Origin of the sequence: Halomonas elongata, from assembly GCF_029081005.1 — a bacterium.
GTDB classification, from domain to species: domain Bacteria; phylum Pseudomonadota; class Gammaproteobacteria; order Pseudomonadales; family Halomonadaceae; genus Halomonas; species Halomonas elongata_B.
The window spans coordinates 57,207-112,465 of record NZ_JAJQTQ010000014.1 but is presented as its reverse complement, the minus strand read 5'-3'; the positions used below and the strand labels follow the sequence as shown (position 1 = coordinate 112,465).

Sequence of the window (55,259 nt, the reverse complement as noted above, 5' to 3'; positions counted from 1 at the left end):
AGGATGCTCTCTCCGTCGTTGTTGCCGATTCTCGTGGTGTCTCGGTCGGCAAGATGACCGACCTGCGCAAGCAGGCTCGCGAGAATGGCGTGCAGATCCGTGTTGTGCGCAACACCCTGGCACGCCGCGCCCTGGAGGGCACTCAGTGGGAGTGCCTGAATGAAAGCTTCGTGGGTCCGACCCTGCTGGCCTTCTCCACCGATCATCCGGGCGCCGCCGCTCGTTTGTTCAAGGAGTTCGGCAAGGCAGAGAAGAACTTCGAAGTCAAGGCGCTGGCCTACGAAGGCGAGTTCATCCCGGCAAGCGACCTCGATCGCCTGGCAACCCTGCCGACCCATGACGAGGCCATCGCCAAGCTGATGTCCGTCATGAAGGAAGCGTCCGCCGGCAAGCTGGTTCGTACCCTTGCCGCGCTGCGTGACCAGAAGCAGGAAGAGGCCGCCTGAGCCAGGAGCTCGGGCGCGTCATGCGAATCGAACATTGAATCACCGAGTCGTCGAACCATCGAGACTCCCGCAAAGTTAGGAACGTGAAAATGGCACTGACCCAAGAAGACATCATCAACGCCGTCGCCGACATGTCCGTGATGGAAGTCGCCGAGCTGATCGAAGCGATGGAAGAGAAGTTCGGCGTGTCCGCCGCAGCCGCTGTCGTGGCCGGCCCGGGTGGTGGCGAAGCCGCCGCCGAGGAAGAGCAGACCGAGTTCGACCTGGTGCTGACTGGCGCCGGCGAGAAGAAGGTCAACGTCATCAAGGCCGTCCGCGAGATCACCGGCCTTGGCCTGAAGGAAGCCAAGGGCGCCGTCGACGGCGTGCCGGCGACCCTGAAGGAAGGCATGTCCAAGGAAGATGCCGAAGAAGCCAAGACCAAGCTGGAAGAAGCCGGCGCTTCCGTGGAGCTCAAGTAACCCTTGGGCCTACGGCTTCACGCGCGGCGTAAGCTTGTACGGCTGGTGGCGGTACACCCGCTGCCGGCCTTTTTCTGTTGTCGCTAGCCGGTGCTCCTTAGGAGTGCCGGTTGGCCGAATTCCGATGGCGAGCCTCTTCCGGGGGCTCGCCGTCAGCGCCTGACGGAGCCGACCCCGTCGGGTGGCGCCGACACGCATCGGTCACCCATGGTGAACAAGCTGGGGAATACAGATGGCTTACTCATACACTGAGAAAAAACGCATCCGCAAGGATTTCGGCAAACTGCCCCAAGTGATGGATGTGCCTTACCTGCTGGCCATCCAGCTTGATTCCTATTACGACTTTCTCCAGCAGGATCGCTCACCCGAAGAACGTCTTGACGTCGGCCTGCATGCCGCCTTTCGCTCGGTGTTCCCGATCGAGAGCTTTTCCGGCAACGCCGCCCTGGAATACGTCAGCTACCGTTTCGGCACGCCGGCGTTCGACGTCAAGGAATGTCAACTGCGTGGCGTCACCTATTCGGCTCCCTTGCGCGTCAAGGTTCGCCTGATCATCTACGACAAGGATTCGTCGAACAAGGCGATCAAGGACATCAAGGAGCAGGAAGTCTACATGGGGGAAATCCCCCTGATGACCGAGAACGGTACCTTCGTCGTCAATGGTACCGAGCGCGTCATCGTCTCGCAGCTGCACCGCAGCCCGGGCGTGTTCTTCGACCATGACAAGGGCAAGAGCCACTCGTCCGGCAAGCTGCTGTACTCCGCCAGGGTCATTCCCTATCGTGGCTCCTGGTTGGACTTCGAGTTCGATCCCAAGGACAACGTCTTCGTACGCATCGACCGTCGCCGCAAGCTGCCGGCCACTGTACTGATGCGCGCCCTGGGCATGAGCGCCGAGGAGATCCTCGACGAGTTCTTCGAGACCAGCACTTTCCACATCGAGAAATCCGGCTTCTCCGTGGATCTGGTGCCGTCGCGCCTGCGCGGCGAGACCGCGACCTTCGATATCAAGGATGGTGACGGCAATGTCATCGTCGAGGAAGGGCGTCGTGTTACCCAGAAGCATATTCGTCAGCTCGAGAAGACCGGCCTCGAGCGTCTCGAAGTGCCGATGGATTATCTGTTCGGCAAGACACTGGCGAAGGATCAGATCAATCCGAATACCGGCGAGTTGATCTGCCCGTGCAACACCGCGATCACTCCCGAGCTGCTGGAAAGCATGGGCCAGGCCGGCATCACCACGATCGAGACGCTCTACACCAACGATCTCGATTGCGGTCCCTTCATCTCCGATACGCTCAGGCTGGATACCACGGGCTCACAGCTCGAGGCATTGGTCGAGATCTATCGCATGATGCGCCCTGGCGAGCCGCCCACCAAGGAAGCCGCCGAGACGCTGTTCAACAACCTGTTCTTCACTGAAGACCGCTATGACCTGTCCGGTGTCGGTCGCATGAAGTTCAATCGCCGCCTGCGTCGTGATGCCGACACGGGATCCGGGGTGCTCGATCAGCGCGACATCCTCGATGTGCTGGGTGAGTTGATCAACATCCGTAACGGTTTCGGTGACGTTGATGACATCGACCACCTGGGCAACCGCCGCATCCGCTGTGTCGGCGAAATGGCCGAGAACCAGTTCCGCGTCGGCCTGGTGCGCGTCGAGCGTGCGGTCAAGGAACGCCTCTCCATGGCCGAGAGCGAAGGCCTGATGCCGCAGGATCTGATCAATGCCAAGCCGGTGGCGGCAGCGGTCAAGGAGTTCTTCGGTTCCAGCCAGCTCTCGCAGTTCATGGACCAGAACAATCCGTTGTCCGAGGTGACGCACAAGCGCCGCGTCTCCGCGCTTGGCCCGGGCGGCCTGACCCGCGAACGGGCCGGCTTCGAGGTGCGCGACGTGCACGCCACCCACTATGGTCGCCTATGCCCGATCGAGACGCCGGAAGGTCCGAACATCGGCCTGATCAACTCGCTGGCCACCTATAGTCACACCAACAGCTACGGCTTCCTCGAGACGCCGTACCGCAAGGTGACGGACAGCCAGGTGACCGACGATGTGGTGCATCTCTCCGCGATCGAGGAGGGCGACTTCGTCATCGCCCAGGCCTCTGCCACCGTGGACGAGAGCGGCCGCCTGGTCGACGACCTGGTGCAGGTTCGCCATCGTGGTGAGACCACCTTCATGCGTCCCGAGCAGGTCACCCTGATGGACGTCTCGCCGCGCCAGGTAGTCTCCGTGGCGGCGGCGCTGATTCCCTTCCTCGAGCATGACGATGCCAACCGCGCCTTGATGGGGGCGAACATGCAGCGTCAGGCCGTGCCGACCCTGCGTGCCGAGAAGCCGCTGGTGGGGACCGGCATGGAGCGCTTCGTTGCCCGTGACTCCGGCGTCTGTGCCGTGGCAGGTCGTGGCGGGGTGATCGACTCGGTCGATGCCAAGCGTATCGTGGTGCGGGTCAATGAAGACGAAATCATCGGCGGTGAGGCCGGTGTCGATATCTACAACCTGACCAAGTACCTGCGCTCCAACCAGAACACCTGCCAGAACCAGCGCCCGATCGTGCGTACAGGGGATGCGGTGGCGCGCGGCGATATCCTGGCCGACGGTCCGTCCGTCGACATGGGGGATCTTGCGCTTGGCCAGAACATGCGCATCGCCTTCATGCCGTGGAACGGCTACAACTTCGAGGACTCCATCCTGCTCTCCGAGCGGGCCGTCCAGGAGGACCGTTTCACGTCCATCCACATCCAGGAACTGACCTGCGTTTCCCGCGACACCAAGCTGGGTGCCGAAGAGATTTCCTCGGATATCCCCAACGTCGGTGAGTCGGCGCTGTCCAAGCTGGATGAGGCAGGCGTGGTCTACATTGGTGCCGAGGTCGGCGCAGGCGACATCCTGGTCGGCAAGGTCACGCCCAAGGGCGAGACACAGCTGACGCCGGAAGAGAAGCTGCTGCGCGCGATCTTCGGCGAGAAGGCGTCCGATGTGAAGGACACCTCGTTGCGCGCGCCGACCGGCATGAAGGGTACGGTCATCGACGTTCAGGTGTTCACCCGCGATGGCGTGGAGAAGGATTCTCGCGCGCTGTCCATCGAGCAGATGCAGCTCGATGAGGTGCGCAAGGACCTCCAGGAAACCTATCGCATCGCCGAGGATGCCACCTTCGAACGCCTCAAGCGGACCCTGTCCGGCCAGGCCGTCAACGGTGGGCCCAAGCTCAAGAAAGGCGACGTGCTCTCCGACGAGTACCTCGAGGAGCTCCCGCGTCAGCAGTGGTTCAAGCTGCGCATGCAGGATGAATCACTCAACGAACTGCTGGCCCAGGCCGACGAGCAGCTCGAGAATCGTCGCAAGGAAATGGACGAGCGCTTCGAGGACAAGAAGCGCAAGCTCACCCAGGGCGACGATCTGGCTCCCGGCGTGTTGAAGATCGTCAAGGTCTACCTGGCCGTGAAGCGTCGCATGCAGCCAGGCGACAAGATGGCCGGCCGTCACGGCAACAAGGGTGTCATCTCGGCGATCATGCCGATCGAGGACATGCCCTTCGACGACAATGGCGAGTCCATTGACCTGATCCTCAACCCGCTGGGCGTACCGTCGCGGATGAACGTCGGTCAGATCCTCGAGACGCACCTGGGCATGGCCGCCAGGGGGCTCGGCGTCAGGATCGAGGAAATGTTGCGCGAGGCTCGGGAACAGCAGGTCGGCGAGATCCGCGAGTTCCTGGGACAGGTCTACAATACGGCCAGCAGCACCCGGGTCGAGGAGCTGGATTCGCTGTCCGATGACGAAGTCATCGCCCTGGCGAAGAACCTCAAGGCGGGCGTGCCGATGGCCACGCCGGTCTTCGATGGCGCTCGCGAGCATGAGATCAAGCATCTGCTGGACCTGGGCGGTCTGCCGGAGTCCGGCCAGATGACGCTCTACGATGGCCGGACCGGCGAAGCCTTCGATCGTCCGGTGACCGTGGGCTACATGTACATGCTCAAGCTCAACCACCTGGTGGATGACAAGATGCATGCGCGTTCCACCGGTTCCTACTCGCTGGTCACCCAGCAGCCGCTGGGCGGCAAGGCGCAGTTCGGTGGTCAGCGTTTCGGGGAGATGGAGGTCTGGGCCCTGGAGGCCTACGGCGCTGCCTACACGCTCCAGGAGATGCTCACCGTCAAGTCCGACGACGTGGAAGGACGCACCAAGATGTACAAGAGCATCGTGGATGGCGACCATGCCATGCAGGCGGGCATGCCGGAATCCTTCAACGTGCTGGTGAAGGAGATCCGCTCGCTGGGTATCGACATCGAACTGGAGAGCTGAGGCTGCCGTAACGGCGCTTCGCAGTATGACGGTCCGCGGGGGCGTGCGCGCCCCCGCCCATGACAACTCCGCAACGGAGCCGACCCATGAAAGATTTGGTGAAAGTCCTCAAATCGCAGTCTCAGTCCGACGAGTTCGACGCGATCAAGATTACCCTGGCGTCGCCGGACATGATTCGCAGCTGGTCCTTCGGCGAGGTCAAGAAACCCGAGACCATCAATTACCGTACCTTCAAGCCGGAACGCGACGGCCTGTTCTGTGCCAAGATCTTCGGTCCGGTGAAGGATTACGAATGCCTGTGCGGCAAGTACAAGCGCATGAAGCACCGTGGCATCATCTGCGAGAAGTGCGGCGTCGAGGTCACCAAGGCCGCCGTGCGTCGCGAACGGATGGGCCATATCGAGCTGGCCAGCCCGGTTGCTCACATCTGGTTCCTGAAATCGCTGCCGTCCCGCATCGGCATGTTCCTGGACATGACCCTGCGCGATATCGAGCGTGTGCTCTATTTCGAGAGCTTCATGGTCGTCGATCCGGGCATGACCACTCTCGAGCGCGGCCAGTTGCTCAATGACGAGCAGTATTTCGAAGCGCTCGAAGAGTTCGGCGACGACTTCGACGCGCGCATGGGCGCCGAGGCGGTGCAGGCCATGCTCAAGGATATCGATCTCGACGAGGAGATCGAGCGTCTGCGCGAGGAGATTCCGCAGACCAACTCCGAAACCAAGATCAAGAAGCTTTCCAAGCGCCTCAAGCTGCTGGAGGCCTTCCAGGGCTCCGGCAACGATCCGGCCTGGATGATCATGGAAGTGCTGCCGGTGCTGCCGCCGGACCTGCGTCCGCTGGTGCCGCTGGACGGCGGTCGTTTCGCGACCTCCGACCTCAACGACCTGTATCGCCGCGTGATCAACCGCAACAACCGCCTCAAGCGGCTGCTCGATCTCAACGCGCCGGATATCATCGTGCGCAACGAGAAGCGCATGCTGCAGGAGGCGGTCGACGCCCTGCTCGACAACGGTCGTCGCGGTCGAGCCATCACCGGCTCCAACAAGCGTCCGCTGAAGTCGCTGGCCGACATGATCAAGGGCAAGCAGGGGCGCTTCCGTCAGAATCTGCTCGGCAAGCGTGTCGACTACTCCGGCCGCTCGGTCATCACCGTCGGCCCGACCCTGCGCCTGCATCAGTGCGGTCTGCCCAAGAAGATGGCGCTCGAGCTGTTCAAGCCGTTCATCTACTCCAAGCTGCAGGCCAGTGGCCAGGCGTCCACCATCAAGGCCGCCAAGAAGATGGTCGAGCGCGAGCTGCCTGAAGTCTGGGACATCCTCGCCGACGTCATTCGTGAGCATCCTGTACTGCTCAACCGTGCGCCGACCCTGCACCGTCTCGGTATCCAGGCCTTCGAGCCGCTGCTCATCGAGGGCAAGGCCATCCAGTTGCACCCGCTGGTCTGCGCCGCCTACAACGCCGACTTCGATGGTGACCAGATGGCGGTTCACGTACCGCTGACCCTGGAAGCCCAGCTCGAATCGCGCGCCCTGATGATGGCCACCAACAACGTGCTGTCACCGGCCAACGGCGAACCGATCATCGTGCCGTCCCAGGACGTGGTGCTCGGGCTCTACTACATGACCCGCGAGCGCATCAACGACAAGGGCGAGGGGATGGTGTTCTCCGGCCTGGATGAGGTCGAGCGCGCCTTCGGGACCCAGAGCGTTTCCCTGCACGCCCGTGTCAAGGTACGCCTCGACGAGATCATCATCGAGGAAGAGGGCGCCGAGAAGACCTACAGTCGCAAGATCTACGACACCACCGTGGGTCGCGCACTGCTGTACCGGATCCTGCCCGAGGGCGCTCCCTTCTCGCTGGTCGACCAGCCGATGAAGAAGAAGGCGATCTCCAGGCTGATCAACGAGGTCTATCGTCGCGCCGGCCTCAAGCCCGCGGTGATCTTCGCCGACCAGTTGATGTATACCGGCTTCCGCATGGCCACCTGGTCCGGTGCTTCCATCGGTGTCAATGACTTCGTCATCCCGGATGCGAAGGCAGAAATCGTCGAAGGTGCCGAGGAAGAGGTCAAGGAAATCGAGGATCAGTTCTCCTCCGGTCTCGTGACCGCGGGCGAGAAGTACAACAAGGTCATCGATATCTGGGCGCGGGCCAATGACCAGGTCGCCAAGGCGATGATGACCGGCATCTCGAAGGAAAGCGTGATCGACCGTGAGGGCAATGAGGTTGAGCAGGACTCCTTCAACAGCGTCTTCATCATGGCCGACTCCGGTGCCCGGGGCAGCGCGGCCCAGATCCGTCAGCTGGCCGGCATGCGTGGCCTGATGGCCAAGCCGGATGGCTCGATCATCGAGACGCCGATCGTCGCCAACTTCCGTGAAGGCCTGAACGTCCTGCAGTACTTCATCTCGACCCACGGGGCGCGGAAGGGCCTGGCGGATACGGCACTGAAGACCGCCAACTCCGGTTACCTGACCCGTCGCCTGGTCGATGTGGCTCAGGACATGGTCATCACCGAGACCGACTGTGACACCGAGAACGGCCTGACCCTGCACCCGGTCATCGAGGGTGGCGACATCATCGTCTCCCTGGCACAGCGCGTGCTGGGTCGCGTGGTCGCCCAGGATGTCGTCGATCCGAATACCGAAGAGGTATTGATTCCGCGCGGCACCCTGCTCGACGAGAAGTGGTGTGCCGAGCTCGACACCATGGGGGTCGACGAGATCGTGGTGCGCTCGACGATTACCTGTGGCACCAGCCACGGTGTCTGCTCGTCCTGCTATGGTCGTGACCTGGCACGGGGCCATCAGGTCAACGTCGGTGAGTCGGTCGGCGTCATCGCCGCCCAGTCCATCGGTGAGCCCGGCACACAGTTGACCATGCGGACCTTCCACATCGGGGGGGCGGCCTCTCGTGCTTCCGCCGTGGATAGTGTTCAGGTCAAGCACGGCGGCAAGGTGCGGCTGCACAACATCAAGCACGTCGAGCGCGCCGATGGCAAGCTGGTGGTGGTATCCCGTTCCAGCGCCCTGGCCGTCGCCGACGGGCACGGCCGCGAGCGTGAGTACTACAAGCTGCCCTATGGCGCCGAGCTGTCGGTCAAGGATGGTGACGAGGTCGAGGCTGGCCAGGCCGTGGCCAAGTGGGATCCGCACACCCATCCGATCGTCGCCGAAGCCGAGGGTCAGGTGCAGTACGCCGATATGGACGAAGGCGTCACCATCCACCGCAGCGTGGACGAGATGACCGGCCTGTCTTCCATCGAGGTGATCGAGTCGGCGGCACGTCCGATGGCCGGCCGCGACAAGCGCCCGATGATCCTGCTCGCCGACGAAACCGGCAAGCCGGTGACGGTGACCGGCTCCGATACCCCGGTGCAGTACCTGCTGCCCGGCAAGGCAGTGGTGACCGTCGACAACGGCTCGCGCATCGGTGTCGGTGAGGTCGTCGCGCGTATCCCGGTCGAAGCCACCGGCAACAAGGACATCACGGGTGGTCTGCCGCGTGTTGCCGACCTGTTCGAAGCGCGCAAGCCCAAGGAGCCGGCGATCCTCGCCGAGATCAGCGGTGCCATCAGCTTCGGCAAGGAAACCAAGGGCAAGCGTCGCTTGACGATCACGCCCGAGGACGGCGAGCCGTTCGAGATGCTTATCCCGAAATGGCGTCAGATCGCGGTCTTCGAAGGCGAAACCGTCGAGAAGGGCGAGGTGATCTCGGACGGCCCGAGCAACCCGCACGATATCCTGCGACTGCTGGGTATCGCCGAGCTGGCCAAGTACATCGTCGCCGAGGTGCAGGACGTCTATCGTCTGCAGGGCGTGGGCATCAACGACAAGCACATCGAAGTCATCGTGCGTCAGATGCTGCGCAAGGTGGAAGTCACCGACGCCGGCGATTCCGACTTCATCCCGGGTGACCAGGTCGAACTGGTGCGCGTGCTCGAAGAGAACGCCCGCCTGGCGAACGAGGACAAGTTCCCGGCCAAGTACCAGCGTCTGCTGCTGGGTATCACCAAGGCCAGCCTGGCGACCGAGTCGTTCATCTCCGCGGCTTCCTTCCAGGAGACCACGCGAGTGTTGACCGAAGCGGCGGTTACCGGCAAGCGCGACTACCTGCGAGGCTTGAAAGAGAACGTGGTGGTGGGACGTCTGATTCCGGCCGGTACCGGCTTGACGCACCACGCGGAGCGCCGCCGCAAGCGGGAAGATGCCGAGCGGCTGCTCCATCCGTCCGCCCAGGACGTCGAGCAGGAACTGGGCGCCCAGCTCACCGCGCTGGACTCGGACGACGACGACATCTGATGCGGCCACCGGCGTGGCGCCCGTGTGACGGGCGCCACGCTTGACGGGTGGCCGTTTCAGCCATTAGAATGCGCAGCCTTTAACAGTGGGGCGGGTGCGCTCGCACCATTGGTAAAGTGCGCAAGACAGGAAGCGAACGGCTACTCGCTTCCGCCAAGGCAACCCATTTGGAGCAATAAATGGCAACGATCAATCAGCTCGTGCGCAAGCCGCGCAAGCGCCAGGCCGCCAAGAGCGACGTGCCGGCGCTGCAGGCTTGCCCGCAGAAGCGCGGCGTCTGCACCCGCGTCTATACCACGACACCGAAGAAGCCGAACTCGGCCCTGCGTAAGGTCTGCCGTGTGCGCCTGACCAACGGCTATGAAGTGGCTTCCTACATCGGTGGTGAAGGCCACAACCTCCAGGAGCACTCCGTGGTCCTGATTCGTGGCGGCCGGGTCAAGGACCTTCCGGGTGTCCGTTACCACACGGTACGCGGTGCTCTGGATACCTCCGGCGTTCAGAATCGTAAGCAGGGCCGTTCCAAGTACGGCACCAAGCGTCCGAAGGCCTGATCGAGGCGTTCGACGCAGCGGCTACGGCCACCGAGAGTTTCATAGTCACGGTCTGATAAGAGTAAGGTCGAGCGCCATCGAGCTGTCTCGGGTTTACCTGAAGGACCCTTCAATGAGGGCTTATCATGCCTAGAAGAAGAGTTGCGGCCAAGCGCGAGATCCTGCCGGATCCGAAGTTCGGAAGCGAGCGCCTGGCGAAGTTCATGAACCACCTGATGATCAGCGGCAAGAAGTCCGTAGCTGAGCGTATCGTCTATGGTGCGCTGGACAGGGTTGCCGAGCGTAGCAAGGAAGAGCCGCTGGAGATCTTCGACAAGGCGCTGGAAACCATCCAGCCCATGGTCGAGGTCAAGTCTCGCCGTGTCGGTGGGGCGACCTATCAGGTGCCGGTCGAAGTGCGCCCGTCCCGCCGTCAGGCGCTGGCCATGCGCTGGATGGTGGATGCCGCTCGCCGTCGTGGCGAGAAGACCATGGTGCAGCGTCTGGCTGGCGAGATGCTGGATGCCGCCGAAGGCAAGGGTTCGGCCGTCAAGAAGCGTGAAGACGTGCATCGCATGGCGGAGGCCAACAAGGCCTTCTCTCACTACCGCTTCTAAACCGCATCGCCAACCAACGGGAGTTACATCGTGGCTCGCAAGACTCCGCTCAAGCGTTACCGCAATATCGGTATCGTAGCCCACGTCGACGCCGGTAAGACGACTACTACCGAGCGTATCCTGTTCTATACCGGCCTTTCTCACAAGGTCGGCGAGGTCCATGACGGCGCCGCCACCATGGACTGGATGCAGCAGGAGCAGGAGCGTGGTATCACCATCACCTCCGCGGCGACGACCTGCTTCTGGCAGGGCATGGACAAGCAGTTCGATGAGCACCGCGTCAATATCATCGATACCCCGGGACACGTCGATTTCACCATCGAGGTGGAGCGTTCCCTGCGCGTGCTCGACGGCGCGGTCGTGGTGTTGTGCGGCAGCTCCGGCGTGCAGCCTCAGACCGAGACCGTCTGGCGCCAGGCCAACAAGTACGAAGTGCCGCGCATGGTGTTCGTCAACAAGATGGACCGTGCCGGTGCCGATTACTTCATGGTGCTCGATCAGCTCAAGAGCAAGCTGGGCGCCAATGTCGTGCCGATCCAGCTCAACTGGGGCGCCGAGGACGAGTTCAAGGGTGTCATCGACCTCATCCGCATGAAGGCCATCCAGTGGGATGAAGGCAACTTCGGGATGAACTACGAGCTGGTCGATATTCCTGCCGACCTGGAGGAGACCGCTCAGAAGTATCGCGAGCAGATGGTCGAGTCCGCCGCCGAGGCCTCCGAAGAGTTGATGGAGAAGTACCTCGAGGAAGGCGATCTGCCCGTGGAAGACATCAAGGCAGGCCTGCGTCGTCGTACTCTCGACAACGAGATCGTGCTGGTCACCTGTGGCTCCGCGTTCAAGAACAAGGGCGTGCAGGCGGTGCTGGATGGCGTGATCGAGTACATGCCATCTCCCACCGAGGTCAAGGCCATCGAAGGTGAGCTGGACGACAAGGACGGCACCGTTGCGACCCGTGAGGCCGACGACAATGCGCCCTTCGCCGCTCTGGCCTTCAAGATTGCCACCGACCCCTTTGTCGGCACCCTGACCTTCATTCGCGTCTACTCCGGCGTGCTGAAGTCGGGCGACAGCGTCTACAACTCCGTCAAGGAGAAGAAGGAGCGTGTCGGCCGTATCGTGCAGATGCACTCCAACTCCCGTGAGGAGATCAAGGAAGTGCTGGCCGGTGATATCGCCGCCTGCATCGGGCTCAAGGATGTCACCACCGGCGATACCCTGTGCGACCTGAACGACAAGATCGTGCTGGAGCGCATGGAATTCCCGGATCCGGTGATTTCCGTGGCCGTCGAGCCGAAGTCCAAGCCGGACCAGGAGAAGATGGGGACGGCGCTGGGCAAGCTGGCTCAGGAGGATCCGTCCTTCCAGGTCAAGACCGACGAAGAGACGGGCCAGACCATCATCTCCGGCATGGGCGAGCTGCACCTGGACATCATCGTCGACCGCCTGCGTCGCGAGTTCAAGGTCGACGCCAATATCGGCAAGCCGCAAGTGGCGTACCGCGAGACCATTCGCAAGAGCGTCGAGCAGGAAGGCAAGTTCGTTCGTCAGTCCGGTGGCCGCGGTCAGTACGGTCACGTGCATCTGCGCATCGAGCCGTTGACGGCCGAGGACAAGGGCGACGACGAAGACATGCACTTCAAGTTCGCTTCTGAAATCGTCGGCGGCGTGGTTCCGAAGGAATACGTGCCCGCTGTCGAGAAGGGAGCCTATGAGCAGCTCCAGAACGGTGTCATCGCGGGCTACCCGATGATTGACGTCAAGGTTACGCTGTTCGACGGTTCCTACCATGACGTGGACTCGAACGAGACCGCGTTCAAGGTCGCCTCTTCCATGGCGATCAAGGAAGGCGCACCCAAGGCCAAGGCCGTGTTGCTCGAGCCGGTGATGAAGGTCGAAGTCGTGACACCCGAGGAGTTCATGGGGGATGTCATGGGTGACCTGAACCGCCGTCGAGGCCTGGTTCAGGGGATGGATGACACGCCCGCCGGGAAGGTCATCCGCGCCACCGTTCCGCTGGCTGAGATGTTCGGTTACGCAACCGACCTGCGTTCTCAAAGCCAGGGCCGCGCAAGCTACACCATGGAGTTTGCGGATTACGAAGAGGCGCCGTCCAGCGTCGTTGAAGCCGTCATCAATCAGAACGGTTAACCGTTAGCTAACGTAAAGAGGTCATAGCAGTGGCTAAGGAAAAATTCGAACGTTCCAAAACGCACGTCAACGTCGGCACCATCGGTCACGTCGACCATGGCAAGACCACGCTGACTGCGGCCCTGACTCGTGTGTCCGCGGAAGTCTTCGGCGGTGATGCCCGTGCGTTCGACTCCATCGACAACGCACCGGAAGAGCGCGAGCGCGGTATCACCATCGCCACCGCTCACGTCGAGTACCAGTCCGAAGAGCGTCACTACGCTCACGTCGACTGCCCGGGGCACGCCGACTACGTCAAGAACATGATCACCGGTGCCGCTCAGATGGACGGTGCCATCCTGGTCTGTTCTGCCGCCGACGGCCCCATGCCGCAGACTCGCGAGCACATCCTGCTGTCTCGCCAGGTCGGCGTGCCGACCATCGTCGTGTTCCTGAACAAGGCCGACATGGTCGACGACGAAGAGCTGCTCGAGCTGGTCGAAATGGAAGTCCGTGAGCTCCTCAACGAGTACGACTTCCCGGGTGACGACTGCCCGATCATCACCGGTTCCGCCCTGATGGCGCTGGAAGGCAAGGACGACAACGGCATGGGTACCACCGCCGTTGCCAACCTGATCAAGGCCCTGGATGCCTACATTCCGGAGCCGGAGCGTGCCATCGATCAGCCGTTCCTGATGCCGATCGAGGACGTCTTCTCCATCTCCGGTCGCGGTACCGTGGTGACCGGTCGCGTCGAGCGCGGTGTCGTCAAGGCCGGCGAAGAAGTCGAGATCGTCGGTATCCGTGATACCGCCAAGACGACCGTCACGGGTGTCGAGATGTTCCGCAAGCTGCTCGACGAAGGTCGTGCCGGCGAGAACATCGGTGCCCTGCTGCGCGGTACCAAGCGTGACGACGTCGAGCGTGGTCAGGTCCTGGCCAAGCCGGGCACCATCACCCCGCACACCAAGTTCGAGGCCGAGGTCTACGTGCTGTCCAAGGACGAGGGTGGTCGTCACACTCCGTTCTTCAAGGGCTATCGTCCGCAGTTCTACTTCCGTACCACCGACATCACCGGTACCTGTGAACTGCCGGAAGGCGTCGAGATGGTCATGCCGGGCGACAACGTCAAGATGGTCGTCAGCCTGATCGCTCCGGTCGCCATGGATGACGGTCTGCGCTTCGCCGTTCGCGAAGGCGGTCGTACCGTCGGCGCCGGTGTCGTGGCCAAGATCATCGAGTAAGCAGTACGCGACTCGACTGATCGAAGGGGGCTCCGCAAGGAGCCCCCTTTCTGCGCACCGTAATGGGGGTTTGACTCTCGTTTTTGGTGCGCCTATAATGCGCATCCTTTGAATGCGTGGGTTGACGGCTCGCGCCGTCAAGATCCATTGGAGTTTAGGGCAAATGCAGAACCAGAAGATTCGCATTCGGTTGAAGGCTTTCGACCATCGCCTGATCGACCAGTCCGCTGCGGAGATCGTGGATACCGCCAAGCGTACCGGCGCCCAGGTCCGGGGTCCGATCCCTCTGCCGACCAATCGCGAGCGCTATACCGTGCTGATCTCTCCGCACGTGAACAAGGATGCTCGTGACCAGTACGAAATTCGTACGCACAAGCGCGTGCTCGATATCGTCGAGCCGACCGAGAAAACCGTTGATGCCCTGATGAAGCTCGACCTCGCCGCCGGCGTGGACGTGCAGATCAAGCTCGACTGATACCACACTAGACACTCGCGGCCCAGCGTTCCTCACGCGAATCATCGAGGTCCAGCAGCCGCCACGCCGGGATGGCGTCACACAACGTGCTAGTGGAATGCTCTGGAAAGGGCAGCCATAGCGGGTGATAGCCCCGTACACTAAAGGAGACTAAGCATGACTATCGGTTTGGTCGGTAAAAAGGCCGGGATGACCCGCGTCTTTACCGAGGACGGTGCCTCCGTGCCCGTGACCGTTATCGAGGTTGAGCCCAACCGCGTGACGCGTGTGAAGTCCGTCGACTCCGACGGCTACGCTGCGGTTCAGGTGACAACCGGCTCCCGCAAGGCCAAGCATCTGTCGAAAGCCCAGGCTGGGGAATTCGCCAAGGCAGGTGTCGAGGCCGGTCGTTCGCTGATGGAGTTCCGCCTGGACGAAGGCGCCGAGGCTCCGGAAGTGGGCGGCGAGCTCACCGTATCCCTCTTCGAAGCTGGTCAACGCGTCGACGTGACCGGTACCTCCAAGGGTAAGGGTTATCAAGGCGCCGTGAAGCGCTGGAATTTCCGTACCCAGGACAACAGCCACGGTAACTCCCTGGCCCACCGTGCACCGGGTTCCATCGGCATGTGCCAGACCCCGGGTCGCGTATTCAAGGGCAAGAAGATGGCCGGTCAGATGGGTAACGCCCGCTGCACCGTTCAGACCCTGGAAGTCGTCCGTGTCGATGCCGAGCGCAACCTGCTGCTGATCAAGGGTGCCGTACCCGGTGCCACCGGCAGCGATGTCATCGTGCGCAGCACCGTCAAAGCAGGCTGAGGGGAGTTAACCGATGAATCTGAATCTTGCAGGCGCCGGTGCCGGCACCGTCGAAGTGTCCGACGCCACCTTCGCCAAAGAATTCAACGAAGCGCTCGTGCATCAGGTCGTCACCGCCTATCTGGCTGGTGGTCGCCAGGGCACTCGCGCCCAGAAGAACCGTTCCGACGTGCGTGGCGGCGGCAAGAAGCCGTGGCGTCAGAAGGGCACCGGTCGTGCCCGCGCCGGGACCATCCGTTCGCCGATCTGGCGTGCCGGTGGCGTGACGTTCGCGGCTCGCCCGCAGGACCACGCCCAGAAGGTCAACCGCAAGATGTATCGTGCGGCCATGCGTTCGATCCTGTCCGAGCTGGTTCGTCAGGAACGCCTGGTGGCCGTCGATGCCTTTGGCGTCGAGAGCCCCAAGACCAAGCAGCTGGTCGCCAAGCTCGGTGAGCTGGGTCTGGAGAAGGTGCTGATCGTTACCGAAGAGGTTGACGAGAACCTCTACCTCGCCGCCCGCAACATCCCCAACGTGGATGTGGTGGATGTCGCCGCCGCCGACCCGGTGAGCCTGGTCGCCTTCGACAAGGTGCTGGCCACCGTCTCCGCTCTGCGCAAATTCGAGGAGAAGCTGGCATGAACCAGGAACGTGTATTCAAGGTGCTGCTGGGTCCGCACGTGACCGAGAAGGCCGCCATGGCCGCCGAGCGCAACCAGTACGTGTTCAAGGTGGCGGACGACGCGACCAAGCCCGAGATCAAGGTCGCCGTGCAGGAACTGTTCGGCAAGAAGGTTGACCGTGTTCAGGTGCTGAACATCAAGGGCAAGACCAAGCGCAGCGCGAACGGTCTCGGTCAGCGCAAGGGTTATCGCAAGGCGTACGTGACACTGGCCGCCGGCGAAACGCTTGAAGACTTCTCTGGCGCCGAATAAGGGCAGGAGTACGGATCATGGCAATCGTCAAGACTAAACCCACATCCGCCGGTCGTCGCCACGTCGTCAAGATCGTCGGCGAGGAACTGTACAAGGGCCGCGCCTACGCGCCGCTGCTCGAGAAACAGTCCAAGTCCGGTGGGCGTAACAACAACGGTCGCATCACTACCCGCCACGTGGGCGGTGGTCACCGTCAGCATTATCGGATCATCGACTTCAAGCGCACCAAGGATGGCGTTCCGGCCATCGTCGAGCGTCTGGAGCATGACCCGAATCGCAGCGCCCATATCGCGCTGCTGAAGTACCTGGACGGCGAGCGTCGCTACATCATCGCCCCGCGTGGCGTGAGTGCCGGTGATCGTCTCGAGTCCGGCGTGAACGCGCCGATCAAGAAGGGCAACGCCCTGCCGCTGCGCAACATCCCGCTGGGTTCCACCGTGCATTGCATCGAGCTCAAGCCCGGCAAGGGTGCTCAGATCGCGCGCAGTGCCGGTACCAGTGCGCAGCTGGTCGCCCGCGAAGGCAACTACGCCACCTTGCGTCTGCGCTCCGGCGAGATGCGCAAGGTGCTGGCGGAATGCCGTGCGACCCTGGGTGAAGTGAGCAACACCGAGCACAGCCTGCGTCAGCTTGGCAAGGCCGGTGCGAAACGCTGGAGAGGTGTGCGCCCGTCTGTTCGCGGTGTGGCCATGAACCCGGTGGACCACCCCCATGGTGGTGGTGAAGGCCGCTCCAGCGGTGGTCGTCATCCGGTGTCTCCGTGGGGTATCCCCACCAAGGGCCACAAGACCCGCAAGAACAAGCGCACCGACAAGCTGATCGTCCGCCGCCGCAAGGCCCGGAAATAAGATCCAACGCCAAGACATCAAGAGGTAACGGCTGTGCCACGTTCACTGAAGAAAGGTCCTTTTATTGACCTTCACCTGTTGAAGAAGGTTGAGGTTGCAGTGGAAAAGAACGACCGCAAACCGATCAAGACCTGGTCGCGTCGTTCGATGATCCTGCCCAACATGGTCGGGCTCACCATTGCAGTCCATAACGGTCGCCAACACGTCCCGGTGCATGTCTCCGAGGAAATGGTTGGCCACAAGCTGGGCGAATTCGCTGCCACCCGCACCTATCGCGGTCATGCGGCGGACAAGAAAGCCAAACGGTAAGCCGAGAGAGGATTAGAGATGGAAGTCACAGCAAAGCTGCGTGGCGCTCGTTTATCCGCCCAGAAGGCCCGTTTGGTGGCTGACCAGGTGCGCGATAAGCCGGTCGCCGAGGCGCTCGACCTGCTGACCTTCTCCCCGAAGAAGGCCTCAAAGCTGGTCAAGAAGGTGCTGCAGTCCGCCATCGCGAATGCGGAAGAAAACAACGGCATGGATATCGACGAGCTGCGTGTCTCGACCATCTGCGTCGATGAGGGCATGACGCTCAAGCGCATCCGGCCGCGGGCCAAGGGCCGTGCGGACCGTATCCTGAAGCGCACCTGCCACATCACCGTCAAGGTAGCCGAGAAGTAGGAGTCGACCAGATGGGTCAGAAAGTCAATCCGACAGGCATTCGCCTGGGTATCGTCAAGGACCATACCTCGGTCTGGTATGCCGAGCGCGGCGCCTATGCCGACAAGCTGAACAACGACCTCGAAGTGCGTCGCTTCCTCGAGGAACGGCTGAAGAATGCCTCGGTGAGCAACATCATCATCGAGCGTCCGGCCAACAACGCCCGCATCACTATCCATACCGCGCGTCCGGGTATCGTGATCGGCAAGAAGGGCGAGGATGTCGACAAGCTTCGTCGTGACCTTGCTCAGATGATGGGCGTGCCCGTGCACGTCAATATCGAGGAAGTCCGTAAGCCGGAACTCGATGCCAAGCTCGTCGCGCAGAACATCGCCGGCCAGCTCGAGCGTCGTGTGATGTTCCGCCGGGCGATGAAGCGGTCCGTCCAGAACGCCATGCGCCTGGGCGCCGGCGGTATCAAGGTGCAGCTCTCCGGTCGTCTCGGCGGCGCGGAAATCGCCCGTACCGAGTGGTACCGCGAGGGTCGTGTCCCGCTGCATACCCTGCGTGCGGACATCGACTTCGCCACCTACGAAGCCAAGACCACCTACGGCATCATTGGTGTCAAGGTCTGGATCTTCAAGGGTGAAATCCTCGGGGGCATCGAGGAGGTCCGCGCCAAGGCCAAGCAGTCGCAAGGCGCGCCCTCCAAGAAGAAAGGTTCCAGGTAAGGGGAGAGCGAATCGATGTTACAACCCAAGCGTCTCAAGTTCCGCAAGGTGCAGAAGGGCCGTAATCGCGGCCTCGCGCATCGCGGCAACAAGGTAAGCTTCGGCGAGTATGGCCTCAAGGCCACTGGTCGCGGCCGTGTCACCGCCCGTCAGATCGAGGCTGGTCGTCGTGCGATCACGCGTCACGTCAAGCGTGGCGGCAAGATCTGGATCCGGGTCTTCCCCGACAAGCCGATTTCCAAGAAGCCGTTGGAAGTCCGCATGGGTAAGGGCAAGGGCTCTGTCGAGTACTGGGTCGCACAGATTCAGCCCGGCCGTGTCCTGTACGAGATCGAAGGCGTATCCGAGGAGCTGGCTCGCGAGGCATTTGGCCTGGCCGCACAGAAGTTCCCGGTCTCCACCACCTTTGTGAAACGGACGGTGATGTGATGAAAGCCCAGGAAATTCGCGAGAAGTCAGCAGAACAGCTCCAGGAGCAGCTCTTCGAACTCCTCCGTGAGCAGTTCAACCTGCGCATGCAGAAGGCCACCGGCCAGCTGAGCCAGACTCATCTGCTCAAGCAGGTTCGTCGGGATATTGCCCGTGTGAAGACTGTGCTCAACGAGAAGGCAGGTGTCTGAGATGGCCGAAGCAAAGAAAGCCCGTACGCTCACCGGCAAGGTGGTGAGCGACAAGATGGACAAGTCCATCGTCGTCATGATCGAGCGTCGTGAGCGCCACCCGATCTATGGCAAGTACGTCAAGCGCTCCACCAAGCTGCACGCCCACGACGCGACCAACCAGGCCAAGGCCGGTGACACGGTGTCCATCGAGGAGTGCCGTCCGCTGTCCAAGAACAAGGCTTGGACGCTGGTCGAAGTCGTCGAACAGGCCAAGGGTTGATCGGCTAACGCCAGTCAAGCCTGCGCAGTCAGATTAGGTTTGGAGAAAACCGATGATTCAGACTCAGACAATGCTGGATGTCGCCGACAACAGCGGGGCGCGCCGGGTGCAGTGCATCAAGGTGCTCGGTGGTTCGCACCGCCGTTATGCCCGTGTCGGCGATATCATCAAAGTCACGGTGAAGGAAGCCATCCCGCGTGGCCGGGTCAAGAAAGGCCAGGTCCTCAAGGCAGTGGTGGTTCGCACCCGTAGTGGCGTCCGTCGTAACGACGGCTCGCTGATTCGCTTCGATGGAAATGCGGCCGTTTTGTTGAACAACATCAACGAACAGCCGGTTGGTACCCGGATCTTTGGGCCGGTGACCCGTGAGCTTCGCAACGAGAAGTTCATGAAGATCATTTCCTTGGCGCCTGAAGTGCTGTAAGGAGCGAGGCGGATATGCAAAAGATCAAACGTGACGACCAAGTGATCGTCATCGCCGGCAAGGACAAGGGTAAGCGTGGCACGGTCAAGCGCGTTCTCAAGGACGAGCGCTATGTCGTGTCCGGTGTGAACATGATCAAGCGTCACACCAAGCCCAATCCCATGGCGGGAAATCAGGGCGGTATCGTCGAGCGCGAGGCTCCGATTCACGCGTCCAACGTGGCCATCTTCAACCAGGAGACCGGAAAAGCGGATCGCGTCGGCTTCCAGGTTCAGGAAGACGGTACCAAGGTACGTATCTACAAGTCGACGCAAGCGCAGATCGACGCTTAACGCGAGTCGGGTAGCAAAATGGCGAACTTGAAAGAACGTTATCAAAACGAGGTGGCGGCTCAGCTGCAAGAGCAGTTCAGCTACGCCAACGTGATGCAGGTGCCCAGGATCACCAAGGTGACTCTGAACATGGGCATCGGCGACGCGATCAGCGACAAGAAGCTGATCGACAACGCCATCGGCGACCTGGAGAAGCTGTCCGGTCAGAAGCCGCTGGTAACCAAGGCACGCAAGTCCATCGCGGGCTTCAAGGTGCGTGAAGGCTGGCCGATCGGGATCAAGGTGACCCTGCGCCGTGAGCGTATGTGGGACTTCCTCGATCGCCTGGTGAATATCGCGATCCCCCGCGTTCGTGACTTCCGTGGTCTCAACCCGAAGTCCTTCGACGGTCGTGGCAACTACTCCATGGGGGTGCGTGAACAGATCATCTTCCCGGAGATCGAATATGATAAGATCGACCGGATCCGTGGTCTGGATGTCACCATTACCACCACCGCCAACACCGATGAAGAAGGTCGTGCGCTGCTTGGCGCGCTGAACTTCCCGTTCAAGAGATAAGGGTGGGATCATGGCAAAGAAAAGCATGGTAGAGCGTGAGACGAAGCGCGCCAAGCTGGTGGAGAAGTTCTCCGCCAAGCGCGCCGAGCTCAAGGCGATTATCCAGGACGTGAACGCTTCTGACGAAGAGCGCTTCGACGCACAGCTCAAGTTGCAGCAGCTGCCGCGTGACTCCAGCCCGGTGCGCAAGCGCAACCGCTGTCGCGTCACCGGCCGTCCGCACGGCTACTACAACAAGTTCGGTCTCGGCCGCAACAAGCTGCGTGAAGCCGCCATGCGTGGCGACGTGCCCGGGCTCAAGAAGTCCAGCTGGTAACGCCACGTAGAATCATCAGGAGCGCAACGTAAATGAGCATGCAAGACACTCTGGCGGATATGTTTACCCGTATCCGCAATGCGCAGATGGCCACCAAGGAGACGGTTTCCATGCCGTCCTCCAAGCTCAAGGTCGAGGTGGCCCGCGTGCTGAAGGAAGAAGGGTACGTCACTGACTATGACGTCAGCGACTCGGCCAAGCCCGAGCTGAACGTGACCCTCAAGTACTTCGAAGGCAAGCCGGTCATCGAGCATCTGCAGCGGGTCTCCAAGCCGTCCCTGCGCAACTACAAGGGCAAGGAATCCCTGCCCAAGGTTGCCGATGGCCTGGGTATCGCGATCGTCACCACCTCTCAAGGGGTGATGACCGACCGCGCGGCTCGTCAGGCTGGTGTCGGTGGTGAAGTCATCTGCACCGTATTCTAGGAGTTTGGAATGTCCCGCGTAGCCAAATATCCGGTTAAACTGCCCAGCGGCGTCGAGATCAAGCTCGATGGCGACCAGCTGTCCGTGAAGGGCGGCCAGGGCACGCTGTCCATGGCCGTGCATCCCGACGTGGCGATCGGCCAGGAAGACGGTCAGCTGTCCTTCCAGCCGAGCGAGTCCGCCAAGAGCTGGGCGATGGTCGGCACTACCCGTGCCCTGGTTCAGAACCTGGTCACCGGTGTGTCCGAGGGCTTCACCCGGACCCTCGAAATCAACGGCGTCGGTTATCGTGCCCAAGCCAAGGGCCAGACGCTCAACCTGACACTGGGCTTCTCCCACCCGGTCGACTATGAACTGCCTGAAGGTGTCACGGCGGAAACGCCGAAGAACACCACTATCGTGCTGAAGAGCGCGGACAAGCAGAAGCTCGGCCAGGTCGCTGCGGAAATCCGCGCCTTCCGTCCGCCCGAGCCCTACAAGGGCAAGGGGATTCGGTATGGTGACGAGCAGATCCGTCGCAAAGAAGCCAAGAAGAAGTAAGGCAGGGTTATGAACGCGAAGAAAGAATCTCGTCTCCGTCGTGCCCGCCGCGCTCGTGCCAAGATCCGCGAGCTGGGCGTGCATCGCCTGTGCGTCAATCGTACCCCGCGCCACATCTATGCGCAGATCATCTCGCCGGATGGTGGCAAGGTCCTGGCCAGCGCGTCCACGCTGGACAAGGCCCTGCGCGAGGGAGCGACCGGCAATGTCGACGCCGCCACCAAGGTCGGCGAAATGATTGCCGAACGCGCCAAGCAGGCAGGCATCACCCAAGTGGCTTTCGATCGCGCCGGTTTCAAGTACCACGGCCGCGTCAAGGCCCTGGCCGACGCCGCTCGTGAAGGCGGCCTGGAATTCTAAAGGGTTTTACGATGGCGAAGAACGAACAGCAAAACGGCGATCTGCAGGAAAAGCTCGTGCAGGTCAACCGTGTCGCCAAGGTGGTCAAGGGTGGCCGAATCTTCGGCTTCACCGCCCTGACCGTCGTGGGTGACGGTAACGGTCGTGTCGGCTTCGGTCGTGGCAAGGCTCGCGAGGTCCCGGTGGCCATCCAGAAGGCCATGGACCAGGCGCGCCGCAACATGGTCAAGGTCAACCTTTCCGGCAGCACTCTGCAGTACTCCGTCAAGGCCCGTCACGGTGCCTCCAAGGTGTACATGCAGCCGGCTTCCGAAGGTACCGGGATCATCGCCGGTGGCGCCATGCGCTCCGTGCTCGAGCTGGCCGGTGTCCACGACGTCCTGGCCAAGTGCTACGGCTCCACCAATCCGGTGAACGTGGTGCGGGCGACCGTCAACGGTCTGACCGCCCAGCGGTCGCCGGAAGACGTGGCTGCCAAGCGCGGTCTGTCAGTCGAAGCGATCACGGGGTAAGCACCATGTCAGCAACGATCAAGGTTACCCAGACCCGCAGTACCATCGGCGTGCTGGCCAAGCACAAGGCCACCATGAATGGCCTCGGCCTGCGTCGCATCGGTCACACGGTCGAACTGGAAGACACCCCTGCCGTGCGCGGCATGATCCACAAGGTCAACTACCTTGTGCGTGTTGAGGGAGAGTAATCCATGAAACTCAATAGCCTGAGCCCGGCACCGGGCTCCAAGCACGCCGAGAAGCGCGTCGGCCGTGGCATGGGCTCCGGTCTGGGCAAGACCGGTGGCCGTGGCCACAAGGGTCTCAAGTCGCGCAGTGGCGGTAGCGTGAAGCCCGGCTTCGAAGGCGGTCAGATGCCGCTGCAGCGTCGTCTGCCGAAGTTCGGTTTCACCTCTGCCAAGGCCTTGGCCTCCGAGGAAGTCCGCCTGGCCGAACTGGCCCGGGTCGAAGGTGGCGAAGTCACCCTGGACACCCTCAAGCAAGCCAACGTGCTCAAGGATGCCACACGGTATGCCAAGGTGATCCTTTCCGGCGAACTGAACCAAGCGGTTACCGTCCGCGGCCTCAAGGTCACCAAGGGTGCCCGTGCCGCGATCGAAGCTGCTGGCGGCAAGGTAGAGGACTAAATGGCCAAGTCAGGAAACATGCCGGCGATGGGCAGCGGTCTGAGTGAACTATGGGCGCGTCTGCGCTTCGTGCTCCTCGCCATCGTGGTCTACCGTATCGGTGCCCACATCCCCGTTCCCGGTATCAATCCTGACCAGCTTGCTGCCTTGTTCAGGGAGCAGCAGGGCACCATCCTGGGCATGTTCAACATGTTCTCGGGCGGTGCCCTGGAGCGCATGAGTATCCTCGCCCTGGGCATCATGCCCTACATTTCGGCGTCGATTATCATGCAGCTGCTGACCGCCGTCTCGCCCCAGCTCGAGCAGTTGAAGAAGGAAGGCGAGGCCGGGCGTCGCAAGATCAGCCAGTACACGCGCTATGGCACCGTGCTCCTGGCGCTCGTCCAGGCGACCGGCATGTCCGTCGGCCTGGCGAGTCAAGGGATCGCCTATACGGCCGATTTCAGCTTCTATTTCACCGCCATCGTGACCTTCGTCTGCGGGGCGGTGTTCCTGATGTGGCTAGGTGAGCAGATCACCGAGAAGGGCATCGGCAACGGCATTTCGCTGCTGATCTTCTCGGGGATCGTCGCCGGGTTGCCGGGCGCCGTGGGGCAGGCTTTCGAGCTGGCCCGCAACGAGGGCGCCTGGAACGTGCTGCCGCTGTTGGCCCTGTCCGCGCTGGGCATCGCCACCGTGGCCTTCGTGGTGTTCATCGAACGCGGCCAGCGCCGTCTCACGGTGAACTATCCGCGTCGTCAGGTCGGTAACAAGATGTATGCCGGCCAGAGCAGTTATCTGCCGCTGAAGGTGAACATGGCGGGTGTGATTCCGGCGATCTTCGCCTCGAGCATCCTGCTGTTCCCGGCGTCGCTGGGGCAGTGGATCGGTGCCGGGGACGGCATGGAGTGGCTGCAGCGGGCATCCCAGGCTCTGGGCCCTGGCCAGCCGCTTTATATCTTGCTTTTCGCGGCGGCGGTGGTATTCTTCTGCTTCTTTTACACAGCGCTGGTCTTCAACCCCAAGGATGTCGCCGACAATCTCAAGAAGTCGGGGGCCTTCCTGCCGGGTATCCGTCCCGGTGAGCAGACCGCTCGCTACGTCGACAAGGTCATGACGCGTCTGACCTTGTTCGGTGCTCTCTACATCACTGCGGTTTCCCTGATGCCCCAGTTCCTGATCGTGGCCTGGAACGTGCCGTTCTTCTTTGGCGGTACCTCGCTGCTGATCGTGGTAGTGGTCATCATGGACTTCATGGCCCAGGTGCAATCGCACCTCATGTCGCATCAGTATGAATCGGTGATGAAGAAGTCGAACCTGAAAGGCTACGGCAGCGGCGGCATGATGCGCTGAAGGCGCCGTCGACCGATTTGACGCGCCGCGAGCCGAATTTGGAGAAAGAACGATGAAAGTTCGAGCTTCCGTGAAGAAAATGTGCCGCAACTGCAAGATCATTCGTCGCAATGGCGCCGTGCGCGTCATCTGCAGCGAGCCGCGGCACAAGCAGCGCCAGGGCTGAGCCCCTGGGCTGTCATGAACCGGGTGCCGGCATGCCCCTTGCCCTCTGGTAGGGAAAGGGGTATGCTGTTGCGCCTTTTGTAGATGATTAAACGAGCAAGCCGCTCAAATTTCGGAGTAAGCTGATGGCCCGTATTGCAGGCGTCAATATCCCGGACAACAAGCATGCGGCGATCTCGCTGACCTATATCTTCGGGATTGGCCGTACGCGCGCTCAGGAAATCTGTGTCGCGGCCGGCATCGCACCGACCACCAAGGTTCAGGAACTGTCCTCTGAAGAAGTGGACACCCTGCGTGCCGAGGTCGGCAAGCATACCGTTGAAGGCGATCTTCGTCGTGATGTGACGCTGAACATCAAGCGTCTCATGGACCTGGGTTGCTATCGTGGTCTGCGTCATCGTCGTGGTCTTCCGCTGAACGGTCAGCGTACCAAGACCAATGCGCGTACCCGCAAGGGCCCGCGTAAGCCGATTCGCAAATAACACGCACGTTCTGGCGTAACGACAGGAATAGACATCAACATGGCTAACCCGCGTAGCAACCGTAAAAAGGTTAAAAAGCAGGTAGTGGATGCCGTCGCGCATATCCACGCCTCTTTTAACAACACGATCATTACGATCACAGACCGCCAGGGCAATGCGCTCTCCTGGGCGACTGCCGGTGGTTCGGGTTTTCGTGGTTCTCGCAAGAGCACCCCGTTCGCTGCTCAAGTGGCAAGCGAACGTGCAGCGACTGCTGCAGCCGAGTATGGTGTGAAAAACGTCGACGTGCTGGTCAAAGGCCCCGGTCCGGGTCGTGAATCCGCCGTGCGTGCACTGAATGCCGCCGGCTTCCGCGTGCAAAGCATCACCGACGCGACGCCCATTCCCCACAATGGCTGCCGTCCGCCGAAGAAACGCCGCGTTTAAGGAGACAGATTCATGGCTCGTTATATTGGACCGAAGTGCAAACTGTCTCGTCGTGAAGGCACCGACCTCTTCCTCAAGAGCGGTGTCACTCCCTTCGAGAAGAAGTGCAAATCCGAGCAGATCCCGGGTGTGCACGGCCAGCGTCGTCAGCGTATTTCCGACTACGGCTTGCAGCTTCGCGAGAAGCAGAAAGTACGTCGTATGTACGGCGTACTCGAGAAGCAGTTCCGCAACTACTACAAGGAAGCGGCCCGCCTGAAGGGCGCGACCGGTGAGTTGTTGCTGCAACTGCTCGAATCCCGACTGGACAACGTCGTCTACCGCATGGGCTTCGGCTCCACGCGTTCCGAGGCGCGTCAGCTGGTCAGTCACAAGGCGATTGCCGTCAACGGCAAGACCGTCAATGTGGCGTCTTACCAGGTCAAGCCGGGGGATGTGGTCTCCGTTCGCGAGAAGGCCAAGAACCAGGCCCGCATCCAGAATGCCCTCGGCATCGCCGCCAACCGTGGCGACGTGGCCTGGGTCGAGATCGATGCCAAGAAGATGGAAGGCACTTTCAAGGCTCTGCCTGAACGCGGTGACCTGTCTGCCGACATCAACGAAAACCTGATCGTCGAGCTGTACTCGAAATAAGCGGCCGGGCCGCGCCGCTTCCCGGTGATGGGAAGCGGCTCTCAGAACCGAGTATCCGTTTGGCAGCCTGAAAGGTGTTCATATGCAGCGTTCAGTGACAGAGTTTCTCCGTCCTCGCGATATCAAGGTCGAAGAGATCAGCGCACACCACGCGAAGATCGTGCTCGAACCCTTCGAGCGTGGCTTCGGCCACACGCTGGGGAATGCACTGCGTCGCATTCTGCTCTCGTCCATGCCCGGCTGTGCCGTGGTAGAGGCCGAGATCGCCGGTGTCGACCATGAGTACAGCGCGATCGAGGGTGTCCAGGAAGATGTCATCGAAATCCTCCTGAACCTCAAGGACGTGGCGATCAAGATGCATAGCCGCGACGAGGCGGTGCTCTCGCTGAACAAGCAGGGCCCGGCCGTCGTGACTGCGGGTGACATCGCCATCGACCATGATGTCGATATCATCAATCCCGAGCATGTCATCGCCCACGTCAACGAGGGTGCAGAGCTGAAGATGCAGCTCAAGATCGCGCGCGGTCGTGGCTACGAGCCGGCCGACGTGCGTGGCGATGCCGACGATGAGTCTCGCGCTATCGGCCGCCTGCAGCTGGATGCGACCTTCAGCCCCGTGCGTCGGGTTTCCTACTCCGTCGAAGCGGCGCGCGTCGAACAGCGCACCGACCTCGACAAGCTGATCATCGATCTGGAAACCGACGGTACCCTGGATCCGGAAGAGGCGATCCGTCGCAGCGCGACCATCCTGCAAGAGCAGCTGGCTGCGTTCGTCGACCTGGAAGCCGACAAGGAACAGGAAGTCGAGGAGGAAGAGGATCACATCGATCCGATCCTGCTGCGCCCCGTGGACGATCTCGAGTTGACCGTTCGCAGCGCCAACTGTCTGAAAGCCGAGAATATCTATTACATCGGGGACCTGATCCAGCGCACCGAGGTGGAGCTGTTGAAGACCCCGAATCTCGGCAAGAAGTCGTTGAACGAGATCAAGGACGTGTTGGCCGCCCGCGGTCTGTCCCTCGGCATGCGGCTGGAGAACTGGCCACCCGCTAGCCTGAAGGACGACAAGGCCTCCGCGTGAGCGTCGACTCGAGTCCCAGTTTGGTAAGGAATCACAACCATGCGTCATCGTAAGAGTGGTCGTCACCTGAATCGTACCAGCTCACACCGTCAGGCCATGTTCAAGAACATGTGCGTGTCGCTGGTCGAGCACGAAGTGATCAAGACAACCCTGCCCAAGGCCAAGGAGCTGCGTCGTCATATCGAGCCGCTGATCACCCTGGCCAAGCAGGACAGCGTCGCCAACCGGCGCCTGGCCTTCAGCCGTACCCGCTCCAAGGAAACGGTCGGCAAGCTCTTCAATGAGCTGGGTCCGCGTTATGCCGAGCGCCCGGGCGGTTATGTCCGTGTGCTGAAGTGCGGTTACCGCACCGGCGACAACGCCCCCATGGCCTACGTCGAACTGGTCGACCGTCCGGTCGTCGAGGAAGCCGCCGAGGACTGATCCTCGCGCCTGACCTCAAGGTCCGACAGCAAACCGGCTCCCCCAGGGGAGCCGGTTTTTTTACGCCCGGCTGCGCCGCGACCCGGCTTCGCCGGGAGCTGGAAGTCATAAGCTTGAAGCTGGAAGAAAAACCCTTGACCCCATGTTGTCGGGGTTCATGCTGCCTTCCAGCTTCCAGCTTCCAGCTTCCAGCTTCCAGCTTCCAGCTTCCAGCTTCCAGCTTCCAGCTTGGTCAGGCCTCCGCGCTGCTTGTGGCTCGCGGCTCGCCGCTCGTGGCGCGTTCGAGCATCGGTTTGAGGAAACGCCCGGTGTGTGATGCTTTTTGCCTGGCGATTTGTTCCGGGGTGCCTTCGGCGATGATCCGGCCGCCGCCGGAGCCGCCTTCGGGGCCCATGTCGATGAGCCAGTCGGCGGTCTTGATGACGTCCAGGTTGTGTTCGATGACCACGATGGTGTTGCCGTGATCGCGCAGTCGATGGAGCACCGTGAGCAGCTGGCGGATGTCCTCGAAGTGCAGGCCGGTGGTGGGCTCGTCGAGGATGTAGAGCGTCTTGCCGGTATCGCGCTTGGCCAGCTCGCGGGCGAGCTTTACCCGTTGGGCCTCGCCGCCGGACAGGGTGGTGGCGCTCTGGCCCAGGCGGATGTAGGACAGCCCCACGTCCATCAGCGTCTGCAGGCGCCGAGCGATGGCCGGCACCGGCGAGAAGAATTCCAGGGCCTCCTCGACGGTCATCTCGAGCACTTCGTGAATGCTCTTGCCCTTGTAGGCGATCTCGAGGGTTTCGCGGTTGTAGCGTTTGCCCTTGCAGACATCGCAGGGCACGTAGATGTCCGGCAGGAAGTGCATCTCCACCTTGATCATGCCTTCGCCCTGACAGGCCTCGCAGCGGCCGCCCTTGACGTTGAAGGAGAAGCGCCCCGGCTTGTAGCCGCGCGCGCGGGCCTCCTGAGTGCCGGCGAAGAGTTCACGGATCGGCGTGAAGATGCCGGTGTAGGTGGCCGGATTGGAGCGTGGCGTGCGGCCGATGGGGCTCTGGTCGATGTCGATGACCTTGTCCAGAGCCTCGAGCCCTTCGATATTCTCGTAGGTGGCGGGGCTCAGCGCGGTCGCGCGGTTGAGCTCCCGGGCGGCGATGGGCATGAGCGTCGAGTTGATCAGCGTCGACTTGCCGGACCCCGAGACGCCGGTCACGCAGACGAAGAGCCCCAGGGGCAGCGTCAGGGTGACGTCCTGCAGGTTGTTGCCGGAGGCCCCGGACAGCACGACCTGCTTCTCCGGATTGCCGGGGATTCGCCAGGGCGGTATCTCGATGCGGCGCTGCCTGGCCAGGTACTGGCCGGTCAGTGATTCCGGTGTCGCCATGATGTCGTCGGGCGTGCCCTGGGCGACGATACGACCGCCATGCACGCCGGCCCCGGGGCCGATGTCGAGCACGTGGTCGGCGGCACGAATGGCGTCCTCGTCGTGTTCGACCACGATGACGGTGTTGCCCAGGTCGCGCAGTCGCTCCAGGGTCTGGAGCAGGCGGTCGTTATCGCGCTGGTGCAGGCCGATGGAAGGTTCGTCGAGGATGTACATGACGCCCACCAGGCCGGCGCCGATCTGGCTGGCCAGGCGGATGCGCTGGGCCTCGCCGCCGGAGAGCGTCTCGGCGCTGCGCTCCAGGTTGAGATAGTCGAGCCCCACGTTGACGAGGAATTCCAGTCGCGCGCGGATCTCGTTGAGGATCTTTTCGGCGATTTCCCCCCGACGGCCGGGCAGCGACAGCCCCTGGAAGTAATCCAGCGATTCGCCGATGGGCAGGCCGACCACGTCCGGCAGGGTGCGCTCATCGATGTAGACGTGGCGCGCTTCCTTGCGCAGTCGGCTGCCCTGGCAGGCGGGGCAGGCCTGGGTCGAGATGTAACGGGCGAGCTCCTCGCGTACCGCGCTGGATTCGGTCTCCCGGTAGCGGCGCTGCATGTTGGGCAGCACGCCCTCGAAGGGATGCTCGCGGGTCACCTTGCGGCCCCGGTCGTTGACGTAACTGAAGGCGATGTCGTCGCCACCGCTGCCGTGGAGGACGAGTTCGCGCTCGTGGCGCGCCAGGTCCTGCCAGGGGGTCTCCAGGGTGAAGCGGTAGTGATCGGCCACGGCCTGGAGCTGATTGAAATAGTAGACGCTGCGCCGGTCCCAGCCCTTGATCACGCCTTCGGCGAGCGAAAGTTCAGGGTGGCTGATCAGCTTGTCCGGCGCGAAGAACTGCTGGATGCCCAGGCCGTCGCAGGTGGAGCAGGCACCGGCCGGGTTGTTGAAGGAGAACATCCGGGGTTCGAGCTCGGCGATGGAATAGCCGCACACCGGGCAGGCGAAGCGTGACGAGAAGGCGATATCCTCGGCCTCGCCGTCCATGAAATGCACGACGGCGGTGCCATCGGCCAGCCCCAGCGCCGTCTCGAAGGATTCGGCCAGGCGCTGTGACAGCCCGTCGCGGACCTTGATGCGGTCGACCACCACGCTGATGTCATGCTTCTTGTTCTTGTCCAGCGGGGCGATGTCGTCGAGTTCGAGCACCTGGCCATCGACCATGGCGCGGACAAAGCCCTGGGCGCGCAACTCGGCGAGTAACTGCAGGTGTTCCCCCTTGCGGCCACTGACCACCGGTGCCAGCAGCATCAGCTTGCTGCCCTCGGGCAAGGCCAGTACCTGGTCGACCATCTGCGAGATGGTCTGGGCCTCGAGGTCCTCGCCGTGTTCCGGGCAGCGCGGCGTGCCGGCACGGGCATAGAGCAGGCGCAGGTAGTCGTAGATCTCGGTAATGGTACCGACGGTGGAACGCGGGTTGTGGGACGTGGACTTCTGCTCGATGGAGATCGCCGGCGACAACCCCTCGATGTGGTCGACGTCCGGTTTTTCCATCATCGACAGGAACTGGCGGGCATAGGTGGAGAGCGACTCCACGTAGCGGCGCTGGCCTTCCGCGTAGAGCGTATCGAAGGCCAGCGAGGACTTGCCCGAGCCGGACAGGCCGGTGACCACGATCAACTTGTCCCGCGGCAACTCGACGTCGATCTGCTGGAGGTTGTGGGTGCGCGCACCCCTGACCAGAATCTTGTCCATTCCCACCTCGCGAGACGCGGCAAAAGGTCGATTATACGTGGCCGCTCGTGGCCCCGGCAAAGCCTCGACTCGCTTCGGCTTCCCCCGGGTGGTGACGAACCGCTAGAATATGCGGTCCATTCAAGGGCGCCAGCCCGTTCACGGAAACGCGATCCCTATGCGAAAGGTCTCTGGACTGCTGTTGGCTTCCGAGCGTCGTGCCATCACCGGCCTGGCGGGGCTTTATGCCTCGAGGATGCTGGGGTTGTTCATGGTGCTGCCGGTGCTGGCACTGCATGCGGAGGACCTGAGTGGTGCGACACCGCTGCTGATTGGCCTGGCACTGGGCATCTACGGCCTGACCCAGGCCGCCCTGCAGATCCCGTTCGGTCTGGTCTCGGACCGCATCGGTCGCAAGCCGGTCATTGCCTTCGGTCTTTGCCTGTTCATGGTCGGCAGCATGGTGGCGGCCCAGGCCGACAGCATCGCCGGCATCATCATCGGCCGCTGCCTGCAGGGCAGTGGCGCGGTGGCAGCGGCGATCATGGCGTTGCTGGCCGACCAGACTCGTGAACAGGTACGTACCGCCGCCATGGCCACGATCGGGCTATCCATCGGCGTGGCCTTCGCCGTGGCCATGGTGCTGGGGCCGCTGGTCGCGTCTCGATTCGGGCTGGCGGGCGTGTTCTGGTTTACCGCCGGGCTCTCCGCGGTGGGACTGGCCGTGCTGTGGAAGCTGGTTCCGCCGGCACCGCGGCGTGGCCATCATCGTGATGTGGGGCTGGACCGCGGCCAGCTCGCCGGCATCCTTGGGCGGGTCGATCTGTGGCGCATGGATGTCTCGATCTTTTCCCTGCATCTCATCCTGATGGCGATCTTCGTGGCCGTGCCGTTCCGCCTGGTCGATGCCGGAATCGAAAGCGCGCAACAGGGCTGGGTGTATCTCGGGGTCATGGCGGTGGCGTTCGTCGCCATGGTGCCCCTGGTGATCGTGGCCGAGAAGCGGCGCCAGATGAAGGTCATGTGCCTGGGGTCCATCGTCGCGATCACCCTGAGCCTGATCGGTCTGGCCGGTTTCGCAGAGGGGCTGCGTGGCCTGCTGGTGTGGCTGCTGGTCTTCTTCACGGCGTTCAACCTGCTCGAGGCGACCCTGCCGTCGATGCTCAGCAAGCTGGCGCCGGCCGGCGCCAAGGGCACGGCCATGGGGCTCTACTCTACCAGTCAGTTCCTGGGGGCCTTCCTGGGTGGGGTGCTGGGAGGCTGGCTGTCTCAGCAGTGGGGGCTTGCCGCGGTGTTCGCGGGATGTGCCATGCTGGGAGGAGTCTGGCTGGTACTGATGGCCGGCATGACACCGCCACGACATCTTTCCAGTGAAGTGGTCGCGCTGGACGAGCGGCATCGCGATGATGCCCTGGATACCCTGATGGCGAAATTCGCCGATGTGGCCGGCGTCGAGGATGTCATGGTGGTACCCGAAGAGCGGCTGGCCTACCTCAAGGTCGACCGTCAGCGTCTCGATGAAAAGGCCCTGGCGGAACTGGTCGCCCGGGGCGGGGAGCAGGACGGTGCTTGAACCCACCGGGTCGTGAGACCCTGACATGATGGCGGTGCCGGTACGCCGGCGCCAAGGAATCCGCAGCACTACGTATTCATAAGGAGTCAACCATGGCCCGTGGCGTCAACAAGGTCATACTCATCGGCAACCTCGGGCAGGACCCGGAAGTGCGCTTTACGCCCTCCGGTACCGCGGTGGCCAACCTCAACCTGGCAACCACCGATACCTGGACCGACCGTCAGAGCGGTCAGCGTCAGGAACGCACCGAGTGGCACCGGGTGGTGATGTTCAACAAGCTGGCCGAGATTTCCCAGCAGTATCTTCGCAAGGGCTCCAAGCTGTACGTCGAAGGGCGTCTGCAGACCCGCAAGTGGCAGGACCAGAACGGCCAGGATCGTTACAGCACCGAGATCGTCGCCAACGATATGCAGATGCTCGACTCGCGCGGTGGCGATGCGGGCGGAGCCCCGCAGGGTGGTTTCGGTGGTGGTCAGCCACAGCCACAGCCTCAGCCTCAGCAACAACAGCCGCAACAGCCGCAACAGGGCGGTTTCGGCGGTCAGCCGCAGCAGGGCGGCAGCTATGGCGGTGGCCAGCCGCAGCAGCGTCCCCCGCAGCAGCCGGCGCCGAACCAGGGCGGCCAGCAGGGCGGCAACTACGGGGCACCCGATCCGGGCAGCTTTGATGATTTCGACGACGAGATCCCGTTCTAGGGTGATGTTGCTATCCCCACGAAACGCCCCGCCTCGACGGGGCGTTTCGCTGTCCGGGGTATCCGTCATGGCGCGTCGGTCTTTCCGCTCATCCGGCATGCAGGATGAGCTCAGGTCTCGGCAATCCGCTCGAGCAGCGGTCGCCAGTTGGGGCTGACGGCCAGGCCGAAGGCTTCACGCAACGTACGTTCCAGGCCGTCGGCATCCAGCAGGGTGCGCGTCTGTTGGCCGTCGATCGTGCGCACCGTGAGCCGGCGATCCGCCAGGCTGTAGCGTGCCTCCGGCGTGCTGAGTGCCACCGTCAGGTGATGGCGGAAATGCGACTCCGGGTGAGTGGCGGTGTACCAGTTGGGCAATGCGTAGTCGCTGTCGAGTTGCGGTGTCGGCGCCAGCTCGTAGAGGGATTGCCAGCGGTCGTCGATCCACACCTGAAGCCGCCAGCCATCACCGAAGGGCAGGATCCGGTAGAGGCCATGGGACGTCGGCTGCGGCGCGCTGGACGTCATGTCGAGCGGTGTCGTGGGCATGTTGCCACCGAAGCCGACATCGACCAGCCAGGGCGTGTCGCCGAGCCAGACCCGGAGCGCCATATGGGTCGGTAGACCGGGGGCGCTGCCGGCCGGGGCCTGCCAGAGCACTCGCGCGATCAGGCCGTCAACGCGAAAGCCGAAGGCTTCGAGAGCCCGCTTGAAGAGGTTGTTGTGCTCGAAGCAGTAGCCGCCGCGTCGGCCGTCGATCAGCTTGGCATCGATACGCTCGGGCGCCAGGTCGATGGCCTTGCCCAGCAGGACATCGAGGTTCTCGAAGGCGATGGCGGCGGGATGGTGCTCCTGTAGTGCCGCGAGTGTGCGGAAGCTCGCTTCCCTGGGGCCCCGGTAGCCGACTCGCTCGCAGTAGGTATCCAGGTCGATCGCGCCCGGGGCCTCGCCATCGAGGGCCGAGATGACGCGGGAGACGGCGAGCGAGGCGGGAGCTTCGAGCAACGGGGTGTGCGAACCGAGAAGCTCGTGGGCCCGGCGACGCTCGGCTTGAGGGGTGTCGGGGGCATGGATGCCCACGTCGAACCCGGGGTTGGCGAGATGCGCGACCGATGCCTCTCCACCCGTTGCGACGCCGAGCTCGGTCAGTTCGTCACGCAACGCCTCCAGTGTCCGGGGCGCATAGCCCAGCAACAAGACCCGTTTCGTTGTCGCGGTCATGCCATGGCCTCCGCATCGGTTCGGGGGTGGAGGCTGTGCGTGACGGCCCCATCGTGCGGCACGGCGCTACCTTCAAGGTTGAGAAGCTGTGACATCTGGCGTGTCTCCTGGGTTGTTGATCGAGATGACACGCCAGTTTATAGATCCTCAAGCATGGTTGAGGTCAAGGGCCTTGCTCAGCTTCGACCCGCATCTTGAAACCGCCCCGGAATATGCGCTCGTCCTCCAGGCGCATGGGCGCTGGGGAGCCGTTCGGGCTGCGTGAAATCGACAGCGGATGACGGACTATCATCGATGGAGTGGCCGCGTGAGGCTGGGAGATCGTGTAAAATACGGGGCCTTGGACCGCCAAAGCGTCGATCGTCAGGGCGCGTGACGCGAGGCGGTCGCCCATGGCCGAGTAAGGAGCCGCCGTGAAGCTGCTGATACTGGATGCCGGTCACTGTCTGAGCCTGGCGTTGGCTCGGGAGAGCAATCGGCGCAGTGATGTCGAACTGGTTATCGAGCCCGGGTTGAACCTGTCGCCCGAGCGCCTCGATGAGGTGCTCCCCGACGCCCTGATCATTCCGCCGCTGTCGCATCCGAGCAGTGCCGATCCGGCCGCCGTGACGGCACACGCCGAAGCGGTGGAGGCCTGTATGCGGGCCTGTCGCGCGCGCAATGTTCCGCTGGTCTGGTGTGTCTCCGATCAGCTCTACGAGGAGGGTTTCGAGGGGCCCATCGATGAGCACGTGATTCCCGAACCCCGGGATGACGGCCTGAGGCGCCTGGTCGGCACGGGAGATCGTATCCGTGCCGAGCTGCCCCGCCACCTGATCGTTCGACTCGGCCCGCTCTTTGCCCTCGAGGGCAGTCATGCCTGGCTCGGCGAATTGCTCGATAGCCTGACGGATGGGGATGAACTGCGCGCCGCCTCGGATGTGATCTTCTGTCCCACGTCATCCGATGCCGTGGCCATGGCGTTGATCGGCATGCTGCAGCAACAGCATTGTGGCGCCGATGCCTGGGGCAGCTATCACCTGGCCGGCACGGAACCTGTCAGTGCCTACACCTTCGTCTCGATGGTTCGCACCCAGTTGGCCACGCGTCTCGAGGGGCGCGGCGAGTCGGTCGAGCTGGGTAGCGTCAAGGCACTGAGCCATCACCATGACCAGCCGCTGCGCCGGGTGCTCAATTGCCGTCGTGTCCTGGAGGCTTTCGGGGTGCATCAGAAACCCTGGCGACTCGAGGTAGGCCGCATGCTGGACCTGTGGTGCCTGGCGAGGGACGAGGAAAGTCGCACGACAGGGGAGTCCGGGAAGGCATGAATGTCATTCGCAGCACGGTTTTCTATATCGGCTACTTCCTGGCCATGCTCATCTGCGGGGTGTTGTTCCTGCCGCCTTCGCCCTTCCTGCCACTGGCGCATCGCTACCGCCTGCTCAACCTCTATAACCACTTCATCATCGCCTGGTTTCGACTGATCTGCGGCGTGCGTTACGAGGTTCATGGGCGTGAACGTCTGCCCGATGGCCCCTGTGTCCTGCTGGCCAACCACCAATGCGAGTGGGAAACCGTCTATCTGCAGTTGCTCAAGCCGCCGGTCTGCACTGTGCTCAAGAAGGAACTGCTCAATATCCCGATCTTCGGCTGGGGGTTGCGCCTGCTGCACCCCATCGCCCTGGATCGCAGCAAGCCGGCCCGTGCCATGAAACAGGTACTGACCCAAGGCAAGCAACGTCTCGAGGAAGGGCTTTCGGTGCTGATCTTCCCGGAGGGGACCCGTGTCGAGCCGGGCCATCGGCGGCGCTACAACAAGAGTGGCGCGGTGATCGCCTGTCGGGCCGGCATGCCGGTGGTGCCGGTAGCCCACAACGCCGGTGAGCGCTGGCCGGGGCGCCACTGGGTCAAGCGCCCGGGGCGTCTGACGGTGGTGGTCGGTGAGCCCATCGAAACCGTCGGGCGTAGCGCGGAAGAGGTGCTGGCCGAAACCGAGGCCTGGATCGAGGCGCGACTCGCCGAGATCTCCGAGGTGCCGCGGCCGCGCGACGAGCGCCAAGCCGCCGGTGGCGAAGCCCAGCCGAGCTGATTTCTCGAAAATGACGCCGGGATGAAGAGCCTGGCACAAGAAGGGCGCCTTCTGGGGCGCCCTTCTCGTTCATGCATCGCGTGACGCGCGTCAGTCGCGATATTGCTGCAATACCAGGCAGGCGTTGGTGCCACCGAACCCGAAGCTGTTGGAAAGCACGCGTTCCACCGAGGTATCGCGTCGTTCTGTGACGATATCGAAGCCCGCGGCCTGCTCGTCGAGATTTTCCACGTTGGCCGAGGCGGCGATGAAGCCATGCTCCATCATCAGCAGCGAGTAGATGGTCTCCTGCACTCCGGTGGCGCCCAGCGAGTGGCCGGTCAACGACTTGGTGGAGCTCATTGCCGGCGTGGTATCGCCGAAGACTTCACGCACGGCCTGCAGTTCGGCCACATCGCCCACCGGCGTGGAGGTGCCATGGGTGTTGATGTAGTCGATGTCGCCATCCACGGTGGCCATCGCCTGGCGCATGCAACGCACCGCGCCTTCCCCTGAGGGAGCGACCATGTCATGGCCGTCGGAGGTCGCGCCGTAACCGACCAGCTCGGCGTAGATCCTGGCACCGCGCGCCTTGGCATGTTCCAGTTCCTCGAGTACCAGCATGCCGCCGCCGCCGGCGATGACGAAGCCATCGCGGGCCTGGTCATAGGGGCGGGAGGCCAGCTCGGGAGACTCGTTGTACTGGGTCGACAGCGCGCCCATGGCATCGAACAGGCAGGACAGCGTCCAGTGTTCTTCTTCGCCGCCGCCGGCGAAGACCACGTTCTGCTTGCCGAGCTGGATCTGCTCCATGGCGTTGCCGATGCAGTGTGCCGAGGTGGCACAGGCCGAGGAGATCGAATAGTTGACGCCCTTGATCTGGAAGGGCGTGGCCAGGCAAGCCGAGACGGTGCTGCCCATGGTGCGGGTGACGCGATAGGGACCAACGCGGCGCAGTCCTTTCGCGCGCATGACATCGGCGGCCTCCACCTGGTTGGCGCTGGAGGCGCCGCCGGAACCGGCGATCAGGCCGGTACGCTCGTTGGAGACCTGTTCCGGGGCGAGGCCCGAATCCTCGATGGCCTGGGCCATGGAGACGTAGGCATAGGCGGCTGCGTCGCCCATGAAGCGTCGCAGCTTGCGGTCGACCAGCGTCTCGAGATCGATATCGACAACGCCGGCGACCTGGCTGCGGAAGCCTCGCTCGGCGTAGTCGTCCTTGAAGCGAATGCCTGATCGACCCTGGCGTAGCGCCTCGAGAACCTGTTGTGCGTCGTTGCCCAGGCAGGACACGATGCCCAGACCGGTGACTACCACTCGTCGCATGGAAGCCTCCTGTTCAGAAATTCGCGGTGGAGGTGAACAGGCCGACACGAAGATCGTTGGCCTGATAGATGTCGCGGCCATCGACGGAGACGGTGCCGTCGGCCATGCCGAGGATCAGGCGCCGGGTGATGATGCGCTTGATATTGATATGGTAGGTGACCTTGCGGGCCTCGGGCAGGATCTGGCCGGTGAATTTGACCTCTCCGCAGCCCAGCGCGCGTCCTCGACCGGGATGACCCAGCCAGCCCAGGTAGAAGCCGACAAGCTGCCACATGGCGTCGAGGCCAAGACAGCCCGGCATCACGGGATCGCCGGGGAAGTGGCAATCGAAGAACCACAGGTCGGGGTGAATATCCAGCTCGGCGATCAGTTCGCCCTTGCCGTGTTCGCCACCCTCTTCATGGATGTGCGTGATGCGATCGAGCATCAGCATGTTGGGCGCCGGCAATTGGGCGTTGCCGGGGCCGAACAACTCGCCACGGCTGCATGCCAGCAGTGCTTCGCGATCAAAGGAATGTTGCTTGGTCACTGAATCGTTCCGAGAGTCGAGATTACTGTATGCCGTTTCACGGCATGCGACCGCCAGGCGGCACCGCCTAGTCTACTGTTCGCGTTCGTCGAATGCACGCCGAGCGGGCATTGAGCTTTTCCCCTGGCCTTGGGGTACAGTGATGCGCCTTGCGGTCGATAACAATACCATGCCATCGGTTTGATGCCGGAGGCGACATTCACCCGACAGTCGGCGCCGAGACTATGTGGCCTGTTTTCACCTTGAATCGACCGCTGCCATGGATCGCCGTGGCGGCGCTGCTGACGGTCCCCTGGGCTCCCGGTATGCCGTTGCGCCTGGCGGCCGTGTCCCTGATCGGGCTCGGCATGTGGGATGCCTGGCGGCAGGTGCGCTTCTCACAACGGCGCGAATCGCTCGGTCGGGAAGCCCTGGCCTTGGCTGAAGAAGGCATGATCGTCACCGATGCCGAGCACCGTATCCTGAGCGTCAACCCGGCCTTCACCCAGATCACCGGCTATACCCCCGAGGAAGTGAGCGGCCTCAATGCCTCGTCGCTGGCCGCGCCTCGCCATGACCGGGCCTTCTTCGAGCGACTATGGCAGACCGTACAGGCGAGCGGGCTCTGGGAGGGAGAGGTCTGGCACCGCCGCAAGCAAGGCGACGAATATCCCGAATGGCTGAAGCTCAAGGCCATCACCGACTCGCGGGGGCGGGTCCGTCATCATGTCTGCCTGTTTGCCGACATCTCCACTCGCAAGGCCCGCGATCGTGACCTGCGTCGCATCGGCTTCGAAGACCCGCTGACCGGGCTGCCCAATCGCCGGCGCCTGCACGATCTACTGGGATCGCGGCTTCGCCATCTGCTGGCCGGAGAGAGCCTGGACATGGCGATCATCGATATCGATGGCTTCAAGGCTGTCAACGATGGCCTCGGCGTCGAGCTCGGCGACCGATTGCTGGCGCGTATCGGTCGGCGCCTGGCGGGGCATGTGGCCGGAGGCATAGTGGGGCGCCTCGGCGGTGACGAGTTCATGGTCATCCGCACCACGACCTTCGACGACCATGACGGCTGGGTCTCGGGGCTCCAGGCCCACCTGGGCGAGCCCTTCGAGCTCGATCATCACTCGCTGCGGCTCGGAGTGACCATCGGCAGTTGCCGTGCGCCAGAGGATGGTCAAGGGGCAAGCGTCTTGTTCCAGCGGCTGGAGTCGGCCCTCTTCACCGCCAAGCGCAATGGGCGCAACCATGCGCAACGTTTCCGTCCGGCGCTGGATGTTCAGGACAGTCCGCAGCTCGGCCTGGTCAACGAACTGCGCAATGCCCTGGCGACCGGTGGGCAGCTGGAATTGCACTACCAGCCCCAGTATCGCCTCCATGATGGCGAGATGATCGGACTCGAAGCCCTGCTGCGCTGGCGCCACCCCCAGGATGGCCTGATTTCCCCGGGGGACTTCATCCCTCTGGCCGAACGCCATGGCCTGATGGCCTCGCTGGGCAACTGGGTGATCGACCAGGCATTGACACAGCTGGCGCATTGGCGGGATCAGGGCATGCCGGCCGTACCGGTCTGGATCAATATCTCTGCCCTGCAGCTGTTCCAGGGCGACCTGGAGGCAGCGCTGTCGTCCGGGCTGGCGCGTCATCGCATCCCGGCCAGCATGCTGGGGCTCGAGCTTACCGAGTCGGTCCTGCTCGATGAGCGGGCCGGCGATATCGCGCCACGCCTCGAGGGCCTGCGAGAGCGTGGCCACCCGGTCGCGATCGATGATTTCGGGACGGGTTATTCGTCGCTGGGTTATCTCAAGCAGTTGCCGCTGGACAAGCTCAAGCTCGATCGTACCTTCGTGCGTGCCTTGCCCGATGATCGTGCCGATGCCGCCATCGTCGATGCGGTGATGGCCATGGCGCGCGGGCTGTCCCTCGATGTGGTCGCTGAAGGCGTGGAGACCGAGGCCCAGCGAGACTTCTTGCTGGGCGCCGGCTGTGGACAGGTTCAGGGCTTCCTCTATGCGCGGCCGCTGACGGTGGAGACGCTGGAGGCGGGCTGGCGCGATGTGCCACGCTCAGGCGCTCGACCGAAAGGGGCGAGCTCCCCCTCCGAGGCGATGGCATAGCCAACGGCACAGAGTCGGCCAGACCAGGGGCCCCGTGACCAGCAGTCAGATTTCCGACCTGTCTCATCCAGCGACAGAACTTGGCCAACCGGGGATCCTGAATCATGTCGTGTCGCCTCGAACGGTCATATCAGCGTGTCAGGCTCTTGAAGGCCTCGAGTGCCCTGGTGCGAGCGGTACGATGTTCGACGATCGGTACCGGGTAGCCCCTGGTGGCGCGCTGCTCGGGGGAGGGATCATGCCGATCCTTGGCGGGCAGGTCGACCAGTTCCGGTACCCAGTTGGCGATGAAGCGTCCGTCGGGATCGAAGCGACGCGACTGGGTGGTGGGATTGAAGATCCGGAAATAGGGCACGGCATCGGTACCGGTGGAGGCCGCCCATTGCCAGCCGCCGTTGTTGGCAGCGAACTCGCCATCGACCAGGTGCTCCATGAAGAAGGCTTCCCCCTTGCGCCAGTCGATGAGCAGGTGCTTGGCGAGAAACATGGCGGTCACCATGCGTAGTCGGTTGTGCATCCAGCCGGTGGCACATAGCTGGCGCATGGCGGCATCGACCAGCGGGTAACCGGTGCGGCCCTCCTGCCAGGCCTGCAAGCCGGCCTGGTCGTCCCGCCATGGCAGCGCCTCGGTGTGTGCCTGGAAGGCGCGGTGGCGGCATACGTCGGGAAAGCCGACCGCCACGTGCTGATAGAACTCTCGCCAGATCAGTTCGCCGACCCAGGTTGTGAGGCCGGTATCGCCCTCGGCGAGCCCCCCGTCGTTCTCGGCGAGCACCGCCTGCATGCATTGGCGATGCGATATCATGCCCAGTGCCAGATAGGGAGAAAGGGCACTAGTACCGGATTCGGCGGGGAAGTCCCGGCGCCCGGCGTAATGTCGACCGCGCAAGCGCAGGAAACGCTCCAGGCGATCGGCGGCGGCGTCCTCCCCGGCTGGCCAGTCTCCCGGAGCGGCGGGAGAGCGATCGAGTCTCGGGGGCTCGGGGGCCGGGTCGCTGTCGGTGAGGTGGTCCTGTATCCCGGGCGTATCGCGCAGTGCAAGGCGCTCGGGCGTCAGCTGGCGATGCCAGGCCTTGGCGAAAGGCGTGAAGATGCCATAAAAATCGCCCTTGCCGGTGAGCAGTTCCCCCGGGGCAAAGGCCACGCCATCATGGTGTCCGACGGCGGTGAGCCCGGCGTTGTCGAAGGCGGACGTGACGCTGACATCGCGCCGGACTTCGTTGAGCGGATATTCGCGGTTGAAGTGCAGGCGACGTGCGCCAGTCTCGCGAGCCACCGCCAGCAGGACGTCGGGGGCACTGGCGAAGTTGTCGATATCGCGGTGCAGCAGGGGGATGCCCAGCCCGTGCAGGGCATCCCGCAGGGCCAGGGCGCCTCGGTGCCAGAAGTCCAGCTTGTTGGCGCCATGACCATGCTCGCGCCATTGCGCCGTGCTGCGCAGGAAGACGGCGACCACGGAGCCTTCCGCGGCCGCGGCGGACAGGGCGGTATTGTCGTGCACGCGAAGATCGTTGCGAAACCAGATCAGGCTGGGTGTCATCGAGGGCTCCCGATCCAGGGGCGGCGTGACCGTGGGAGGGCGGACAGGGCCTGGTTCAGGCCCCTTCGTGCGAGGTCTCGGCCAGCAGGGCATTCAGCCGTGACGCGGCGGCAGGGAGGTCATCGCCCAGGGTGGTGACTCGGGTTTCCGCGAGATCCGTTGCTCGAATGCGCGCGACCGGGCCGCACAGCACCAGGGGGACGCCCAACTGGTCGGCGAGGCGGGGCAGCTGGCGTCTCACCAGGTCGAGCTTCTCGGCCTTGCCGCTGGTCAACAGCAGGGCATCGGCACCGAGTCGTTCCACCGCCAGGTTCAATTCCTGGGGAGGGAGGGGGGCGTCCAGCAATTGAACACGATGGCCCTGTTCGCTGATCAGCAGCGCGGCCAGAAGGCCCCACAGGGGGCTGTCGGCCTCGGGTAGCGGGGCGATGAGAACATGGTACTGTCCGGCCTGCGGATTGGCATGGTAAAGACGAGTGCCTATACGGGTGCGCAGGAAGGTTTCCAGCGTCCGACGTTGCAGGGTGGCGCCCAAGCGGTCGTCCCAGCGCTCCTCCAGACTGTGGATGACCGGCTGCCAGAGCTTCTCGACGCAGACGTTGGCCGGGTAGAGCGCCAGGACCTGGTTGAACAAGTCGTCCAGTCGAGCGGTGTCCAGGGCCTCGATGGCGGCGATCAACTGCTGGCGCTGGCTTGCCCAGTCATCGACACCGGGGCGGGGGCTCGCCGGGGAGTCGGGTTGTTCGAGCAGCTCTCGTACCTGGCTGACCGGGACGCCACGATGCAGCCACTGGAGGATGCGTTCGACGCGCTCGATATCCTCGCGAGCATAGAGCCGATGCCCCTTGGGTGTACGATGGGGCCGCAAAAGGCCATAGCGGCGCTCCCAGGCCCGCAGGGTGACCGAGTTGACACCGGTCAGACGCGAGACCTCGCGAATCGGGTAACGGGGCGTGTCGCCCTGGGGATTCGCCTTGTCGCTCATGCGGGCCTCATGGTGTGGTGATGGATGACATGTAACTCCACGATTGTTGTACAAAATGGCTGTGATGTACAACGCGTCTGTCTTATTCCCCTGCGTGTTCGGCGATCACCGCCGCCAGTGCCTCGATGAAGTCGGGGTGCTCGCCTACCGGCGGCAACAGTGTCAGGGCGATGCCGGGATGCCGAGCGCCGAGGGCTTCTACCTGAGCCGGCACATCCTTGCGCAGGTGTCGACCGGCGGCGAAGAACAGCGGCAGGATCTCGGCGTGCTCGATGCCGGCATCGGCCAGTTCGGCGACGGTCGTTTCCAGCGAGGGCTCGCTGAGCTCCATGTAAGCCAGTCGCAACGGCGTGGTGAGCCGCTCGTCGAGCGCCTTGTAGACGCGCTCGAAGGGTTCCCGCCAGCGGGGGTCGCTCGAGCCGTGGGCCATCAGGATCAGGGCCTTTTTCATGATGGAATCTCCAGCGGGTAAGGGAAACATTGCTTAAATGCCTGCGCGTGCAAATCGCTGTGTTGCGCGGTGCTCGAAAGCTCGTCTAACTAACTGTTATGTCTCGCTTTCTGTGCTCCGTGCGCCTTGCGATTCACTACGCTCGCCAATTTATGCAGCGTTTCCTAAGGTCGTAACGAAAGGTGGAGCGTTTCGTGTCGAATACGATGCAAGCGTCACCGTGCCTCGCTAGACTAACAGAGGTGTACAAAGGCTGTATAACACACCGCCATCAAGGAGAGAGCCATGCGTGTATTGATCACCGGCGGTAGCGGGTTCGTGGGGCAGGCGCTCTGTCCGTTGCTGAAGGACAGTGGGCACCGGCCGATGGTCGTGTCGCGAACCCCCGAGCGCGTGCGCGAGCGCCTGCCGAGCGGCACCGATATCCGACGCTCGGCGCTCGACTTCGTCGACACGCCTCCGGATGCCATCGTCAACCTGGCGGGCGAGCCGATTGCCGCTCGGCGATGGAGCGAGACGCAGAAGGAGCGCCTGATCGATTCCCGGGTCAATATCACCCATGAACTGGTCACCCTGTGCGAGCAGTTATCGCAGACGGGAACGGCGCCCCGTGTGATGGTGTCGGGCTCGGCAATGGGCTTCTATGGCGATCAGGGCGATCGGGAGGTCGACGAAGAGACGCTGCCCCATGATGAATTCGCTCACCGCCTGTGTCGGCGATGGGAAGAGGCCGCCGGGGACGTGACGGAATACGGCACCCGACTGGCCATCCTGCGTATCGGGCTGGTGCTCGACCAGGGAGGCGGCACCCTGCAACGCATGTTGCCACCGTTCCGTCTCGGCCTGGGAGGCCGTTTCGGGCATGGGCGACAGTTCATGCCTTGGGTTCATCGCCAGGATCTGGTGCGGATGATCGTCTTCCTGCTCGAACACGAAGCCCACGAGGGCGTCTTCAATGGCAGTGCGCCGCAGCCGGTGACCAATGCCGAGTTCACGCGGCAACTGGCGCAGCACCTGAAACGGCCCACCTTGCTGCCCGTGCCGGCCTGGTTGCTGGAAAGCGTGTTCGGCGAAATGTCGCGGCTGTTGCTGACCGGTGCCGACATGCGGCCCCGGCGCTTCGAACAGGCGGGCTTCACCTTCCGCTTCCCGACCCTGGCCGAGGCGCTGGATGACATCATCGGGCGAGGGTGACGGCGTCATCCAGTGACATGGGAGAGATCTCCGTCGTGAAAGAGGGTCAGGTGTGGCAGCGCCGTTGCAGGGCCTTGACCTCGTCGTCCAGGCCGGGAGCCGGGCCATCGACCTCGATATCCGGCGCGATCTCCTGGATCGGCAGCGGCCGCACCGGCGGCGGGGTGATTCCCCATTCGTTCAGCCAGGCGGTGAGCTGCGCCGAGGAGCTGGCGTAGACGATACGTCCCAGACCGACCCAGGCGTGGGCGGCAGCGCACATCGGGCAATGTTCGCCGGAGGTGTAGACGGTGGTGGCGGCACGGGCGTCGGGGGGCAGGTGCTCGGCGGCCCAGCGCGCCAGGGCGAATTCCGGATGACGCGTCGAATCGCCACCGGCGATGCGGTTGCGATCCTCGGCCAGCACCTCGCCATCGGCGTCGACCAGCACGCTGCCGAAGGGCTCGTCGCCGTGGTCGAGCGCCTCGGTCGCCAGCGCCACACAACGGCGCAGGTGGGTCATGTCGGTATCGTCGAGCATGGCGGCCTCCTTCGGAATCTCGAGTGGAGCAGGAGTGATCGAATCAATATCAAGGATGCTCGTTGAGTTGTCGATCCGGACCTGACCGGACGTCACTGAGCGCCGTACCTGTGAGGTCCGGCGCTCGTGCCTTGCCGTCTAGCGGTCGTCCTGGTCCACGGTGACGATGACACGCACGGCGTCGAGGCGCAGCCGGGTGGCGTCGATGGCGGCATCCAGAGTGGCGCGTTCGTCGCGCAGGGCGGTCAGCTCGTCCTCGCGCACCGAAGGGTTGCGCTGCGCCAGGGCCTCCAGACGTGCCAGTTCGGCGTCGAGGGTAGTACGCATGCGGTCCTGGGCGGCCTCGACGATGCTCGGCAGTTCACGCTCGGCCTCGGTCTCGGCGCGGTCGAGCAATTCGCGCAGCTGGTCGTGGCGGCTCTTGATCAGGTCGCGAGCCACCGCCTTCTTGACCTTGTTCAGGTTCTTCGACAGGCCGCTGAAGGAGATCTTGTCGGTGAGATTGGCGCCGGACTCGTCCAGCAATACGCGAACCGCCGTGGGCGGCAGGAAGCGGTTGAGATGCAGCCGCTTGGGCGCCGGGCAATGGGTGCGGAAGACCAGCTCGGCCATCAGGCGGCCGCCGGGAATCGAGGGATGCTTGAGCAGTGCCAGGGCGGTGTTGCCCATGGAGCCCTCGAGGATGCGGGCCATCATCTCGCGGGTCAGCGGGTGTTCCCAGCTGAGATGCTGGACATCGTCGCGAGCCAGGGCCCGCTCCCGGGAGAAGGTCGCCGAGAAGCCTTCCTCGCCCTTGACCAGGCCGGGCAGGCCATCGAGCATCTGCGGGCTGGGTTGCAGGAGCTGGATATCGCCACCCAGGTCCTGGCTGTCGATGCCGAAGATGTCCAGGGCCTGGTCGATATAGCGGCGCAGGGCGCGATCGGTATCCAGCTCGTGGATCGACGAGGCGACCGCCTCGGCGCGCTCGTGACGGCAGGCGTTGAGCTCCAGCAGCCGGTTGCGGCCGGCGTCACGCTCGGCCAGCCGAGACGTGAAGAGACTCCGGGTCTCGTCGATGACTTCCTCGAGGGCGTCTTCATCGAGCAAGGCGTCGGCCAGGGCGTCGCCGAAGGCGGCGTAGATATCACTGCCGAGGCCATGGGGGGCACTGAAGGCGTCCATGCCGTCGCGGTACCAGCGCAGCAGGCGCTCGCCGGGACTGTTCGCGAACACCGGCACATGCAGTTCGATGGGATGCTGCTGGCCGATCCGGTCGAGGCGGCCGATGCGTTGCTCCAGCTGGTCGGGGTGCAGCGGCAGGTCGAACATCACCAGGTGATGGCAGAACTGGAAGTTGCGGCCTTCCGAGCCAATCTCCGAGCACACCAGCACCTGGCAGCCCTCTTCCTCATCGGCGAAGGCGGCCGCGGCCCGGTCGCGTTCCACCAGTGACAGTCCCTCGTGGAACACCGGGGCATGCATGCCGCCCAGCACGCGAAGCCCCTCGGACAGGCCGATGGCGGTCTCGCGATCATGGGCGATCACCAGCACCTTGTCGTCGCCGAGGTCGGTCAGGCGTTCGAGCAGCCAGGTCACCCGGGGATCGATCTGCCACCAGGGCTCGGCATTCAGGGGATCGTTGGCCAGCGCCTGGTACATGGTATCCAGGTAGACGAGCACCTCGGGGTGATCGAGGCCGCTCTCGATGAGCAATTCGTCCAGATAGTCCTCGTCGCGCTCGAGGCGACGCAGGACACGGCGGTAGGCGGCGGGTGGCTCGAGGTGCTCGACATGCAGGCGACGTTCGGGGAAGCCGCCGACGTGGCGCCGGCTGTTGCGGAACATCACCCGGCCGGTGCCATGGCGATCCAGCAACTGGTCGCGCAGCTGATCCCGGGCGGCATCGCGTTGTACCGCGTCGCTTTCCGTCGAAGACAGGGTCTGCAGCAGGGCCTGGCTGTCGCCTTCGTGGATGACCGCGGCGACCCGCTGCTGATCCTCTTCTCGACCGGGCAGGCGCTCCAGGGCGTCGATGGCCTCGGCGACCTCGATATAGTGGCGTTCCTCTTCCTGGAAGTCGGCCAGGCTGTGGTAACGATCCGGGTCGAGCAGGCGCAGCCGCGTGAAGTGGCTCTCCTGGCCCATCTGCTCGGGTGTGGCGGTCAGCAGCAGCATGCCGGGCACGCTGCCGGCGAGGCGTTCCACACAGGCATAACCGGGGCCGACCCGTTCCTCGGACCACTCCAGATGATGGGCCTCGTCGACGATCAGCAGGTCCCAGTCGCAGGCCTCGGCCTGGGACTGGCGGTGCGGGTCGGCGAACAGCCAGTCCTGGCTGGCCAGGATCAACTGGCCAGCCTCGAAGGGATTGGCGTCGCCATGGGCCTCGCACTGCTGCTCGTCCAGCAGGGTGACCTCCAGCGAGAAGCGGCGCAGCAACTCCACCAGCCACTGATGGGTAAGGCTGGCCGGCACCAGGATCAGCGCGCGTTCGGCGCGGCCGGTTAGCAGCAGTCGATGCAGAATCAGGCCGGCCTCGATGGTCTTGCCCAGCCCGACTTCATCGGCCAGCAGCACTCGCGGCGACGGCCGACGAGCGACCTCGTCGGCGATGTAGAGCTGGTGGGGAATCAGGTCGACACGGGGACCGGCCAGGCCCAGGGCGGGGTTCTGCTCGACGCGGTGATGGTGATGCAGAGTCCTGAAACGCAGGTCGAACCAGTCGTTGCGGTCGACCTGACCGGTCAGCAGGCGATCCCTGGCCTGATCGAACTGCATGGTATCGGCGAGCTTGGCCTCGGGCAGCTCGCAGAGCTCGCCCTGCTCACTCTCGCCGATATAGGTGATCAGGCCATGGGTTTCCTTGCTGTCGTCGACGGTCATGTGCCAGCCGTCGGCGGACTGGATACGGTCGCCGCTACCGAAGACCACGCGGGTCAGGGGAGCCTGCCGGTTGCTGTAGGTGCGGGTTTCCTGGCTGGCGCCGAAGAGGACGGTGACGCTGCGGTTATCGCAGTTGAGGATGGTGCCCAGGCCGAGTTCGGCCTCGCCGTCGCTGATCCAGCGTTGGCCGGGGGAAAAGTCGCTCATGGTGCCTCGGGATGCTAGGGATCATGTCTCGCGTCGCGGCCACGATGAATAGGACAGGGCCGCGAGATACAGGGCGCGGTATCTTACAGCAAAGCGGTCCATGGCTTAAGCCTCCCGAGTGGCGTTCAGCGCGACGCCAGCCAGTCGTCCAGGATGGCGCGGGTGAGCTCGCCGACATGCTGGGTCACGCCGCGGCCCTCGGCGTCGAACAGCAGGGTGGTGGGCAGCCCCGGCGACTCGCTCTCGACCATCAGGGCTTGTCGGGGGTCGAGCAGGGCATGCTCGAAGGCGAGGTCGTGATCATCGAGGTAGCGCACCACCGGCAGCAGGTCCTCGCCCTGGTTGACGACCACCACGGTGACGTCCTCGCGCTCGTCGACTTCGTCGAGCAGCGGCATCTCTCGCCGACAGGGCGGGCACCAGGTGGCCCAGAGGTTGATCAGCACCCTCTCACCGGTCAAGGATGCCAGCTCGACGCTTTCTCCCTCCAGGTTTTCCAGGGTGATGTCGGGCAACTGACGCAAGGCCATGCCGCCGCCCAGCGGTGCCAGTGCCGTCAGCGCCAGCCACAGCAGCGAGGCGCCGATCGTCAGCCCCGTGGCACCGAGCAGGGCGCCGATTCGGTCGCGCAGCGACCAGAGCGTCCAGGCCAGTGCCGCCAGCAGCCCGATCACGCCCTGGAAGCCGGGCTGCCAGAACTTGAGGATGTCCAGTGGCGCTTCGACATAGGCCGCCGGATGCAGGGCGATATGGCCGAGCCGGGCCGCCACCAGCCAGACGATGAGCAGGCCATTGAACCAGCGCACATGGCGTTGCCTGGGGAGCCCCAGCAGGAAGGCGCTGAGCGCCAGCAACACGAGGGTAACGGCGAGGGCGTAGAGGCGTGGCAGGGGGATCAGCACGGGCCCCAGGGCGATGGCATCCATGGCGTGGTTCGGGCTTCCGGGTCAAGGGTCGGCGCACCGCGCCGGACCGGTTACACTTGGCGGATTCGTTTCGCCAAGCCTACTGCCGGCAGGCGGGGCTGTCATCCAGCGGGAGCACTCATGGCAAAAACGGCCTTCGACACCCTCCGCGCCCTGGCCATCGCCAGCCAGGCCCTGGGCTTCATCCTCATCATCACCCTGGAAACCGTGATGGGCGATGCGGCGCGTGTCTGGCAGGGCTGGACCCTGGCGGGCATGGTGGTAGCCGCCCTGTGGATTGCCCTGGTGCGCCTTTATCGGCGCAACAAGGCGCGCAAGCAGCGCGACATGTCGTGAGGGCGATGCCCGGCGAGCCCTCTCAAGCGTTCAACGGCAGGTAGACATGCTCGTAGCCGATCGAGCCTGCCACGCCGATCAGCAGGACCGCCATGACCAGATTGAGAGTCTTGAAGACGCGCGGATTCCCGAGGCGTCGGCCGGCCAGGAAGCCCGCCAGGGCATAACTGCCGGGGGCGCCGGCGGCCAGCACCGCAAGGCCCAGAGAAGCGAACAGCAGTGCGGGCCCTTCGATGCCTGCATGAGGAAACTGGAGTGTCGCGATGGGCAGGGTGGCCAGCAGCCCCTTGGGGTTCATCAACTGCATGACCAGGCCATCGCGAAAGCGTAGTCGGGTGCCTCGGGACGTTCCGTCGATGCTGACGTCGGATCGCATGACCTTGAGGGCCAGATAGGCGATATAGGCGCATCCCAGGGCGCTGATCACCAGCAGGGCATCGCCGCGCACCCAGCGCGCACCCACCCAGCCGAACAGCAGCAACAACAGCAGCATGGCCGTGCCGACACCGGTGAAGAACCCCAGTGATGAGGTGAAGCGACCGTTCAGGCCGGAATTCAAGGCAAACAGGTTCACGGGCCCAGGCGTGTACATCACGCCAATGGCATAGGCGAGGATCTCGATCATGATGGGGTCCGGTCAGGCTGTGACGTTGCGCTGGTACTGTCTCGGCGTCATGCCGTAGATGCGCTTGAAGCGACGGTTGAAGTGGCTCAGGTCGGCGAAGCCGTAGCGGTCGACCACGTCGTTGAGCTCGTGGCCCGCATCGAGGGCCGTGCGGGCGGCGTTGATGCGACAGTTGAGCACGTACTGGTGCGGGGTGATGCCGAACTGTCGTCGGAACAGCCGCAGGAAATGATACTTGGAGAGGTGGGCCGCCTGGCTGATGTCCTCGAGGGAAAGGTCATGCTCGGAGTGGGCATGGATGAACGCCTTCGCCCACTCCAGCAACTTGTCGGTGCGCCCCGTGGACACTTCCTCATCCAGGTTGCCGGTCCGCTGGACCAGTCGGGCGGCGATCCGGTAGAGCGCGTACTCCTGGTCGATGCGGCTGCCCGTATCGGTATCGATTCGTCTGGCAAGGTCGAGGATCTCGCCACGCAGCGTACCGTCATGAATCAGCGTCTCGGCGGCACGAAAGTGGCTGGCGCCTTCCCGTCCCGCTGCGCTGGCGAACAGCGGCGCGAGTTGTGCCGGGTCGGCGTAGAGCATCACATAGTCGAGGGTAGCGTTGCCCCCGGCCTGGCCGTCGTGCACTTCATCCGGATTGAACTCGATGATGGTGCCCGGGCGGCTGCGGTGATACTCGCCGCCGCTGAAGAAGTCCTGGCGCCCGGCCAGGGTCACGCCGAAGGCATACTCCTCGTGGGCGTGGCGATCATAGCTGAAGTCGCTCATCGCGGCGCGCAGCATGGTGAGCCCTGGCACATGCCGGCTTCTGGTGAAGCGAAACTGGCTCTGTTGCGTCACGGTCGCACCTCCTCGGGCGGCGTCTGTGCCCTTTACGCCACCACTGTAGCGCCACTCGGCCGCCAGGGCTTGGACATAATTGCGCAGTTCACCTGGCAGCTTCACAGCCGGGAAACTGCCAGGCCGGGAAGGTGCAATGTGCGTGCGTTACTGGTCCCAGGCGGGGGCGATTTCGGGGTTGGCGATGCGTTCGCCGCGATCGAGAGTGGCGATCTCGGCCATTTCCTCGTCGCTCAGGGTGATGTCCAGGGCCTCGATATTGCGCTTGAGGTTGGTCTCCTTGGTGGAGGATGGGAAAGTGACGATGTCCAGCTGGTTCAGCCAGGCGATGGCCACCTGTGCCGGCGTGGCGTCATGGGCCTCGGCGATGCGCTGCAGGGTGGCATCTTCCATCACTTTGCCTACCGCCAGCGGCATGAAGGCCGTCACGGCAATGTCGTGGCTCTGGCAATGTGCCACCAGGTTGCGGTTCTGCAGGAAGGGGTGCACCTCGATCTGGTTAGTCAGCAGGGTGCCGGCACCGAGGATGTCCATGGCCTGGTCGATCTGTGCCCGGGTGAAATTGGAAACGCCGATATGACGAGTCTTGCCGGCCCGCTGGACCTCGCTCAGGGCCGTCAGGTAGTCGGCCATCGGCACCTCGTCGCCGGGCGAGGGCCAGTGGATCAGCAGCAGATCGACGTACTCGGTGCCGAGCTTCTCGAGGCTCTCGTCGACACTGGCCTTGAAATCGGTCGGCTGCAGCCGGTCGAACCAGACCTTGGTGGTCAGGAAGATGTCCTCGCGGGGCACCTCGCTCGCGGCAATGGCGGCGCCGACGTCGGCCTCGTTGTCATAGAACTGGGCCGTGTCGATATGGCGATAGCCCAGCTTCAGGGCGGTATCGATGACGCGACGCACGGTGTCGCCTTCCAGGCGATAGGTGCCGAGGCCGGGATTGGGGAGGGGTTGTTGGCTGCTCATGTTCGCTCCGTGCTGTGGGATGTCGACTCGTGGGTGGCGACACCCGGGTAGCGACGATGCCTGGGGGCACCGACGCTATGGTTGATGTGCTGACAGATTATGTGATTTACGGTTTGCTTGCGTACTTTTACCAATGTGGGTCGGGTGTTTCGGCACATCAAGGGGCAAAAGACGTAGTTTTCATACATTCAGCGGCCTGCTTGGGACCATGCCGACGTCTTGGCGTTTGTCCAGCGCACCCGACCAGCGGGTCGCGATAGGGCCAGGATGACGATCAGTGCGACTCGTTTGAGGCTGTCGTCCGGTCTCCATGCTGCGCATCTGATTGTCGTGACAGACGTTCCAGTTCCTCGAGGTAGCTCTCCAGTACCAGGTTGGGCGGGGCTCCCTTGCGGGTGATGGCACTGTAGTGGGTGAGGTAGTGATACTGCCGAGGATTCAGGGCACGCATTCGGCCGTCGCGTACCCAACGTTCGGCGTAGTGGGTCGGCAGGTAGCCAAGGTAACGGCCGGAAAGGATCAGAAAGGCGATGCCTTCACGGTCGGTGGCCGAAGCGGCGGCCTTGAGGGGTTCGTGAAGCGCCTTGACATCCGGTGTCTGGGCATAGGCGGGCACGATGGCATCGCACCGTGCCAATTGTGCCTCGGTCACGTGCTCTGTCTCGAAGAGAGGGTGCCCCGAGGCACAGTAGAGCTGCGAGGCTTCCTGATAGAGCGAGCGATACTGCAACCCCGGCAGGGGCTTGAGCGTCGGAATCACGCCGGTATGCAGTCGTCCATCCAGCACGGCCAGTTCGATGTCGTTGGGCGGTATCATGCGGATATTGATGCGCACGTCAGGACCGCGCTCCTTGAGTGCACTCAGGGCGTCGGTGATCAGCATCTCGGGCATGGTCACGAGGTTGTCGGTGATGCCGATGTTGAGCTCGCCCTTGAGACGGGCATGCAGGCCATTGACCCGGGTGCGGAAGCCTTCCACCGAGGCCAGGAGCTGCAGGGTGGCCTCATACACCTCGGTGCCCTCGTCGGTCAGGGCGAAACCGCCGCGCCCCCGTTGGCACAGGCGCAGGCCGAAGCGTGTTTCCAGGTCGTTCATGGCCATGCTGATGGCGGCGCGGCTGATGTTCAGCTCCACTTCCGCGGCGGAAAACCCGCCACATTCCACGACTTTGCGATAGATCCTCAGCAGGCGAAGGTCGGCATCACTCACTTGACCACCCAGCGCCTCTTTACGGCGTGACATCGTTTCCTGCTCCTCGACTAGCAACGGGGCTGCTTAAAGTTAACTCATGGCTTACGGGAAATTAAATATATCTAGGTTTAATTGATCATTAGGCAGGACTAGCCTGCTTGGCAGAACCTCCATCAAGGTGACTCACGAGAGGGTGTCGTCATGTCGGATCAAAACCTTGCCCGGACCGCCGGGCTGAGCCCGGAGCAACTGGATGCCTACTGGATGCCCTACACGGGCAATCGCCAGTTCAAGCGCGACCCGCGTATCATCGTCGGCGCCGAGGGCAGTTACCTGACGGATGCCGAGGGGCGACGCATCTACGATGGCCTCTCCGGTCTCTGGACCTGCGGTGCCGGCCACTGTCGCCCGGAAATCACCGAGGCGGTCAGCCGCCAGCTTGGCGAGCTGGACTATTCTCCGGCCTTCCAGTTCGGTCATCCCAAGGCCTTCGAACTGGCGCATCGCCTTCGAGGACTGACCCCCGCCGGTCTGGATCATGTCTTTTTCACCGGCTCCGGTTCCGAGAGTGCCGATACGTCTTTGAAGATCGCGCGGGCCTACTGGCGCAAGAAGGGCAAGCCGAGCAAGACCAAGCTGATCGGGCGTGCCAAGGGCTACCATGGCGTCAACTTCGGGGGCATCAGCCTGGGGGGCATCGGGGCCAATCGCGTGCTCTTCGGCCAGGGGGTCGATGCCGACCATCTGCCCCATACGCTGCTGAAGGACAATGCCTTCACGCGAGGCATGCCCGAGCGCGGTGCCGACCAGGCCGATGAGCTGCTGGAACTGATCGCTCTGCACGATGCTTCCAATATCGCCGCGGTGATCGTCGAACCACTGGCCGGCTCGGCCGGGGTGATTCCACCGCCCAAGGGCTACCTCGAGCGTCTGCGCGAGATCTGCGACCAGCACGACATCCTGTTGATCTTCGACGAGGTCATCACCGGCTTCGGCCGCATGGGGTCGATGACCGGCGCCGAGGAGTTCGGCGTGGTGCCGGATATCCTCAACGTCGCCAAGCAGTTGACCAATGGCGCCGTGCCCATGGGCGGGGTCATCGTGCGCGACGAGATCTATCAGACCTTCATGGAGCAGGGCGGCCCCGACTACATGCTCGAGCTGCCCCATGGCTATACCTATTCGGGTCATCCGGTGGCCTGCGCCGCCGCCATGGCCGCGCTGGACGTGCTCGAGAACGACCGCCTGATCGAGCGCGTTCGCGAGATGAGCCCGGTCTTCGAAGAGGCGCTGCACGGCCTCAAGGGGGCGCGTTATGTCAGCGACATCCGCAACTACGGTCTTGCCGGCGCCCTGCAGATCGAGCCCTATCCCGGCGAACCGGCACGACGCCCCTTCGAGATCGCCATGAAGTGCTGGGAGAAAGGCTTCTATGTGCGCTATGGCGGCGACACCATCCAGCTCGGCCTGCCGTTCATCGTCGAGCGCGAGGAAATCGACCGGCTTATCAACGCACTGGGCGACGCGCTCGGTGAGCTGGACTGAACGGCACAGTCGTGGTGGAAAACGAGGGGCGCCGGGGACGGGGCGGAGAGGAGGTCTTTTGCCATGGATGGCAAAAGTAGCCCCCATGGAAGGGTTCACGGCGCCTCCTCGCAGTCCCGTCGACGGATCAGCCCCGAGTACTCCGTCAATGCCGACCACATTACAGGGCTAATAAGCTCAATCTGTAACACTCCCTCAGAGAGGATACACATGACCACACTCGGCCATCTGATCAACGGCTCACGCGTCGCCGGTGAAGGGCGCACTCAGGATATCTTCAATCCCTCCACCGGCGAGATCGGCGGCCAGGTGAGCCTGGCCAGCAAGGCCACCGTCGAGGATGCCATCGCTGCCGCCGAGGCCGCCTATCCGGCCTGGAGCAGCACGCCGCCCGCCAAGCGCGCTCGCGTGATGTTCAACTTCAAGCAGCTGCTGGAGCAGAACGCCGACGAGATCGCCCGGCTGATCGGCCAGGAGCACGGCAAGATCGTCCACGATGCCAAGGGCGAACTGCAGCGCGGCATCGAGAACGTCGAATATGCCTGCGGCGCGCCGC

59 protein-coding genes (2 of these 59 cut by a window edge) are annotated in these 55,259 nt (G+C 63.3%); 45 read left to right on the top strand and 14 right to left on the bottom strand.

Annotation, left to right across the window (positions count from 1 at the left end; genetic code table 11):
- The 36 genes from rplJ to rplQ form a co-directional block, all read left to right on the top strand.
- Positions 1-446, top strand: the 3' portion of a protein-coding gene (gene rplJ, locus LU493_RS12020; RefSeq protein WP_275288027.1) for a 50S ribosomal protein L10. Its footprint begins 58 nt before the window's first position; 446 of the gene's 504 nt are visible here — the last part of the coding sequence; the start codon falls outside the window, past its left edge; its stop codon occupies positions 444-446.
- A gap of 89 nt (positions 447-535) precedes the next feature.
- Positions 536-907, top strand: coding sequence for a 50S ribosomal protein L7/L12 (gene rplL / locus LU493_RS12015; RefSeq protein WP_275288026.1), 372 nt, complete (start codon positions 536-538; stop codon positions 905-907).
- A gap of 232 nt (positions 908-1,139) precedes the next feature.
- A complete protein-coding gene (gene rpoB / locus LU493_RS12010) occupies positions 1,140-5,219 on the top strand; it encodes a DNA-directed RNA polymerase subunit beta (protein WP_275288025.1) in 4,080 nt (1,359 codons plus the stop codon).
- Between the two features lie 86 nt (positions 5,220-5,305).
- Positions 5,306-9,523 carry a DNA-directed RNA polymerase subunit beta' gene (gene rpoC, locus LU493_RS12005; RefSeq protein WP_275288024.1) on the top strand — a complete coding sequence of 1,406 codons (4,218 nt, stop codon included), beginning with the start codon at positions 5,306-5,308 and terminating at the stop codon, positions 9,521-9,523.
- Between the two features lie 179 nt (positions 9,524-9,702).
- A complete protein-coding gene (gene rpsL / locus LU493_RS12000; protein WP_013330988.1) occupies positions 9,703-10,077 on the top strand; it encodes a 30S ribosomal protein S12 in 375 nt (124 codons plus the stop codon).
- Between the two features lie 125 nt (positions 10,078-10,202).
- Positions 10,203-10,673 (top strand): 30S ribosomal protein S7, encoded by a 471-nt coding sequence (gene rpsG / locus LU493_RS11995; RefSeq protein WP_013330989.1) that lies wholly within the window; start codon positions 10,203-10,205, stop codon positions 10,671-10,673.
- Positions 10,674-10,703: 30 nt separating this feature from the next.
- Entirely contained in the window at positions 10,704-12,824 is a 2,121-nt protein-coding gene (gene fusA, locus LU493_RS11990) for an elongation factor G (protein ID WP_275288023.1), read from the top strand.
- A 29-nt stretch (positions 12,825-12,853) separates the two neighbouring features.
- Positions 12,854-14,047, top strand: coding sequence for an elongation factor Tu (gene tuf / locus LU493_RS11985; protein ID WP_275288022.1), 1,194 nt, complete (start codon positions 12,854-12,856; stop codon positions 14,045-14,047).
- 163 nt (positions 14,048-14,210) lie between these two features.
- Entirely contained in the window at positions 14,211-14,522 is a 312-nt protein-coding gene (rpsJ, locus tag LU493_RS11980) for a 30S ribosomal protein S10 (RefSeq protein ID WP_010626466.1), read from the top strand.
- 156 nt (positions 14,523-14,678) lie between these two features.
- Positions 14,679-15,317: a 50S ribosomal protein L3 gene (rplC, locus tag LU493_RS11975; protein ID WP_275288021.1), complete on the top strand. Its 639-nt coding sequence runs from the start codon at positions 14,679-14,681 to the stop codon at positions 15,315-15,317.
- Between the two features lie 13 nt (positions 15,318-15,330).
- A complete protein-coding gene (gene rplD, locus LU493_RS11970; protein ID WP_275288020.1) occupies positions 15,331-15,939 on the top strand; it encodes a 50S ribosomal protein L4 in 609 nt (202 codons plus the stop codon).
- The gene (gene rplW, locus LU493_RS11965; protein ID WP_013330994.1) at positions 15,936-16,232 is read left to right on the top strand and encodes a 50S ribosomal protein L23; all 297 of its coding nucleotides are present in this window, start codon (positions 15,936-15,938) and stop codon (positions 16,230-16,232) included. The genes rplD and rplW overlap by 4 nt, the downstream gene beginning before the upstream one ends.
- A gap of 17 nt (positions 16,233-16,249) precedes the next feature.
- Positions 16,250-17,080 (top strand): 50S ribosomal protein L2, encoded by an 831-nt coding sequence (gene rplB, locus LU493_RS11960; RefSeq protein ID WP_275288019.1) that lies wholly within the window; start codon positions 16,250-16,252, stop codon positions 17,078-17,080.
- A gap of 33 nt (positions 17,081-17,113) precedes the next feature.
- Complete coding sequence (gene rpsS, locus LU493_RS11955) at positions 17,114-17,389, top strand: 30S ribosomal protein S19 (protein ID WP_013330996.1); 276 nt, start codon at positions 17,114-17,116, stop codon at positions 17,387-17,389.
- Between the two features lie 18 nt (positions 17,390-17,407).
- Positions 17,408-17,740, top strand: a complete 333-nt coding sequence (gene rplV, locus LU493_RS11950; RefSeq protein ID WP_275288018.1) for a 50S ribosomal protein L22 — start codon at positions 17,408-17,410, stop codon at positions 17,738-17,740.
- Between the two features lie 11 nt (positions 17,741-17,751).
- Positions 17,752-18,450 (top strand): 30S ribosomal protein S3, encoded by a 699-nt coding sequence (gene rpsC / locus LU493_RS11945; RefSeq protein ID WP_064700139.1) that lies wholly within the window; start codon positions 17,752-17,754, stop codon positions 18,448-18,450.
- 15 nt (positions 18,451-18,465) lie between these two features.
- Positions 18,466-18,879, top strand: coding sequence for a 50S ribosomal protein L16 (rplP, locus tag LU493_RS11940; RefSeq protein ID WP_149322616.1), 414 nt, complete (start codon positions 18,466-18,468; stop codon positions 18,877-18,879).
- Positions 18,879-19,070: a 50S ribosomal protein L29 gene (rpmC, locus tag LU493_RS11935; RefSeq protein WP_013331000.1), complete on the top strand. Its 192-nt coding sequence runs from the start codon at positions 18,879-18,881 to the stop codon at positions 19,068-19,070. Before rplP ends, rpmC begins: the two co-directional genes overlap by 1 nt.
- A 1-nt stretch (position 19,071) precedes the next feature.
- Positions 19,072-19,332 (top strand): 30S ribosomal protein S17, encoded by a 261-nt coding sequence (gene rpsQ / locus LU493_RS11930; RefSeq protein ID WP_275288017.1) that lies wholly within the window; start codon positions 19,072-19,074, stop codon positions 19,330-19,332.
- Between the two features lie 52 nt (positions 19,333-19,384).
- Positions 19,385-19,756 (top strand): 50S ribosomal protein L14, encoded by a 372-nt coding sequence (gene rplN, locus LU493_RS11925; RefSeq protein ID WP_064700141.1) that lies wholly within the window; start codon positions 19,385-19,387, stop codon positions 19,754-19,756.
- 14 nt (positions 19,757-19,770) lie between these two features.
- Positions 19,771-20,088 carry a 50S ribosomal protein L24 gene (rplX, locus tag LU493_RS11920; protein WP_149322615.1) on the top strand — a complete coding sequence of 106 codons (318 nt, stop codon included), beginning with the start codon at positions 19,771-19,773 and terminating at the stop codon, positions 20,086-20,088.
- An 18-nt stretch (positions 20,089-20,106) separates the two neighbouring features.
- Positions 20,107-20,646 (top strand): 50S ribosomal protein L5, encoded by a 540-nt coding sequence (gene rplE, locus LU493_RS11915; protein ID WP_275288016.1) that lies wholly within the window; start codon positions 20,107-20,109, stop codon positions 20,644-20,646.
- Positions 20,647-20,656: 10 nt separating this feature from the next.
- Complete coding sequence (gene rpsN / locus LU493_RS11910; protein WP_275288015.1) at positions 20,657-20,962, top strand: 30S ribosomal protein S14; 306 nt, start codon at positions 20,657-20,659, stop codon at positions 20,960-20,962.
- Between the two features lie 32 nt (positions 20,963-20,994).
- Positions 20,995-21,387: a 30S ribosomal protein S8 gene (rpsH, locus tag LU493_RS11905; protein WP_275288014.1), complete on the top strand. Its 393-nt coding sequence runs from the start codon at positions 20,995-20,997 to the stop codon at positions 21,385-21,387.
- A 9-nt stretch (positions 21,388-21,396) separates the two neighbouring features.
- A complete protein-coding gene (gene rplF / locus LU493_RS11900) occupies positions 21,397-21,927 on the top strand; it encodes a 50S ribosomal protein L6 (protein WP_275288013.1) in 531 nt (176 codons plus the stop codon).
- Between the two features lie 9 nt (positions 21,928-21,936).
- Positions 21,937-22,287, top strand: a complete 351-nt coding sequence (rplR, locus tag LU493_RS11895) for a 50S ribosomal protein L18 (protein WP_149322610.1) — start codon at positions 21,937-21,939, stop codon at positions 22,285-22,287.
- Positions 22,288-22,298: 11 nt separating this feature from the next.
- Entirely contained in the window at positions 22,299-22,799 is a 501-nt protein-coding gene (gene rpsE, locus LU493_RS11890; protein ID WP_064700146.1) for a 30S ribosomal protein S5, read from the top strand.
- 5 nt (positions 22,800-22,804) lie between these two features.
- A complete protein-coding gene (rpmD, locus tag LU493_RS11885; RefSeq protein WP_040183116.1) occupies positions 22,805-22,987 on the top strand; it encodes a 50S ribosomal protein L30 in 183 nt (60 codons plus the stop codon).
- A 3-nt stretch (positions 22,988-22,990) separates the two neighbouring features.
- Positions 22,991-23,425 carry a 50S ribosomal protein L15 gene (gene rplO, locus LU493_RS11880; protein ID WP_275288012.1) on the top strand — a complete coding sequence of 145 codons (435 nt, stop codon included), beginning with the start codon at positions 22,991-22,993 and terminating at the stop codon, positions 23,423-23,425.
- Positions 23,426-24,757: a preprotein translocase subunit SecY gene (secY, locus tag LU493_RS11875; RefSeq protein WP_275288011.1), complete on the top strand. Its 1,332-nt coding sequence runs from the start codon at positions 23,426-23,428 to the stop codon at positions 24,755-24,757.
- Between the two features lie 52 nt (positions 24,758-24,809).
- Positions 24,810-24,923: a 50S ribosomal protein L36 gene (rpmJ, locus tag LU493_RS11870; RefSeq protein WP_008959154.1), complete on the top strand. Its 114-nt coding sequence runs from the start codon at positions 24,810-24,812 to the stop codon at positions 24,921-24,923.
- A 124-nt stretch (positions 24,924-25,047) separates the two neighbouring features.
- Positions 25,048-25,404: a 30S ribosomal protein S13 gene (gene rpsM / locus LU493_RS11865; protein ID WP_149322606.1), complete on the top strand. Its 357-nt coding sequence runs from the start codon at positions 25,048-25,050 to the stop codon at positions 25,402-25,404.
- 39 nt (positions 25,405-25,443) lie between these two features.
- A complete protein-coding gene (rpsK, locus tag LU493_RS11860; protein WP_013331014.1) occupies positions 25,444-25,830 on the top strand; it encodes a 30S ribosomal protein S11 in 387 nt (128 codons plus the stop codon).
- Positions 25,831-25,842: 12 nt separating this feature from the next.
- Positions 25,843-26,463 (top strand): 30S ribosomal protein S4, encoded by a 621-nt coding sequence (gene rpsD / locus LU493_RS11855; RefSeq protein ID WP_275288010.1) that lies wholly within the window; start codon positions 25,843-25,845, stop codon positions 26,461-26,463.
- Positions 26,464-26,545: 82 nt separating this feature from the next.
- Positions 26,546-27,544 (top strand): DNA-directed RNA polymerase subunit alpha, encoded by a 999-nt coding sequence (locus tag LU493_RS11850; RefSeq protein WP_275288009.1) that lies wholly within the window; start codon positions 26,546-26,548, stop codon positions 27,542-27,544.
- Between the two features lie 39 nt (positions 27,545-27,583).
- Entirely contained in the window at positions 27,584-27,967 is a 384-nt protein-coding gene (gene rplQ, locus LU493_RS11845; RefSeq protein ID WP_013331017.1) for a 50S ribosomal protein L17, read from the top strand.
- A 232-nt stretch (positions 27,968-28,199) separates the two neighbouring features.
- Here rplQ and uvrA read toward each other — a convergent pair whose 3' ends face one another.
- Positions 28,200-31,067, bottom strand: a complete 2,868-nt coding sequence (gene uvrA / locus LU493_RS11840) for an excinuclease ABC subunit UvrA (RefSeq protein WP_275288008.1) — start codon at positions 31,065-31,067, stop codon at positions 28,200-28,202.
- Between the two features lie 157 nt (positions 31,068-31,224).
- Between uvrA and LU493_RS11835 the strand changes: the two genes are divergently transcribed.
- Both LU493_RS11835 and ssb read left to right on the top strand, forming a co-directional pair.
- Positions 31,225-32,619, top strand: coding sequence for an MFS transporter (locus LU493_RS11835; RefSeq protein WP_275288007.1), 1,395 nt, complete (start codon positions 31,225-31,227; stop codon positions 32,617-32,619).
- 92 nt (positions 32,620-32,711) lie between these two features.
- Positions 32,712-33,314: a single-stranded DNA-binding protein gene (gene ssb / locus LU493_RS11830; RefSeq protein WP_275288006.1), complete on the top strand. Its 603-nt coding sequence runs from the start codon at positions 32,712-32,714 to the stop codon at positions 33,312-33,314.
- 110 nt (positions 33,315-33,424) lie between these two features.
- Here ssb and LU493_RS11825 read toward each other — a convergent pair whose 3' ends face one another.
- Positions 33,425-34,513, bottom strand: a complete 1,089-nt coding sequence (locus LU493_RS11825; protein ID WP_275288005.1) for an arylamine N-acetyltransferase family protein — start codon at positions 34,511-34,513, stop codon at positions 33,425-33,427.
- Positions 34,514-34,926: 413 nt separating this feature from the next.
- Between LU493_RS11825 and LU493_RS11820 the strand changes: the two genes are divergently transcribed.
- Entirely contained in the window at positions 34,927-35,820 is an 894-nt protein-coding gene (locus LU493_RS11820; RefSeq protein WP_275288004.1) for a sugar nucleotide-binding protein, read from the top strand.
- Positions 35,817-36,581, top strand: coding sequence for a lysophospholipid acyltransferase family protein (locus LU493_RS11815; protein WP_275288003.1), 765 nt, complete (start codon positions 35,817-35,819; stop codon positions 36,579-36,581). The genes LU493_RS11820 and LU493_RS11815 overlap by 4 nt, the downstream gene beginning before the upstream one ends.
- A 90-nt stretch (positions 36,582-36,671) precedes the next feature.
- Here LU493_RS11815 and fabB read toward each other — a convergent pair whose 3' ends face one another.
- Together fabB and fabA are read right to left on the bottom strand one after the other, a co-directional pair.
- Positions 36,672-37,886, bottom strand: coding sequence for a beta-ketoacyl-ACP synthase I (fabB, locus tag LU493_RS11810; protein ID WP_275288002.1), 1,215 nt, complete (start codon positions 37,884-37,886; stop codon positions 36,672-36,674).
- Positions 37,887-37,899: 13 nt separating this feature from the next.
- Positions 37,900-38,415 (bottom strand): 3-hydroxyacyl-[acyl-carrier-protein] dehydratase FabA, encoded by a 516-nt coding sequence (gene fabA / locus LU493_RS11805; protein ID WP_064700158.1) that lies wholly within the window; start codon positions 38,413-38,415, stop codon positions 37,900-37,902.
- A gap of 224 nt (positions 38,416-38,639) precedes the next feature.
- Between fabA and LU493_RS11800 the strand changes: the two genes are divergently transcribed.
- Positions 38,640-40,511 carry a putative bifunctional diguanylate cyclase/phosphodiesterase gene (locus LU493_RS11800; RefSeq protein WP_275288001.1) on the top strand — a complete coding sequence of 624 codons (1,872 nt, stop codon included), beginning with the start codon at positions 38,640-38,642 and terminating at the stop codon, positions 40,509-40,511.
- A gap of 130 nt (positions 40,512-40,641) precedes the next feature.
- Here the strand turns inward: LU493_RS11800 and phrB are convergent, their stop codons facing one another.
- The 3 genes from phrB to LU493_RS11785 all read right to left on the bottom strand — a co-directional run bounded on the left by phrB (position 40,642) and on the right by LU493_RS11785 (position 43,487).
- Positions 40,642-42,051 (bottom strand): deoxyribodipyrimidine photo-lyase, encoded by a 1,410-nt coding sequence (gene phrB, locus LU493_RS11795; protein ID WP_275288000.1) that lies wholly within the window; start codon positions 42,049-42,051, stop codon positions 40,642-40,644.
- A gap of 55 nt (positions 42,052-42,106) precedes the next feature.
- On the bottom strand, positions 42,107-43,036 hold the full coding sequence (locus LU493_RS11790) for a MerR family transcriptional regulator (RefSeq protein WP_275287999.1): 930 nt from the start codon (positions 43,034-43,036) through the stop codon (positions 42,107-42,109).
- A gap of 82 nt (positions 43,037-43,118) precedes the next feature.
- The gene (locus LU493_RS11785) at positions 43,119-43,487 is read right to left on the bottom strand and encodes a sirohydrochlorin chelatase (protein ID WP_275287998.1); all 369 of its coding nucleotides are present in this window, start codon (positions 43,485-43,487) and stop codon (positions 43,119-43,121) included.
- Positions 43,488-43,772: 285 nt separating this feature from the next.
- Here LU493_RS11785 and LU493_RS11780 point away from each other — a divergent pair, with 285 nt between their 5' ends.
- Entirely contained in the window at positions 43,773-44,681 is a 909-nt protein-coding gene (locus LU493_RS11780) for a TIGR01777 family oxidoreductase (protein WP_275287997.1), read from the top strand.
- A 46-nt stretch (positions 44,682-44,727) separates the two neighbouring features.
- Here LU493_RS11780 and LU493_RS11775 read toward each other — a convergent pair whose 3' ends face one another.
- The 3 genes from LU493_RS11775 to LU493_RS11765 all read right to left on the bottom strand — a co-directional run bounded on the left by LU493_RS11775 (position 44,728) and on the right by LU493_RS11765 (position 49,199).
- A complete protein-coding gene (locus tag LU493_RS11775) occupies positions 44,728-45,201 on the bottom strand; it encodes a nucleoside deaminase (protein ID WP_275287996.1) in 474 nt (157 codons plus the stop codon).
- A 138-nt stretch (positions 45,202-45,339) separates the two neighbouring features.
- On the bottom strand, positions 45,340-48,273 hold the full coding sequence (gene rapA, locus LU493_RS11770) for an RNA polymerase-associated protein RapA (RefSeq protein ID WP_275287995.1): 2,934 nt from the start codon (positions 48,271-48,273) through the stop codon (positions 45,340-45,342).
- A 125-nt stretch (positions 48,274-48,398) separates the two neighbouring features.
- Positions 48,399-49,199 (bottom strand): TlpA disulfide reductase family protein, encoded by an 801-nt coding sequence (locus LU493_RS11765; protein ID WP_275287994.1) that lies wholly within the window; start codon positions 49,197-49,199, stop codon positions 48,399-48,401.
- A 120-nt stretch (positions 49,200-49,319) separates the two neighbouring features.
- Here LU493_RS11765 and LU493_RS11760 point away from each other — a divergent pair, with 120 nt between their 5' ends.
- Positions 49,320-49,535 (top strand): hypothetical protein, encoded by a 216-nt coding sequence (locus LU493_RS11760; protein ID WP_275287993.1) that lies wholly within the window; start codon positions 49,320-49,322, stop codon positions 49,533-49,535.
- 22 nt (positions 49,536-49,557) lie between these two features.
- Here LU493_RS11760 and LU493_RS11755 read toward each other — a convergent pair whose 3' ends face one another.
- From LU493_RS11755 to LU493_RS11740, 4 genes are all read right to left on the bottom strand, one after another.
- Positions 49,558-50,160 carry a LysE family translocator gene (locus tag LU493_RS11755; RefSeq protein WP_275287992.1) on the bottom strand — a complete coding sequence of 201 codons (603 nt, stop codon included), beginning with the start codon at positions 50,158-50,160 and terminating at the stop codon, positions 49,558-49,560.
- 12 nt (positions 50,161-50,172) lie between these two features.
- Entirely contained in the window at positions 50,173-51,003 is an 831-nt protein-coding gene (locus LU493_RS11750) for a helix-turn-helix transcriptional regulator (RefSeq protein ID WP_275287991.1), read from the bottom strand.
- Positions 51,004-51,150: 147 nt separating this feature from the next.
- Entirely contained in the window at positions 51,151-51,966 is an 816-nt protein-coding gene (dkgB, locus tag LU493_RS11745; protein WP_275287990.1) for a 2,5-didehydrogluconate reductase DkgB, read from the bottom strand.
- A gap of 274 nt (positions 51,967-52,240) precedes the next feature.
- The gene (locus LU493_RS11740; protein WP_275287989.1) at positions 52,241-53,209 is read right to left on the bottom strand and encodes a LysR family transcriptional regulator; all 969 of its coding nucleotides are present in this window, start codon (positions 53,207-53,209) and stop codon (positions 52,241-52,243) included.
- A gap of 150 nt (positions 53,210-53,359) precedes the next feature.
- Here LU493_RS11740 and LU493_RS11735 point away from each other — a divergent pair, with 150 nt between their 5' ends.
- The gene (locus tag LU493_RS11735) at positions 53,360-54,703 is read left to right on the top strand and encodes an aspartate aminotransferase family protein (RefSeq protein WP_275287988.1); all 1,344 of its coding nucleotides are present in this window, start codon (positions 53,360-53,362) and stop codon (positions 54,701-54,703) included.
- 210 nt (positions 54,704-54,913) lie between these two features.
- Positions 54,914-55,259 carry the start of a CoA-acylating methylmalonate-semialdehyde dehydrogenase gene (locus LU493_RS11730; protein WP_275287987.1) on the top strand. 1,145 nt of this gene lie beyond the right edge of the window, so the window shows 346 of its 1,491 coding nt (coding positions 1-346); the start codon lies at positions 54,914-54,916; its stop codon lies beyond the right edge, outside the window.

Excerpts from the sequence above, each read along its gene's own strand:
- LU493_RS11815 (WP_275288003.1), top strand. The coding sequence starts at position 35,817 with ATGAATGTCATTCGCAGCACGGTTTTCTATATCGGCTACTTCCTGGCC.
- rplV (WP_275288018.1), top strand. The coding sequence starts at position 17,408 with ATGGAAGTCACAGCAAAGCTGCGTGGCGCTCGTTTATCCGCCCAGAAG.
- rpsQ (WP_275288017.1), top strand. The coding sequence starts at position 19,072 with ATGGCCGAAGCAAAGAAAGCCCGTACGCTCACCGGCAAGGTGGTGAGC.
- rpsL (WP_013330988.1), top strand. The coding sequence starts at position 9,703 with ATGGCAACGATCAATCAGCTCGTGCGCAAGCCGCGCAAGCGCCAGGCC.
- phrB (WP_275288000.1), bottom strand. The coding sequence starts at position 42,051 with ATGACACCCAGCCTGATCTGGTTTCGCAACGATCTTCGCGTGCACGAC.
- LU493_RS11765 (WP_275287994.1), bottom strand. The coding sequence starts at position 49,199 with ATGGATGCCATCGCCCTGGGGCCCGTGCTGATCCCCCTGCCACGCCTC.
- rplW (WP_013330994.1), top strand. The coding sequence starts at position 15,936 with ATGAACCAGGAACGTGTATTCAAGGTGCTGCTGGGTCCGCACGTGACC.
- LU493_RS11740 (WP_275287989.1), bottom strand. The coding sequence starts at position 53,209 with ATGTCACGCCGTAAAGAGGCGCTGGGTGGTCAAGTGAGTGATGCCGAC.
- rplQ (WP_013331017.1), top strand. The coding sequence starts at position 27,584 with ATGCGTCATCGTAAGAGTGGTCGTCACCTGAATCGTACCAGCTCACAC.
- rpsH (WP_275288014.1), top strand. The coding sequence starts at position 20,995 with ATGAGCATGCAAGACACTCTGGCGGATATGTTTACCCGTATCCGCAAT.
- fabB (WP_275288002.1), bottom strand. The coding sequence starts at position 37,886 with ATGCGACGAGTGGTAGTCACCGGTCTGGGCATCGTGTCCTGCCTGGGC.
- rplE (WP_275288016.1), top strand. The coding sequence starts at position 20,107 with ATGGCGAACTTGAAAGAACGTTATCAAAACGAGGTGGCGGCTCAGCTG.
- rapA (WP_275287995.1), bottom strand. The coding sequence starts at position 48,273 with ATGAGCGACTTTTCCCCCGGCCAACGCTGGATCAGCGACGGCGAGGCC.
- LU493_RS11755 (WP_275287992.1), bottom strand. The coding sequence starts at position 50,160 with ATGATCGAGATCCTCGCCTATGCCATTGGCGTGATGTACACGCCTGGG.
- LU493_RS11790 (WP_275287999.1), bottom strand. The coding sequence starts at position 43,036 with ATGAGCGACAAGGCGAATCCCCAGGGCGACACGCCCCGTTACCCGATT.
- rpsE (WP_064700146.1), top strand. The coding sequence starts at position 22,299 with ATGGCGAAGAACGAACAGCAAAACGGCGATCTGCAGGAAAAGCTCGTG.
- rpsG (WP_013330989.1), top strand. The coding sequence starts at position 10,203 with ATGCCTAGAAGAAGAGTTGCGGCCAAGCGCGAGATCCTGCCGGATCCG.
- rpsK (WP_013331014.1), top strand. The coding sequence starts at position 25,444 with ATGGCTAACCCGCGTAGCAACCGTAAAAAGGTTAAAAAGCAGGTAGTG.
- rplC (WP_275288021.1), top strand. The coding sequence starts at position 14,679 with ATGACTATCGGTTTGGTCGGTAAAAAGGCCGGGATGACCCGCGTCTTT.
- rpsM (WP_149322606.1), top strand. The coding sequence starts at position 25,048 with ATGGCCCGTATTGCAGGCGTCAATATCCCGGACAACAAGCATGCGGCG.
- rplR (WP_149322610.1), top strand. The coding sequence starts at position 21,937 with ATGAACGCGAAGAAAGAATCTCGTCTCCGTCGTGCCCGCCGCGCTCGT.
- rpoB (WP_275288025.1), top strand. The coding sequence starts at position 1,140 with ATGGCTTACTCATACACTGAGAAAAAACGCATCCGCAAGGATTTCGGC.
- rpmD (WP_040183116.1), top strand. The coding sequence starts at position 22,805 with ATGTCAGCAACGATCAAGGTTACCCAGACCCGCAGTACCATCGGCGTG.
- LU493_RS11760 (WP_275287993.1), top strand. The coding sequence starts at position 49,320 with ATGGCAAAAACGGCCTTCGACACCCTCCGCGCCCTGGCCATCGCCAGC.
- rpsJ (WP_010626466.1), top strand. The coding sequence starts at position 14,211 with ATGCAGAACCAGAAGATTCGCATTCGGTTGAAGGCTTTCGACCATCGC.
- LU493_RS11850 (WP_275288009.1), top strand. The coding sequence starts at position 26,546 with ATGCAGCGTTCAGTGACAGAGTTTCTCCGTCCTCGCGATATCAAGGTC.
- rpmJ (WP_008959154.1), top strand. The coding sequence starts at position 24,810 with ATGAAAGTTCGAGCTTCCGTGAAGAAAATGTGCCGCAACTGCAAGATC.
- LU493_RS11825 (WP_275288005.1), bottom strand. The coding sequence starts at position 34,513 with ATGACCGCGACAACGAAACGGGTCTTGTTGCTGGGCTATGCGCCCCGG.
- rpoC (WP_275288024.1), top strand. The coding sequence starts at position 5,306 with ATGAAAGATTTGGTGAAAGTCCTCAAATCGCAGTCTCAGTCCGACGAG.
- rplP (WP_149322616.1), top strand. The coding sequence starts at position 18,466 with ATGTTACAACCCAAGCGTCTCAAGTTCCGCAAGGTGCAGAAGGGCCGT.
- rplX (WP_149322615.1), top strand. The coding sequence starts at position 19,771 with ATGCAAAAGATCAAACGTGACGACCAAGTGATCGTCATCGCCGGCAAG.
- ssb (WP_275288006.1), top strand. The coding sequence starts at position 32,712 with ATGGCCCGTGGCGTCAACAAGGTCATACTCATCGGCAACCTCGGGCAG.
- rpmC (WP_013331000.1), top strand. The coding sequence starts at position 18,879 with ATGAAAGCCCAGGAAATTCGCGAGAAGTCAGCAGAACAGCTCCAGGAG.
- LU493_RS11785 (WP_275287998.1), bottom strand. The coding sequence starts at position 43,487 with ATGAAAAAGGCCCTGATCCTGATGGCCCACGGCTCGAGCGACCCCCGC.
- rplN (WP_064700141.1), top strand. The coding sequence starts at position 19,385 with ATGATTCAGACTCAGACAATGCTGGATGTCGCCGACAACAGCGGGGCG.
- secY (WP_275288011.1), top strand. The coding sequence starts at position 23,426 with ATGGCCAAGTCAGGAAACATGCCGGCGATGGGCAGCGGTCTGAGTGAA.
- rplF (WP_275288013.1), top strand. The coding sequence starts at position 21,397 with ATGTCCCGCGTAGCCAAATATCCGGTTAAACTGCCCAGCGGCGTCGAG.
- dkgB (WP_275287990.1), bottom strand. The coding sequence starts at position 51,966 with ATGAGCAGCCAACAACCCCTCCCCAATCCCGGCCTCGGCACCTATCGC.
- LU493_RS11775 (WP_275287996.1), bottom strand. The coding sequence starts at position 45,201 with ATGCTCGACGATACCGACATGACCCACCTGCGCCGTTGTGTGGCGCTG.
- LU493_RS11800 (WP_275288001.1), top strand. The coding sequence starts at position 38,640 with ATGTGGCCTGTTTTCACCTTGAATCGACCGCTGCCATGGATCGCCGTG.
- LU493_RS11735 (WP_275287988.1), top strand. The coding sequence starts at position 53,360 with ATGTCGGATCAAAACCTTGCCCGGACCGCCGGGCTGAGCCCGGAGCAA.
- rplD (WP_275288020.1), top strand. The coding sequence starts at position 15,331 with ATGAATCTGAATCTTGCAGGCGCCGGTGCCGGCACCGTCGAAGTGTCC.
- rplB (WP_275288019.1), top strand. The coding sequence starts at position 16,250 with ATGGCAATCGTCAAGACTAAACCCACATCCGCCGGTCGTCGCCACGTC.
- uvrA (WP_275288008.1), bottom strand. The coding sequence starts at position 31,067 with ATGGACAAGATTCTGGTCAGGGGTGCGCGCACCCACAACCTCCAGCAG.
- rpsN (WP_275288015.1), top strand. The coding sequence starts at position 20,657 with ATGGCAAAGAAAAGCATGGTAGAGCGTGAGACGAAGCGCGCCAAGCTG.
- rpsC (WP_064700139.1), top strand. The coding sequence starts at position 17,752 with ATGGGTCAGAAAGTCAATCCGACAGGCATTCGCCTGGGTATCGTCAAG.
- LU493_RS11780 (WP_275287997.1), top strand. The coding sequence starts at position 43,773 with ATGCGTGTATTGATCACCGGCGGTAGCGGGTTCGTGGGGCAGGCGCTC.
- rplL (WP_275288026.1), top strand. The coding sequence starts at position 536 with ATGGCACTGACCCAAGAAGACATCATCAACGCCGTCGCCGACATGTCC.
- LU493_RS11835 (WP_275288007.1), top strand. The coding sequence starts at position 31,225 with ATGCGAAAGGTCTCTGGACTGCTGTTGGCTTCCGAGCGTCGTGCCATC.
- rpsD (WP_275288010.1), top strand. The coding sequence starts at position 25,843 with ATGGCTCGTTATATTGGACCGAAGTGCAAACTGTCTCGTCGTGAAGGC.
- rplO (WP_275288012.1), top strand. The coding sequence starts at position 22,991 with ATGAAACTCAATAGCCTGAGCCCGGCACCGGGCTCCAAGCACGCCGAG.